This is a genomic window from Nocardioides sp. Root682, assembly GCF_001427795.1.
GTDB lineage: Bacteria > Actinomycetota > Actinomycetes > Propionibacteriales > Nocardioidaceae > Nocardioides.
Map to the genome: position 1 here is coordinate 1,398,356 of NZ_LMHJ01000001.1, position 57,493 is coordinate 1,455,848.

The window sequence follows — 57,493 nt, forward strand, 5'->3', positions numbered from 1 at the left end:
CGTCCGGTCAGTTCGCTGTTCCCCTGCTCCATACCTGTATTGGATCATGAGGTGGCGACACAACCACGGCCCGGAAACCCGCCTGTGGACAGGGGAAAGTCCCTTGACTGTGTGTGGAGAGTTCGTGGTCAGGGCCGGGGGTTTCGAGGCTCGCTGCGCTCGCACCTCAACCACCGGACCGGGTCCCGGACGTCAGTCGGGCAGCGTCTCGCCCAGCACACGGAGCGTGTTGCCGCCCATGATCGCGGCGACCTCGTTGTCCTCGTACCCACGGTTGACGAGCTCCTGGGTGATCGCAGCGAGCTCGCTGGTGTCCCAGCCGACGACGGTGGCGCCGTCGAAGTCACTGCCGAGCGCGGCGGTCTCGAGGCCGCCGAAGGCGACCACGTGGTCGATGGCGTCGACGACGGCCTTGGTCGTGCGAGCACAGATCGCCGCGTTCCAGTACCCGATGCCGATCACCCCACCAGTGGAGGCAACGCCCCGGATCTCCACGTCGGTGAGGTTCCGGTTGACCTCGCAGGTGGCCTGCACTCCCCCGTGGCTCACGACGACGGGCTTCGTCGCGAGGTCGAGCATCTCGGCGACGGCGGCGTGGCTGGCGTGGGCGAGGTCGACGATGACCCCGCGCCTCTCCATCTCGGCGAAGACGCGACGACCGAGGTCGGTGAGCCCACCCTTGTCGACACCGTGCATCGAGCCGGCGACCTCGTTGTCGAAGAAGTGGGTGAAGCCGGCCATCCGCATGCCGGCGTCGTAGAGCCTGTCGAGGTTGTCGAAGTCGCCTTCGAGGTTGTGCAGGCCCTCGACGGAGAACAGCCCACCGGTGACCTGCTTGCCGGCCTCACGGTCGGCGATCAGCCGCTCCAGGTCACCCTTCGAGCGGATCAGCACCAGCGACCCGCCGGACTCACGGGCGGCCTTGTCGAGCTTCTCTGCGTGGTAGAGCGACCGCTCCAGCAAGGACCCCCAGGTCCGGAACGGCTGGAGCTGCGCAATGGCCAGCAGCGTGATGTTGTCGCTCTCGTCGGTGTTGCTGTCGTAGTTCTGACCCTCGGGCGACTTCGACACCGACGAGAAGATCTGCAGTGCGACGTTGCCGTCCTCGAGGCGCGGCAGGTCCATGTGACCGCGACCTGCCCGATCCAGGAGGTCCCGGTCCCACATCAAGGTGTCGGAATGCATGTCGACGACCTGGAGCGAGTCGTGCAGCGCCTGCGTCTCAGCGCTGACCTCGGGCAGGTCCACGGGCACGACGCGATTGCGCAGGCTCTCGATCTTTCCGGGCGCGACCGTGAAGAAGCCGGTCGCACCGATCGCCACGATCAGGACGACGGACAGCGTGGCGATCTTCACCCAGCGGCGCTTGACCCAACCCATCCGGCGGACGCTAGCAGCCCCTCCGCCCGTCGTACGACGTCCAGCGGTACGTCGGAGTGCGAGTCGGTCGCGGACACGGGCTCCCCCGCCACCCGGGCGAGCGGAACGTACCCGCCCCACACCCCGGCGGCCACGTCCTCGGGTTCGTCGACCGGGTCGCCGGCACGGGCCTTCATCGAGGCCTCGGCGAGCGGGATCGCCAGCACGGCCGTGGCGGCGAGCTCCTTGCGCGTGCTCGGGCGCAGCGTGGCCGAGCGGCCGGGGATCATGTGGTCGACGATCAGGTCGAGCGCGTGCTGACGCTCCGTCTCGTCATCCACGACCCGCGCCGCCCCGATGACGACGGCCGAGCGGTAGTTCATCGAGTGGTGGAAGGCGGAGCGACCCGCCACGAGACCGTCGACCTCCGTCACCGTGACGCAGACCGTGGCCCCCTGCGCCTGGCGCAGCCACCCGGCCGCAACGGACCCGTGCACGTAGAGGGTCCCTCCTGCATCCGGACCAGAGGCATCGACCGCGTAGGCGGCCGGGAGCACCAGCGGGTGGTCGCCGACGGTGACACCGATGTGCGCGACCAGTCCGTCCACGAGGAACCGGTGCAGCTCGGAGCGGTCGGAGACCATCCGGTTGCGGCCGCGGGTCACGGTCGTGCGCGGTGTGGGCGACAGGGGCAGTTCGGTGCTCATGGGTTCTAGACTGACGGCAAAGTGGCCCGCTTGCACGGGCCACTGAGCCACCATTCAGACAGGACACTCACCATGGCCGCCACCCTCGCCGTCGTCCTGGACCGCGACGACCGACGGCCTCTGGGCAGACAGCTCGCCGACCAGATCCGGCGCCAGGTGACCGACGGCCGGCTCGCCTCGGGGGACCGCCTGCCGAGCAGCCGGGCGCTGGCCACCGAGCTCGGCGTCGCGCGCGCCGTCACCGAGGTGGCCTACGGCCAGCTCGTCGCCGAGGGCTGGCTCGAAGGTCGCCACGGATCCGGCACCTACGTCTCCGCGAGCGCCCCCGCGACGGCGCCACCACGCCCCAGCCGCCACCGGCCCCCACCGGGCAAACCGCTGATCCGTCTCGACGCGGGCACCCCGTGGATCGACCCGCGGTACGCCGCCCTGTGGCGTCGCGCCTGGCGCGACGTCTCCACCGCCCGCCCGCCGAGCGGGTACGACGACCCGCGCGGGCTCCCGGAGCTCCGCATCGAGATCGCTGCGCGGCTGGGCCGGATCCGCGGCCTGGACTGCGATCCCGACGAAGTCCTGGTCACCGCGGGAACCACCGACGGGCTGCGGCACCTCCTCGGGGTGCTGCCGCCAGGCGGGGTCACGGTCGACGACCCGGGCTACCGGGCAGCCGTCGCGACGATCCGCCTCGCGGGTCGCGAGGTGGTCGACGTACCAGCGCTCGGGCCGCCGCCCGACGCCACCACGCTCACCACCTGTGCCGCCGCGTACGTCACGCCGGCCCACCAGCACCCGCTCGGCCCCACCCTGTCCGGCAGCGCCCGCCTCTCCCTGCTCGACGCGAGCCGGAGGACCGGAGCGCTGGTCATCGAGGACGACTACGACTCGGAGTTCCGCTACGACGTCGCACCCGTGCCCGCCCTCGCCTCGCTCGACCGCACCCGCGTCGCCTACCTCGGCACTGCGAGCAAGGCCGTCGCGCCGAGCATGCGGCTCGGCTGGATGGTGCCACCGCCGGAGCTCCTCGAGCCGCTCAACCAGATGCGCGCCGTCACGCACGACACGGCATCCTGGCCCGTGCAGCGCGCGTACCTCTCCCTGCTCCGCGACGGGTACGTCGACAAGGTGGTCCGCTCCGCCCGCCGTGTCTACGCCGAGCGGAGCGAGCGGGTGGCCGCCGCGCTCGCGCCGTACGCCCGCAGCAGCGGGCCGATCGCCGGCATGTACGCCACCCTCGAGCTCCCACGGCGCCAGGCAGGAGCCGCCCACGCCTCCGCCCGCAAGCAGGGGTACGACGTCCCCCTGCTCGCCGACTACTGCCGGTCAGACACCCGGCACGGCCTGGTGATCGGGTTCGGCGGGTGCACCGACGCCCAGCTCGACGAGGCGCTCGCCGCGGTTGTGCGCGGACTGGCCGACGTGCGGCAGACTCGGCTCCCATGACCGCGCGTGTGATCGTCCTCGCCGGACCCTCGGGATCGGGCAAGTCGCGGCTGGCAGAGCGCCTGGAGAGGGCGCACGGCTGGCCGACGTTGCGGCTCGACGACTTCTACCGCGACGGCGACGAGCCGGACCTCCCCCGGATCACCGAGGGCGCCAATGCCGGCATCGTCGACTGGGACCACCCGGGCACGTGGCATCGCGACGACGCCCTCACCGCCCTGCGCGAGCTCTGTGCGACCGGCGCGACCGAGGTCCCGGTCTACTCGATCGCCGAGAGCAGGCGCACGGGCACGCACCGCCTCGACCTGGCCGGCGCCACGCGCTTCTGCGCCGAGGGGATCTTCGCGGCCGAGGTCGTCGAGGAGTGCCGCCGGACCGGGATGCTCGCGGCGGCGTACTGCATCACCCAGCACCCGGTCGTCACCTTCTGGCGACGGCTCACCCGCGACCTCCACGAGCACCGCAAGCCACCCCTGGTCCTGCTCCGCCGCGGGCTGGCGCTCGCCCGCGCCCAGCGGCAGGTCGTACGACGCGCGGTCGCCGTCGGCTGCCGCGTCGCCACGGGTGACCGCGCCTTCGCCGACCTCCGCGACCCGGAGGGCGACCATGCGCTGGCCAGCTGACCTCGACCCGTCGACCCTCAAGCAGCCCGACCCGCGCAGCTGCGGCGCGGCCAGTGCGCTGGCGGCAAAGGCGCTGCTGACCGACTGGCGCCCGGTCGACGGCGCCGACGGAGCGAACGAGATCAAGAACGAGCACCGGCTGCTCACCTCCGCGACCAGCGCGCGCGACCGCTTCCAGGTGCCGTGGCCCAGGGCCCTCGGCACGCCCCCGTGGGCGATCGTGAACCTGCTCCGGGTGCTGACCGGCCAGCACATCGCGACCGTGTTCGCGCGGCCGCGTCCCGCGCTCGCCTACGAGATCGTCCGCGAACAGCTCGCGACCCGTCCCGTCGTGGTCTACATCGGCAGCCGCTGGCTCCCCCGCCACGTCATCCTCGCCGTCGCCAACCTGGACGGCGCGATCCAGGTCTTCGACCCCGCGCGCGGTCGGTTGGTCCGGGTGCTGGAGGAGAAGTGGCTCGACAACGACTTCGATGTCGCCGGGTGGAGCCACGTCTGGTTCGTGGCCTGAGGGTCTCGAGACGCTTGCTGCGCAAGCTCCTCGACCAACGGGCTAACGGTGGGCGGCGTACCAGGGCTTGATGGTCTCGGTGATCAAGCGGTACCGCTCGTCGTACGGGATGAAGGCGGACTTCATCGCGTTGACGGTCAGCCACTCCATCTCGGCCAGCCCGTAGCCGAAGGTCTCGGCCAGCAGGCCGAACTCCTGGCTCAGCGACGTACGGCTCATCAGCCGGTTGTCGGTGTTGACCGTGACCCGGAACCGCAAAGACGCGAGCAGCTTGATCGGGTGCTCGGCCAGCGACGCGGTGGCACCGGTCTGGACGTTCGAGGACGGGCACATCTCGAGCGGGATTCTCTTGTCCCGGACGTACGACGCCAGCCGCCCCAGCACCGGAGTGCCGTCGTCGTCCACCGAGATGTCCTCCACGATCCGCACGCCGTGGCCGAGGCGATCGGCACCGCACCACTGGACGGCTTCCCAGATCGACGGCAGGCCGAAGCCCTCGCCGGCGTGGATGGTGAAGTGCGAGTTCTCACGCTGGAGGTACTCGAACGCGTCGATGAAACGGGTGGGAGGGAATCCCGCCTCCGGGCCGGCGATGTCGAAGCCGGCGACACCGCGGTCACGCCACTGGATCGCGAGCTCCGCGATCTCCATGGCGCGCGCCGCCTGGCGCATCGCGGTCAACAGGTGGCGGACGATGATCGAGCCGCCCGCGGCGGCCATGCCCTCCTCGAAACCCTTCTGCACGGCGGCGACGACGTCGGCCAGGTCGAGCCCGGCCTCGACGTGGAGCTCGGGTGCGTAGCGGATCTCGGCGTAGACGACACCGTCCGCTGCGAGGTCCTCGACGCACTCGCGCGCGACGCGGGTCAGCGCATCGGCCGTCTGCATCACGCCGACCGTGTGGGCGAACGTCTCGAGGTAGCGCTCCAGCGAACCCGAGTCGGCGGCCTCCGCGAACCACGCCGCCAGCGCATCCGCGTTGGACTCGGGCAGCTCGTGGCCGACCTCGACCGCGAGCTCGAGGATGGTCGCGGGACGCAGTCCACCGTCGAGGTGGTCGTGCAGCAGCACCTTCGGCGCCGCGCGCAGCAGATCAGTCGTCAAGGCACTCGTCGGTTGCATGAACCATTCCTACCCGACGCGGTCGATCACGAGGGGCCTGGATTCGTGCGCGGTGCCGGGAGCCGCGACGTCGTACCCGCCCTCGAGGGAAGCCAGCGCTCGGTCGAAGCGCTCAGGAGTGTCGGTCAGCAGGGTGAACAAGGGAGCGCCCGCCGTCACGGTGTCACCAGGTCGCGCATGCCAGACCACACCGGCGCCGGCCTGCACCGGATCCTCCTTGCGCGCGCGCCCGGCACCGAGGCGCCAGGCAGCCAGGCCGACTGCCATCGCGTCGAGTCGAGTGAGCACGCCATCCGCCGGAGCAACCACCACGTGCGACTCCCGGGCCACCGGCAGCACTGCCGAGGGATCGCCGCCCTGCGCGCTGATCATCGAACGCCACGCATCCATCGCGGAGCCGTCGGCCAGCTTCTGCGCGGGGTCGATGTCGGGTCGGCCGGCGGCAGCGAGCATCTCGCGGGCCAGCGCCACCGTCAGCTCGACGACGTCCGCGGGGCCGCCACCGGCGAGCACCTCGATCGACTCGGTGACCTCGATGGCGTTGCCGGCGGTGAAGCCGAGCGGGGTGTCCATGTCGGTGAGCAGCGCGACGGTGTTCACACCGGCGTCCTTGCCCAGCGCCACCATCACTTCAGCCAGCTCACGGGCGCGATCCACCGACTTCATGAAGGCGCCGCTGCCGACCTTCACGTCGAGCACCAGCGCACCGGTGCCCTCGGCGATCTTCTTGCTCATGATCGAGGAGGCGATCAACGGGATCGCCTCGACGGTGCCGGTCACGTCGCGCAGGGCGTAGAGCTTCTTGTCGGCCGGCGCGAGGCCTTCGCCCGCGGCACAGATGACCGCACCGGTGCCCTCGAGCTGCGCCAGCATCTCCTCGTTGGAGAGCAGCGCGCGCCAACCGGGGATCGACTCGAGCTTGTCGAGAGTGCCGCCCGTGTGGCCGAGTCCGCGACCGGACAGCTGGGGCACTGCCACACCGCAGGCGGCCACGAGAGGAGCCAGCGGCAAGGTGATCTTGTCGCCGACGCCACCGGTGGAGTGCTTGTCCGCAGTGGGGCGCGAGAGGGACGAGAAGTCCATCCGCTCGCCGGATGCGATCATCGCCGCGGTCCAGTCGGCGATCTCGCGACGGTCCATGCCGTTGAGCAGGATCGCCATCGCCAACGACGACATCTGTTCGTCCGCAACCGCTCCGCGGGTGTACGCATCGACCATCCAGTCGATCTGACTCGTGGAGAGGGTGCCGCCGTCACGCTTGGCGATGATCACCTCGACGGCATCGTGGGTTCCGGCCATGCCCGCACCCTACGGCCCCGCGCCAGCGCCATCAGCGGGACCGCGGACGGGGCCGCGGACGGGCCGCAGATGGGATTCAATGGCCTTCGTGCCACCCACGACCCCACCCGCGTCGGGAGAGCTCGCCCTGCTCTTCACCGACATCGAGGGGTCGACCCAGCTCGCGCAGGCCCTCGGACCGCAGTGGCCGGCCACACTGCGGTTGCACCGCGAGCTCAGCCGCGCCGCGTTCCAGCAGTACGACGGCCACGAGGTCGACACCGCTGGCGACGGCTTCTTCGTGGTGTTCGTCGACCGCGAACGTGCGGTCGGTGCCGCCATCGCAGCGCAACGGGCCCTGACCGCCGCGTCGTGGCCGACGGATGCGACCGTCCGGGTGCGGATGGGCCTGCACCACGGGCACGTGGAGTCCTACGACGGTGGCTACGTCGGCTACGAGGTGCACCGGGCGGCGCGGATCACCGCGGCGGCGCACGGCGGACAGGTCCTGGCGTCGGACGCGATCGTCCGTGGGCTGCAGGTCCCCAGGGAGCAGGGCCTGGCTGCGGTCGACCTCGGACAGCACCGCCTCAAGGACCTCCGCGCACCCGAGCAGCTCTTCCAGCTGAAGGCACCAGGCATCGAGACCGCGTTCCCGCCGGTCCGGGCCCTCGCCGGAGCCGAGCTGGTGTCGGCTGCCGACCTCCCCACGACCACCCTCGGCGGCGTCGAGGTGGCGCCGGCCGTCCTCGGCCTGCCGGACGGCCGTCGGCTGATGTTGACGTCCTCCGGCCTGAGGATCGGGCGCGTCACCCGCAACGACCTCGTGCTCGCCGACCCGTCGGTCAGCCGCCACCACTGCGCCATCAGCGCCACCAAGCGGGGGTTCGTGGTCACCGACCTGCAGTCGACCCACGGCACCCACGTGAACGACGATCGGCTCGAGGCGTCGCGCCTGCTCGTGGACGGCGACGTGCTGCGCGTCGGCGACACGAAGATCAGCTTCACGTGGCCCGGTTGATCGACGAGCCCGAGGCGCCTGCCTGAGGGAGCTGAGGGATCAGGCGAGGTTCTCCGGGCCGAAGGCCTGCGGCAGCACCTGGTCCATGGTCAGCACACCTTCGGGGGTGAGCACCTCGAGCGGCGCTCCCCCGGCTTCCCACAGCAGCTGTCGGCAGCGGCCGCACGGCATGATCACCGCACCCGAGCCGTTGACGCAGACGAAGTGCGTCAGCCGACCTCCGCCGGTCGCGTGCAGCTGGGAGACGAGTCCGCACTCGGCGCAGAGCGTCACGCCGTACGCGGCGTTCTCGACGTTGCACCCCACCAGCAGGCGCCCGTCGTCAGCCAGGGCCGCAGCGCCGACGTGATAGTTGGAGTACGGCGCGTAGGCGTGCGAGGAGATCTCGATCGCAGCTGCTTGCAGGGCGTCCCAGTCGACCACCCGGCCAACCTAGCGCCCCACCTCCCGCGCGCACGAGGATCTTCGGTCCCGGCGCCGGTGCACCACAAGAAATGGTCCCAAGTTGGTAACCGTTTCATCCAAGGTCCTTCCCGCGGGCCAACCGGTGGGTGAGGATGCACCGGAGCACCACACACGTACATCCCCTGCCCAGCCTCAGCGGCGGGCGTCGATCTGGAGGACATTTGTGAAGACCTGGAAGAGGACGTCGGCGGCCGCAGCCGTGGCACTCATGGCGAGCGCGGCCCTGGCCGCATGTGGCGATGCACCCGACGAGAAGGCCGACGAGAAGAGCGACTTCCTCCCCTGCATCCTCTCGGACGCGGGCGGGTTCAACGACAAGTCGTTCAACCAGCTCAGCTACGAAGGCGTGAAGGACGCGGCCAAGGAGCTCAACAGCGACTACAAGGAGTTCGAGTCCAAGAACGAGAACGACTACGCCGGTGCTCTCGACGGCTTCGTCACCGCTGGCTGCGACGCCATCGTGACGGTCGGCTTCGCCCTGTCCGCTGCCACTGTCGAGTCCGCGAAGGCCAACCCGGACATCGAGTACATCCTCATCGACGACGCGGCCGACAACGACTTCAACGGCACGAAGGACGCCGACAACATCAAGCCGATCCTGTACGACACGGCACAGGCGGCGTTCCTCGCCGGCTACGCGGCCGCTGACTACACCAAGACCGGCGTCGTCGGCACGTACGGTGGCCAGCCGTTCCCGACCGTGACGATCTTCATGGACGGCTTCAAGCAGGGCGTGGAGTACTACGCCAAGGAGAAGGGCAAGGACGTCAAGCTCGTCGGCTGGGAGGGCGGCGACAAGGGCGTCTTCACCGGTGGCTTCGACGCCAACGAGAAGGCGACCAACACCGCCAAGCAGATCCTCGACCAGAACGCCGACATCATCCTGCCGGTGGGTGGCCCGATCTACCAGGGTGCGCTGACCGCCATCGCCGACTCGGGCAAGGACATCGCCCTCGTCGGCGTGGACGCCGACTTCTTCGAGACCGACCCGAAGACGCAGGACGTCATCTTCACCTCGATCCTCAAGAACATGAAGACGTCCACGATCGAGGCCGTCGTCGCCGCCGGCAACGACAAGTTCGACGCCAACGCCTACGTCGGCACGCTCGAGAACGACGGAGTCGGCATCGCGCCGTTCCACAACTTCGAGAGCAAGATCTCCGACACCCTCCAGGGTGAGCTCGACACGGTGAAGGCCGGCATCATCGACGGGTCGATCCCGGTGACGTCGTACCTCAACAAGTAACCCCGAGCAGCACCGCACGACAGGCTCCAGGGGAGGTCGGCCACAGGGCCGGCCTCCCCCGGTCTGTTCTTCACCACCACCGTCTTCACCGCCAGATTCATGGCGAGTTCACTGGTATCTGTCCATCCGCTCGGCAAGGATCCCGTCATGACGCTTGAACTGCGGGGCATCACGAAGCGATTCGGCCCCCTGGTCGCCAACGACCGGATCTCGCTCACCGTCGAGGAAGGTGAGATCCACGCGCTCCTCGGCGAGAACGGCGCGGGCAAGTCCACCTTGATGAACGTGCTCTACGGCCTCTACCAGGCCGACGAGGGCGAGATCGTCCTCGACGGCGTGCCGATGACGTTCGCCGGTCCCGGGGACGCGATGGCCGCCGGCATCGGCATGGTCCACCAGCACTTCATGCTGATCCCCGTCTTCACGGTCGCCGAGAACGTCATGCTCGGCAACGAGTCCACCGGGTTCGCCGGAAAGCTCGACATCGACGCCGCCCGTGAGCGGGTCCGCGAGATCTCGGCCCGGTTCGGCTTCGACGTCGACCCCGATGCGCTCATCGAGACGCTGCCCGTCGGCGTCCAGCAGCGGGTCGAGATCATCAAGGCCCTCTCCCGCGACGCGCGGGTCCTCGTCTTCGACGAGCCGACCGCCGTCCTCACCCCGCAGGAGACCGATGAGCTGATGGCGATCATGCGCCAGCTCAAGGAGTCCGGCACCTCCATCGTCTTCATCAGCCACAAGCTCCGCGAGGTCCGCGCGATCGCCGACCGGATCACGGTCATCCGGCGGGGCGCGGTCGTCGGCGAGTCCAGTCCCACCGCGACCAATGCGGAGCTTGCTGCCCTCATGGTCGGGCGCCCGGTCGAGCTCACGGTCCACAAGGACCCCGCGAAGCCCGGGGCCGACGCTCTGGTCGTCCGCGACCTCCAGGTCACCGACGCCACCGGACACGTCCACCTCGACAGCATCAGCTTCTCCATCGCGACCGGCGAGGTCCTCGGCGTCGCCGGGGTCCAGGGCAACGGCCAGACCGAGCTGACCGAGGCGCTGCTCGGCCTGCAGGCGCACGTCAAGGGATCCATCGAGCTCGACGGCCACCAGCTGGTCGGGCGATCGGTCCGCAAGGTGCTCGACGCCGGCGTCGGCTTCATCCCCGAGGACCGCCAGGCCGACGGCCTGGTCGAGGACTTCACCCTCGCCGAGAACCTGATGCTCAACCGCAGCCACGGCAAGCCGTTCGTCCGCTTCGGCACGATCCGCCGCAAGATGCTGGAGACGTTCGCGAGCGAGAAGCTCGTCGAGTACGACGTCCGCGCCCGTGGCATCGAGTCGACCGCCGGTCAGCTCTCCGGAGGCAACCAGCAGAAGGTCGTCGTGGCCCGCGAGCTGTCGCGCGACCTGCGTCTGCTCGTCGCCGCGCAACCGACCCGCGGCGTGGACGTCGGGTCCATCGAGTTCATCCACAAGCAGGTGGTCGCGACCCGCGACTCCGGCGTCCCCGTGCTGCTGGTCTCCACCGAGCTGGACGAGATCGCCGCCCTGTCCGACCGGATCATGGTCCTGTACCGCGGAAAGGTCATCGGCATCGTGCCCGCAGACACCCCCAGGGAGACCCTCGGCCTGATGATGGCCGGCGAGCGACCCGAAGGGGTCGTGGCATGAGGCGCGGGAAGAAGGGCGTGCCGGAGCAGCCGGAGACCCCCGAGAGCACGCCCGAGACCCCCGAGGCTCCGGAAGTCCCCGAACCCACGGCAGCCGACGACGTCGTACCGGAGAAGGAAGAAGGGTCCCCCAGCCAGTGGCAGGGCGTCCTGCGCGAGATCGCGATGGGCCACGCGCTGGTCTCGGTGCTGTCGGTCTTCCTCGCCGTGGTGGTCGGATCACTGATGATCCTGTTGACCGACGAGGACGTGCGCACCGCCGCCAGCTACATCGGTGCCCGACCCGGTGACTTCTTCACCGCCGTGCAGGAGGCCATCTCCGGCGCCTACGGCGCGCTGTTCCGCGGCGCGATCTACAACTCCGACGCGGAGCTGTTCGAGACGAAGATCCGGCCGATCACCGAGACCCTGAAGTACTCCGGTCCGCTGATCCTCGCCGGACTCGGCGTCGGCCTCGCGTTCCGCGCCGGGCTGTTCAACATCGGCGGCCGCGGCCAGATGCTTCTCGCCGGTGCCGCCGCTGGCTGGGTCGCCGTGAGCGTCGACCTGCCGATCGCGCTGCACCTGCCGCTGGCCGTCCTCGCTGGAGCCCTGGCCGGCGCGCTGTGGGCCGGCATCGCCGGCGTCCTCAAGGCCAAGAGCGGTGCCCACGAGGTGATCGTCACGATCATGCTCAACTACGTCGGCTACTACCTCGTCTTCTACGCGCTCTCCCAGCAGAGCTGGCTCCAGGCGCCCGGTTCGGGCAACCCGAAGTCCGAGGCCATGCCGGAGTCGGCGATCCTGCCCAAGCTCCTCGGCGACAAGTTCAACCTCCACCTCGGCTTCGTCATGGCGCTGGTGGCCGTGGTCTTCGTGTGGTGGCTGCTCAACAAGTCGGCGATGGGCTTCCGGTTCCGGGCCGTCGGCGAGAACCCCGACGCGGCCCGTGCCTCGGGCATCAACGTCGGGCGCACCTACACCACCGTGATGCTGATCGCAGGCGCCCTCGTCGGACTGGCCGGCGTCAACCAGGTCCTCGGCACCGCCACCAGCGGCGTGACGGTCGACCTCGACGCCGGCATCGGCTTCGACGCCATCACCGTCGCCCTGCTCGGCCGGTCCCGACCACTCGGCATCCTCGCCGCCGGCATCCTGTTCGGCGCACTGAAGGCCGGCGGCTTCGCCATGTCGGCCTCCGAGGGCATCCCGATCGAGATCGTGCTCGTCGTCCAGTCCCTGATCGTCCTCTTCATCGCCGCCCCGCCACTGGTGCGAGCGCTGTTCCGGCTGCCGAAGGAGGCGACCGCATGAGCACCCCGGTCAAGGTTCCCGTGCCGATCGACGACGACATCCCCGTCACTGGGATGCGGGGCGCGCTCAAGGCCCCGATCGTCCTCGGCGTCGTCACGATGCTGGTGTCGCTCCTCGTCGCGCTCAAGTCCCGCCAGGGCGACACGACGTTCCGTCTCGCCACCGACACCGACCTGTTCGAGCTGCCCGAGATCACCGTCCCCTCGACGCCCTCGGTCACCACGATCGTCATCCTGCTCGCCCTGTGCACCGTGGCCTCCGCGTTCCTGGTGAGCCGCGGTCGTCGTACTCCCCTGTGGCTGGTGGCGCTGTTCTCGGTGCTCGCCATGACCGGCTTCCTCTGCTGGGCCGCGGCGGGTGCCGCCGTTCCCGTGATCGGCCTCCTCGGTGGCTCCATCGCGCTCGCCGTGCCCCTCGTGTTCGGGGCGCTCGGCGGCGTCCTCGGCGAACGGGCCGGCGTCGTCAACATCGCCATCGACGGCCAGCTGCTGTTCGGCGCGTTCGCGGCGGCGATGTTCGGCACGATCGTCGGCTCTCCGTGGGGCGGACTGGCGGCCGCGATGTGCGCCGGAGCCCTCGTCGCGCTGGTGCTGAGCTTCTTCGCCATCACCTACTTCGTCGACCAGGTGATCGTCGGCGTGGTGCTCAACGTGCTGGTGATCGGGCTGACGAGCTTCCTGTTCGGCCAGATCCTTGCCGAGAACCCGGAGGGCCTGAACAGCCCGCCGCATTTCGAGCGCATCCCGATCCCGCTGCTCGGCGAGGTTCCCGTCATCGGGCCGGTGCTGTTCCGCCAGACGATCCTCGTCTACCTCATGTACTTCGCGGTCTTCGCAGTCGCCTGGGCGCTGTACCGCACCCGCTGGGGCCTTCGGGTCCGCGCCGTCGGCGAGCACCCGAAGGCGGCCGACACCGTCGGCATCAAGGTCAACCGCACCCGGTACACCACGATGCTGATCGCCGGCCTGGTCGCCGGAGCCGGTGGCGCGACGTACACGCTGGTCTCGGTCCCCCAGTTCGGGGAGGAGATGACCGACGGTGCCGGATACATCGCGCTCGCCGCGGTGATCTTCGGCCGGTGGGACCCGGTGCGGGCCACCCTGGCCGCGCTGCTGTTCGGCTTCGCGACGAACCTGTCGGGCGTGCTGTCGGTGATCGGGTCGCCGGTGCCCAGCCAGTTCATGCTGATGCTGCCGTACGTCGTCACGATCATCGCCGTCGCCGGCCTGGTCGGACACTCGCGCGCGCCCGCCGCGGACGGGATCGCGTACCGGAAAGGCTGACCCGTCTCGATACGCGGCTCGCTAGCGCTCGCCGCTACTCGACGACCTTGTGCCGAGCGCGTTGAGGGCCACGCCGGCCATCATCCGCGCACCGAAACCGACCGCCTGCTCGTCCACCAGGAAGTCGCCCTGGTGGAGGTCGTAGCGCGCGCCACCCGGCGTACGCGTGCCGAGGCGGAACATCGCGCCCGGGACCTGCTCGAGGTACCACCCGAAGTCCTCGCCGCCGAGGCTCTGCTCGACCTCCTTGCGGTGGTGGAGACCGAGGAGCTCGTCAGCGACCGACGCGATCATCGCGACGCTGAGCCGGTCGTTGACCACGGGCGGGACACCCTGAAGGTAGTCGACGGTGGCGGTGACGCCGTAGGGGCGCACGATGTCGATGACCGCCTCGCGGACCACCGCCTCGCACGAGGCCCAGGCCTCCGCCTCGAGGATCCGGACGGTGCCGCTCGCCATGCCGTGGTCAGGGATGACGTTGGGTGCCGACCCGGCCCGGAGCACGCCCCAGACGACGCTGACGCCGGCCCGGGGATCCATCCGGCGGCTCAGCACCGCGGGGAGCTCGCTGGCGACCTTGGCCAGCGCGAAGGTCAGGTCCCCGGTCAGGTGGGGCCGCGAGGTGTGGCCGCCGTTGCCCTCGAGGCGTACCTCGATCCGGTCGGCCGCGCTGGTGATCGGGCCCGTCCGCAGGCCGATCGCGCCGACATCGACCGAGGGGTCGCAGTGCAGGGCGAAGATCCGGTCGACGTCGTCGAGAGCGCCGTGGTTGATGAGGTGCTTGGCGCCGCCGGGCATGACCTCCTCGGCGGGCTGGAACAGCAGCCGCACTCCACCCCGCAGGAGGCCCTGCTGGTGCACCTCGCCGAGGGCGTGGGCGGCGCCCACGAGCGCTGCGGTGTGGACGTCGTGGCCGCACGAGTGGGCCACGCCGACGTTCTCGCTGCGCCACGCGTCGGTGGTCAGGTCGTCGACGGGCAGGGCGTCGAGATCGGCACGCAGGGCGACCCGCGGGCCGCTGGGGCCGATGTCGGCGAGGATGCCGCTGCGGGGCATCCGGGTGACCTGCCAGCCCGCACGGTCGAGGTGCTCGCCCACGACGTCCATCGTGCGCTGCTCGTGCCACGAGAGCTCCGGGTGCCGGTGGAGGTCGCGCCGCAGCTCGACCAGCTCGCCGTCGTACTTCTCGACGACGGAGGCGGCGAGCGCCAACAGGTCGGAGGTGTCCACCATCAGACCAGCCTATGCCGTCGTTCAGCTCGGGGAGGTCACTCTGTCCACGAACTCGACCTTGGTGATGTCTTCGCCGATGCGGCAGCGCCATCTGCTGGTGATCTCGACCCCGCGCTGGCCAGCCGGAGGCAGGAGGTACGCGCCGCGTGAGCCGAGTCCGCGCCCGCCTCCGCGTCGGTTCGCCACGACGGGCAGCTCGCCCGTCGCGGGCTGTCCGTCCACCCGGACCTCGGAGTTGCCGGCCATCGCGGTCGGCCGGCAGACCTGCCCGCCCGAGCGGATCTGGTCGGCACGGAGCCAGGTCTGTGCGGTCACGACCACCCACGTTGCATCGGCCGTCCGCTTCGACGCCCAGCCGAGGCCCTCGACGTACGGGTAGGCCCAGAGGGCGTAGCGACACGTGCGCGAGGAACCTTCGGGCGTGTCCGCACCCTGCTCGCCACAGGACTCCAGGTCGGTGCGGGTGCTCGCCTCGTAGAGCCCGGCTGCCTCCCCCGTCTCCCGATGACCGGCCGCGTCGACGCTCTGCTGCACGCCGTCAAACCCGATCTCCAGCGCCGGCTCGGCATCCGGCGCCTTCGCCACTTCGAGGTACGACGCCTCGGGGACGTCGCTGAAGGGAACCGGATAGGACTGGTCGGCGAGCACCACCGCCAGCGTGGTCAGGTCGGCAGGGTCGAGGTCCGGATCCTGGGGCGCGTCCGCGGGCGTTCCCTCGAGGTCGGCGTAGTCGACCTGCACGGGCAGGAACGCCCGGTCGTCCGCCGCCTCCAGTGGCTGACCGCCGACCACCTCGTCGCCGGGGATCCTGCTGACGGGCTTGCCGATCGTCACGCTCACCTTGCCGGTCGGCAGCTGTGCCCACAACGTCGTCCCCGTCACCTGCGCGGGCCGCGCGTCGGCCAGTCGCCCGCCGTCGTCCTCGCGGGTGCACCCCGCGCCGATCGACGCCAGGACCGCGACCGCCAGACCGGCGGCGGCCGCCCCTCTGCGCCTCACAGAAGGGGGGTGACTCGGTCGGGGTCGTTGATGTTCTGGTCCTCGACCTTCTTCTCGATGTTGCGGTAGTGCTCGCTGATCCCCTCGTCGGTCCTGCCGATGTCGCGCGCCGCGTCCTCGAGCTTGGTGCCCGCGTCCTCGAGGTCCTTCGACAAGGTCATCAGCAGCGTGGAGGTGCGGGTCTGCAGCGCGCTGAACTCGGCCCACGCGCCGGTGGGGGCGAGGCCGATGTCGGTGTCGCGCCGGAAGCCGTCGTCCGCAGTGACCGTGAGGTAGCCCTCGGCCTGGCGCAGGTCGGCGGCGACCGAGGGAAGCCAGAGCTCGGTGATCTGGGCGATGGTGTCCTTGTTCACCGTGACGCCCTGGTGCGTGCTGAGCACCTCTCCGTTGGGTGCGGAGTTCAGCCCCGGCGTCGAGAGCTCGCAGTCGCCACTGTCGGCGAAGGACTTCGCCGACTTCAGGAAGTCCCTGATCCCGATCTCCTGCACCTGGATCTGGTCGTCCAGGGCGGTCAGGGCGTCCTCGAGCTTGGTGAAGACCTTGTCGGGGTGGTCCGCCCCGAGCGGCAGGTCCTTGAACGAGGTGTCGGCCTGCTTCGCGCTCTCCACACCAGCACCGATGGCGGCTGCTGCGCTGATCGCCCCGAACAGGACGACCGATCCGCCGAGGGTCGGCACGGAGGCGAGGGCGGACCCCAGCGCACCCACGACGGTCAGCGCCAGCACCAGGTCGGTATCGGGTCCGCCGTCAGGCCCTGAGGACTTCATCGCGTCCCAGGCGTCGTGCTCGAACTTCGAGAGGTCGTCCGCGGCGCGACCCCAGACCTCGCCCTGCGCCCGGCTGGCCACGGCCAGCGCGGACACGAGCATGTCCTGGGCCTGGACGGTCGTCGGCAACTGGTTGGCGTAGTAGTCCGCGAAGGCCTTGGCGTACTTCCCGTTGAGCTGACCGGTGCGGGTCTTGATCCGCTCCAGGTCGCCTGCGAGGCGGGTGTTGACGCTGTCGACGGAGTCGCCCGTGGCCTGCGGGTTGTCCGGGTCGATGCTCAGCTCGCGCGCAGCCCAGTCGAGCAGGGCCGCCGACGTGTACCGGCTCGGGAGGTTCTGCCACTTGGTGAACAGGCCCTCGATCTTCGGCGGCCACTTGTCGAACGCCGCCTTCGCCTCGTACACCAGCGTGTCCTTGCTGATGTCCGAGAGCGCGCCGGCCGCGTCGGAGGAGTACTCCCCGGAGTACGTGTTGAACTCGACGGTCGCGAAGCTCACGACGTACTGGTTCGACGCGTTGATCTCGCGCTTGACCGTGTAGTCGCCGGTCGACTCCCAGTTGCCGTGCATCAGCTCGGCCTTGGTCGCCGCTGCCGCGATCAGGCTGCTGTAGGACCCGACGGAACTTCCTCCGCCACCACCGTCTGCAATCTGCACGTTCCACTCCCGAGGTCGACGTCGACTTGATGCTGTAGTTGCCTGGTTGTTGCTTCCCGATCGTGCCCGCGGCAAACCGCTGTCAGGTCACCGATCGCCGTCGTACGCCGCCAGGATCCGGTCGGCAGCGAGCGGCGCCGTCAGCTCTCCGGCCAGCACAGCCGCGCGAATCTCGTCCTGCACCGCCCGGACTGCCTGGCTGTGGCGGAGCCGCTGGGCGAGCTCGTCGCGCACCAGTGCCCAGGTGAAGTCCAGCTGTTGCTCGGCCCGCTTGCGCGCGAGACCATCGGTGCCGAGGTGCTCGCGGTGCAGCTGGACCTGGTCCCAGACCTCGTCGACACGGGTGCCGGTCAGGCCGGAGCAGGTGACGACGGGCGGCGCCCACTCCCCGTGCCCGCGGACCAGGCGCAGCGCGCCGGCCAGCTCGCGCGCGGCGCCGCGCGCCTCCATCTCGCGGTCGCCGTCAGCCTTGTTGACCGCGATGACGTCCGCGAGCTCGAGGATGCCCTTCTTGATGCCCTGCAGCTGGTCGCCGGTGCGGGCCAGGGTCAGGAACAGGAACGTGTCGACCATCCCGGCGACGGTCACCTCGGACTGGCCGACGCCGACGGTCTCGACCAGCACGACGTCGTACCCGGCGGACTCGAGGACCGCCATCGACTGGGTGGTCGCCCGGGCCACGCCACCCAGGGTGCCGGCCGAGGGCGACGGCCTGATGAAGGCGTTCGGGTCCGCTGCCAGCTGGGACATCCGGGTCTTGTCGCCGAGCACGGACCCACCGGTTCGCACGCTCGACGGGTCGACTGCCAGCACGCCGACCTTGTGGCCCGCTGCCGTCAGCTGGCTGCCCAGGGCCTCGATGAAGGTGGACTTCCCGACCCCCGGCACTCCGGAGATCCCCACCCGCGTCGCCGACCTGGGGTTCGCCACCGCCGAGTCGCCGGTCTCCGCCAACCGGGTCAGCAGCTCTCGGGCCGCCTCCCGGTGCCGCGGCGCCGTCGACTCGACCAACGTGATGGCCCGAGCCATCTGCGCGCGGCTACCCGAACGAATGCCCTCGAGGAGGGTCTCGACAAGCTCGGCCACCGGCGCGTCAGTGGTCCAGGTCAGAGCGCAGCTTGGCGAGCAGGTCCAGCGCCGACTCGGCGATCACCGTGCCGGGGAGGAAGACCGCCGCGGCGCCCATCTCCTTCAGCGTGGGTACGTCGTCGGGCGGGATCACGCCACCGATGACGACCATGATGTCGTCCCGGCCCTGCTCGGCCAGCGCGGTCTTCAGCGCCGGGAGCAGGGTGAGGTGGCCGGCCGCGAGCGAGGAGACACCGACGATGTGGACGTCGGCGTCGATCGCCTGCTGCGCAACCTCCTCGGGCGTGGAGAACAGCGGACCCACGTCGACGTCGAAGCCCATGTCGGCAAAGGCCGACACGATGACCTTCTGTCCGCGGTCGTGACCGTCCTGGCCCATCTTCGCGACCAGGATGCGGGGGCGGCGGCCCTCGGCCTCGGCGAACTCGTCCGTGGCGGCACGGGTCTGCGCGACCAGCGAGTCGCCGGCGCCGTCATTGGCCAGGTTGGCCTCGTCGCGATACACGCCGCTGATCGTACGGATCACGGCCTGGTGGCGACCGTAGCTCTTCTCGAGCGCGTCGGAGATCTCGCCGACGGTGGCCTTGTTGCGGGCCGCAGCAACAGCGAGCTCGAGCAGGTTGCCGTCGCCGCTGTCGGCACTGCGGGTCAGCGCGTGGAGGGCGTCCTCGACGTCGGCGCCGTTGCGCTCGGCACGCAGTCGCTCGAGCTTGGCGACCTGCTGGCGGTAGACGTCGTCGTTGTCGACACGGAGCACGTCGAGCTTGTCCTCGACCGCCAGGCGGAACGTGTTGACGCCGATGACCTTCTGCGCGCCGGAGTCGATCCGCGCCTGGGTGCGGGCGGCGGCCTCCTCGATGCGCATCTTCGGGATGCCCTGCTCGATCGCAGCGGCCATGCCACCGGCGGCCTCGGCCTCCTGGATGTGCGCCCAGGCGCGCTCCGCGAGGTCGTGGGTGAGCTTCTCGACGTAGTACGAGCCGGCCCACGGGTCGATCGTCTGCGTCGTGCCGCTCTCCTGCTGCAGCAGCAGCTGGGTGTTGCGGGCGATGCGGGCGGAGAAGTCCGTCGGCAGCGCGATGGCCTCGTCGAGGGCGTTGGTGTGCAGCGACTGGGTGTGCCCCTGTGTCGCGGCCATCGCCTCGATCGCCGTACGACCGACGTTGTTGAACACGTCCTGGGCGGTGAGCGACCAGCCGGAGGTCTGCGAGTGGGTCCGCAGCGACAGCGACTTCGCGTTCTGCGGGTTGAACTCGCGGACCAGGCGGCTCCACAGCGCGCGAGCCGCGCGCATCTTCGCGACCTCCATGTAGAAGTTCATGCCGATCGCCCAGAAGAACGACAGGCGCGGCGCGAACTCGTCGATGGTGAGGCCCGACTCGAGGCCGGCCCGGATGTACTCGACACCGTCGGCCAGCGTGTAGGCGAGCTCGAGGTCAGCGGTCGCCCCGGCCTCCTGCATGTGGTAGCCGGAGATCGAGATCGAGTTGTACCGCGGCATCCGCTGGCTGGTGAACGCGAAGATGTCGGAGATGATCCGCATCGACGGGGCCGGCGGATAGATGTAGGTGTTGCGGACCATGAACTCCTTGAGGATGTCGTTCTGGATGGTCCCCGAGAGCTGCTCCGGCTTCACCCCCTGCTCCTCGGCCGCGGCGATGTAGAGCGCGAGCACCGGGAGCACCGCGCCGTTCATCGTCATCGAGACGCTCATCTGGTCCAGCGGGATGCCTTCGAAGAGCGTGCGGGTGTCGTAGATCGAGTCGATCGCCACACCAGCCATGCCGACGTCGCCACGCACCCGCGGGTGGTCCGAGTCATAGCCACGGTGGGTCGCGAGGTCGAAGGCGACCGACAGGCCCTTCTGGCCGGCCGCGAGGTTGCGGCGGTAGAAGGCGTTGGACTCCTCCGCGGTCGAGAAGCCGGCGTACTGCCGGACGGTCCACGGCTGGGTCGTGTACATCGTGGGGTACGGGCCACGCAGGAACGGGCTCAGGCCCGGCCAGGTGTCCAGTGCGTCGAGGCCGGCGAGGTCGTCCGGTCCGTAGAACGGCTTGATGTCGATGCCCTCGGGGCTGCGCCAGGGGTCGATGCCAGGGGTGCCGTTGGCGCCGGCGGTTGCGCCGGTCGACGCGAGCGGAAGGTCCCCGAAACTCTTAGGAATGCTCATGCCAGCTTCTCCCTCGTGCGGTTCAGGAAGGCCAGGGCGTCGACGCCCATCGCTGCGCTGTCGTCAGCCCAGTCGGTCGCCTTCCCGGCGATGATCACGTGTACGGCGCCCGCCTCGCGCAGCGCGGCAGCGGCTGCGCTGCCCCACTCGGCGTAGGCGTCGTCGGTGCCGGCGAGGCACACGACTCCCTGCTTGTCGTACGACGCCAGGAGCTCCTCGACACCCGAGGTCGGTCCGGCCACCTCGACCGCGATGCCACCGGCGGCCAGCAGGTTGCTGACGAAGGTGGCGCGGGCGGTGTGCTGCGCGACCGTGCCGAGCGTGGCCAGGAAGACCGGGGCCGCGGCGGGCTCGTCGCGCAGGGCCTCGAAGGAGGCGCCGTACCGCCGTACGGAGGCACCGTCGTCGGACGGAGCACGCTCCGGCAGGACCTCGGCGAGGTTCGGGAACTCGGTCAGGCCGGTGATCGGGCGCTTGCGCGTGACGATCTCGGCCTCCCGGCGCGCGACGACGTCGGCGATCCGAGCGCGGAAGGCGTCCAGGCCGTCGGCCTCGAGCAACCCGAGCTCGGCCCAGGCCGCGACCGCGAGGTCATCGGTGAGCTTCTCGACGGCGTACGCGCCGCCGGCGGGGTCGGCGACCTTGGCGACGTGCGACTCGTCGATGAGCAGGTGCGACACGTTGCGCGCGATCCGGCGACCGAACAGGTCGGGCTGGCCGACCGGCGTCTCGAAGGGCAGCACCGTGACGGCGTCGGCGCCGCCGACACCGGCCGCAAAGGCCGCGACCGTGGTGCGCAGCATGTTCACGTACGGGTCGTACTTGGTGAGCATCGGCCGGCTGGTGACGGCGTGCTGGCGCTGCTCGGCGGTGACCCCGGACAGCTCGAGCACCCGCGCCCAGAGCCGGCGTGCAGCCCGCAGCTTGGCGATCGTCGGGAACTGCTCGTCGGTCGCGGCGTAGCGGAACTCGATCAGGTCAGCGGCGACGGCGGGCTCGATGCCTGCCTCGGCCAGCGCCCGCAGGTAGGTGGTGGCGACGAAGATGCTGAAGCCGAGCTCCTGCACGTCGCTGGCGCCGAGGTCGTGCGCCGCGGTGGCGTCGACGACGATGCCGCGCACGCCGCGGTCGATCGCGAGCTTCGCGATCACGGCCAGCGCTGCGCGATGTGCCTGCACCTCGTCGTCCGTGACGGGCGAGCCGTCGGTGACCCGCAGGGCGGTGCCGATCGGGTCGACGCCGAGGTTCGTGTCGGGGTGGAGGTTCGTGTAGGTGCCGGTCTCGAACGCGTCCAGGAACGCGGTCGCGACGGCAACGGGGTCACCGGTCGGGTCGAGCACCACCGGCGCGAGGTCGAGCAGCACCTCGTTGAGCAGGGTCTTGAGGTCGGTCTCCGGTCCGGCCTGCACCCACAGGGACGTGACGCCGCCGTCGAGGTCCACGAGCGCCTGCTCGTTGAGCGACTTCGCGTCGGGACCGGCGATCCGGGCCCGGATGTCCCACGCGCCGGCGCGTGTCGGGCGGCCGCTGGTCTGCACGCCCTCGAGGTCGGCAGGCGTGCCGATCGGCGTGATCGCGATGCCGTCGAGCGTCTTCCGGGTCAGCTTGTCCCACACCGCGGTGTCAGGATCGGTGTCGCTGAGCTTGCGGGTCTTGCGAAGGACGGCAGCGGTGGCGGCTTCCCAATCGGCGCGCGTGTGCACGTCCTCGGGCTGCGCCAACGGCAGGGGCGTTTCAGTCACGAGCGACAAGACTATCCGCGCCCGCGTTCCCGAGCCGCCAAGTGTGACCAAACTCCGGCTACCGGCCGGTAGCGTTGGCATGGTGAAGGTACGGGATCCGCAGGGCCAGACGTGGCGCGTGACGCGGCGCTGGGTGCCCTGGCGACCACGGCGCCGGTGGATGGGACCCCGGCTGTGGGTGGACGCCGCCGGCAGCGTGACCGAGTTCGTGATCGCCCTCGTCTTCGGGTTGGTCATCTTTCCGGTGCTGACCTTCGTCTTCCTGTCGGGCGGCGAGATCGTGCTGCTGGCGCTGATCGTCCCCTTCGTGGCGATCGGCCGGATCGCCTTCGGCAAGCACTGGTGGATCGAGACTCGCGAAGGCTTCAAGCCCTACTGGGAGGAGCAAGCCGGAACCTGGCGCCTGAGCGGCGAGCGGATCAGGAAGATCGCGGGCGACATCGAGCGCGGTGACCTCCCGCTGCAGAGCCTCGGCACGGACGCGTCCTCCGACGTCATCTGACGGTTCACCCGACGTACACCTGACGCCTCCGTCCTGCACAGGATCACGCCACCTCGGCGGGTGAGCGTGGAGTCATGAAGATCGTCCTCGCGACCGAGACCTTCTACCCCGCGGTCGACAGCACCACCACGACGCTCAAGGCCACGGCCGACCGCCTGATCGACCGGGGCCACACGGTCCGGATCATCGCGCCGGGCCCCGGCCTGGCGAGCTACCGCGGCTGCGACGTCGTCCGGGTCCGCCCCCTCGAGCCCACCGGCGCGCAGATCCGCGACACCATCGAGGCCTTCGCGCCCGACCTGGTGCAGGTGCACTCCCCCCGTGCCATCGGGCGCAAGGCACTCAAGCACGCAGCCCGGGCCGGGGTGCCGACCATCGCCGTCGAGCAGTCCCCCGTGCTCGACCTCGCCGCGGACTACTGGCGCACCAAGGTCGCCGAGCGTGCCGACCGGGTCCTGGTCACCTCGCCGTGGATGGTCGAACGCGCCGCCGAGCTCGGCATCAACGCACACCTGTGGCTGCCCGGCGTCGACCCCGCTGCCTTCAGCCCCGCGCTCCGCGACCAGTGGCTGCACGGCTCCTGGTCGAAGGCGAAGTCGAAGGAGGGCCGACGTGTCGTCGTCGGCTACGTCGGCGGTCTCCACAAGGCTGCCGGAGTACGACGCCTCGCGGACCTCGCCTCGGTCCCCGGCATCCGCCTCGTCGTGGTCGGCGGCGGCCCCGAGCGCGAGTGGCTGGCCCGGCGCCTGCCGGACGCCCGGTTCACCGGACCGCTCGGCGTCGGCGACCTGACGGTGGCCGTGCCGACGCTGGACCTTCTGGTGCACCCCGGCGAGCACGAGACCGACTGCCATGCGTTGCGCGAAGCGGCCTCGGCCGGCGTCCCCGTAGTCGCGCCACGGGCCGGCGGTGCGCGCCACGTGGTGTCCCACCTGGAGACGGGCGTCCTCTACGACAACGCGGACCCGCGCGACTTCTCCCGGGCCGTCGCCGCGGTCGCCTTCGATCCGCACCGCGGGCTGCTCGGTGCTGCCGGGCGCGAGGTGGCGGGTCGTCGTACCTGGACGGACGCGGTGGACGACCTGATCCTGAGCCACCACCCCGCGAACGTCCCGGTCTCCGCCTGACCTCAGCTGGCGACGATCCCGACCACGAGATTGATCGTCGTGGCGATGATCGCCGCACCGAAGACGTACGAGAACAGGCAGTGCCGCAGCACCACCGCCCTGATCGGCGAGCTCGAGACGGCGGTGTCGGAGACCTGGTAGGTCATGCCGAGGTTGTAGCTGAAGTAGAAGAATTCCCGGAAGGCCGGCGGCTCGTGGGAGTTGAAGTCGATGCCTCCCGGCGTACCGCCGTAGTAGAGGTGCGCATAGCGGGTCGCGTACATCAGGTGCAGCGACGCCCACGCCATGAAGACTCCGGCCAGCGCCAGCGCGGCCGGACCACCACCGGCGTGATCCCCGCCCGCCAGCATGAGCATCACGATGCCTCCGAGTCCGGACAGCGCAGCGCCTCCGACGACGAGCTCGGTGGCGACGGGGCGGAGGTCTTCATGGGTTGCGTTGACCCGGGTGCTGTCGGCGTCCATCGGCCACAGGACCAGCCATCCGACGGCGACATAGGCCGTGCAGGTGATGACGATGCCCGTCAGTACGCCGACCTCGGGATCGGCGACCGCAACGACGCCGCCGGCGCCGGTCCCGGCCGCAAGAGCACCCAGCAGCCGCGGCACTGCGGTGGCCACCAGCGGCGGGCGCTTCGTGCTGGAGGTTCCCGTCATGTCGTGAGCCTAGTGATGCGGTCTGGTATTGATGCCCCATGCTGCTGCGCCGGTTGGAGTACCTCGCTGCGTTGTCGCGCGAGCGCCACTTCGGCCGCGCCGCCACCGAGTGTCATGTCACACAACCGGCGCTCTCGGCCGGCATCCGCAAGCTCGAGTCCGAGCTCGGCGTGCAGATCGTCCAGCGCGGCCAGCGGTTCGAAGGCTTCACCCCGGAGGGCGAGGAGGTGTTGCGCTGGGCGACGAGGATCCTCGCCGAACGCGCCTCGCTCGACCAGACCCTCACCAGCATGCGCGGTGGCCTGGCCGGCACCCTGCGGATCGGCGCGATCCCGACGGCGCTGACCGTCTCCTCGGTGCTGACCACCCCACTGCTCGCCCAGCACCCGCTGGTGACCTTCCACCTCGAGTCGATGTCCTCGCGCGAGATCGTGACCCGGCTCAACGACTTCGACATCGACGTCGGCATGACGTACGTCGACGGCGAGCCGCTCGGCCGGGTCAAGGTCGTCCCGCTCTACCAGGAGCGCTACCTGTTCCTCACCCCGATCGACGGCGAGTACGGCGACCGCGACAGCCTCACCTGGGCCGAGGCCGCGACGGCCCGCCTGTGCCAGCTCACCGGCGACATGCAGAACCGGCGGATCGTCGACGGTTACCTGGCGGAGACCGGCCGCGAGGCGCGCATCGTCGTCGAGACGGACACGGTCTCCGCGCTCTACGCCCACGTCACGTCGATGGGGCTCTCGAGCGTCGTACCGCACACCTGGCTGCCAAGCCTCGGTGTGCCGGACCAGACGAAGGTCATCGCGCTCCCGCCGCCGAAGCGCTCGTTCCACGTGGGCCTCGTGCTGGCCGGCCACGGACCCGAGTCGATGCTGGCCCAGGCGCTGGTCGACGTCGCGCGGACGCGAGCCGTGAGAGCCGCCCTGCGGGCGTGACCAGAGCTGCTGGTCAGACCCGCTGGTCGACCAGCAGCCGGTCAGACCCGGAGTAGACGTTCATCGACGACCCACGCAGGAAGCCCACGAGCGTGAGGCCGTTCTCCTCGGCGAGGTCCACGGCCAGCGAGGACGGGGCCGACACCGCGGCGAGCATCGGGATCCCGGCCATCACGGCCTTCTGGACCAGCTCGAACGACGCCCGGCCGCTCACCATCAGGATCGTCTCGCGGAGCGGCAGCATCCCGTTGCGGACCGCGTGGCCGACGACCTTGTCGACCGCGTTGTGGCGGCCGACGTCCTCGCGGAGAACGATGAGCTCGCCGTCGGCCGAGAACAGGGCGGCGGCATGGAGCCCGCCCGTTCGGTCGAAGACCCGCTGGCACTCACGCAGGCGCTCGGGCAGCCTCGCCAACGCCTCCGACGTGATCCGGAGCGGATCCTCAGCGACCGACCACGTGGACGCGGTGCGGACGGCGTCGAGGCTGGCCTTGCCGCAGAGTCCACAGGACGAGGTCGTGTAGAAGTTGCGCTCGAGCGACGCGTCGAGTGCTGGCAGCGACGGGTCGAGGCCGACGTCCACCACGTTGTAGGTGTTGGTCCCATCGTCGGTGGCCCCGGCGCAGTAGCGCGCGGACAGCACGTCGGACGTCGTACGGACCACGCCTTCGCTGACGAGGAAGCCGACCGCCAGGTCGAAGTCGTCGCCGGGCGTGCGCATCGTGATCGTCAGCGCCCGGCCGCCGACGCGGATCTCCATCGGCTCCTCGGCGGCGAGCGTGTCGGGGCGCTGGTCGACGACCCCGTCCCGGATCCGCAGCACCTTCCGTCGTGTGGTCACCCGGCCCATCAGCTGCTCACCTCGTGAGTGGCGTCAACAACGGACTCCAGTCGCACGAGCACTCCCTTGGAGGTCGGGGTGTTGCTTCCCGCGGCAACGCTGTCGAGCGGCACCAGCACGTTGGTCTCGGGGTAGTACGACGCCGCGGACCCGCGGCTCGCGGGATAACCGACCAAGGTGACGTTCCTGGCCCGGCGCTCGGTGCCGTCCTCCCAGACGCTGACGATGTCGACCTGGTCGCCGTCCTGGAAGCCCAGCTCGGCGATGTCCTCCGGGTTGACCATCACGATGTGCCGCGCGTTGTGAATGCCGCGATAGCGGTCGTTCAGCGCATACGGGATGGTGTTCCACTGGTCGTGCGAGCGCAGTGACTGCAGGATCAGGTGGCCCGGCGGCGTCTCGAGCCACGCCAGCGTGTTGAGGGAGAACACGGCCTTGCCACTCGGCGTCGGGTACACGCCACTGTTGACCGGGTTCGGCAGGGTGAAGCCTCCGGGCTCCCTGATCCGCTCGTTGAAGTCCTCGAAGCCGGGTACGACGCGCGCGATCCGGTCACGGATGGCGTCGTTGTCCGCCTCGAGCTCCGCCCACGGGATCGCCGGGTCGTCACCGAGCGTGCGCCGAGCCAGCCGGGTGATGATCGAGACCTCGCTCAACAGGTGCTTCGACGCCGGATCGAGCTTGCCGTGGGTGCGATGCACCGAGCTCATCGAGTCCTCGACGGTGACGTACTGCTCCCGGCCCGCCTGCACGTCCTTGTCGCTACGGCCGAGGGTCGGCAGGATCAACGCCGTCTCACCGGTGACGGTGTGCGAACGGTTGAGCTTGGTGGAGACCTGCACCGTGAGGCTGCAGCTGCGCAACGCGGCCTCGGTCACGTCGCTGTCGGACATGGCGCGGACGAAGTTGCCGGCGACGCCGACGAAGACCCGCGCCTTCCCGTCGCGCATCGCACGGACCCCGCCGACCGAGTCGACGCCGTGGTCGCGCGGCGGCTCGAAGCCGAACTCCGCGCCGAGTGCGTCGAGGAAGCGGTCGGGCATCTTCTCCCAGATGCCCATGGTGCGATCGCCCTGGACGTTGGAGTGACCGCGCACCGGGCAGACACCAGCCCCGGGCTTGCCGATGTTGCCGCGCAGCATCAGGAAGTTCACGATCTCGCGGATCGTCGGCACGCCGTGCTTGTGCTGGGTCAGTCCCATCGCCCAGCACACGATGACCGACTTGCTGGCGAGCACCTTCTGGTGCACGGCCTCGATCTCGTCGCGGGTCAGGCCGGTCGCCTCGAGGGTCTGCTCCCAGGTGATGTCGGTGCCCTGCGCCGCGAACTCCTCGAAACCCGTCGTGTGCGCCTCGATGTAGTCGCGGTCGAGATCGCCGGACTCCAGCACCAGCCGGTTGAGCATCTTGAAGAGGGCGAGGTCGCCACCGGGCCGGATCTTGAGGAACAGGTCGGCGATCTGGATGCCCTTGCCGATGACCCCGCTGGGCTGCTGCGGGTTCTTGAACCGGATCAGGCCCGCCTCGGGCAGCGTGTTGACGGCGACGACCTGGCCGCCGTTCTTCTTGGTGTGCTCGAGCGCGGACAGCATCCGCGGGTGGTTGGTGCCGGGGTTCTGGCCGACGACGAAGACCAGGTCACTGTTGTAGATGTCCTCGAGCTGGACGCTGCCCTTTCCGATACCGAGGGTCTCCCCCAGACCGGTGCCACTCGACTCGTGGCACATGTTCGAGCAGTCCGGCAGGTTGTTGGTCCCGAAGGCGCGTGCGAACAGCTGGAGCAGGAAGGCAGCTTCGTTGTTGAGCCGGCCCGAGACGTAGAACATCGCCTCGTCCGGCGACGCGAGGCCGTTCAGCTCATCGGCGATGATGCCGAACGCGTCGTCCCACGTGATGGGCTCGTAGTGGGTGCCACCGGACCGCTTGACCATCGGCTCAGTCAGTCGTCCCTGCTGGTTGAGCCAGTAGTCCGACTTGCCGTCGAGTTCGTCGACGGAGTGCTGCGCGAAGAAGTCGCGGGTGACGCGGCGGCTGGTCGCCTCGTCGTTGATGTGCTTCGCGCCGTTCTCGCAGTACTCGTTCTTGTGGCGGTGGTCCGGCTCCGGCCAGGCACACCCGGGGCAGTCGATGCCCTTGACCTGGTTGAGGTTGACGAGGGTGAGCAGGCTCCGCTTCACCGACGTCTGTTCGAAGGAGTACTCCAGCGCATGCCGAACGCCGGGAAGGCCGGCGGCGTAGCGCTTCGGCGCTGAGACGGACAGGTCGTCCGCGGGGTCCTCGCTCGGAGCCTTCTTCATCTGTCCAGCGTCTCCGGTCACCCATCCCAGGTCAACAATGAAGATTTGATCTCTCGATAACCAACGGTGATCACCACGTGGGGTCGCCGGTTGGGTGACCCCCTCTGGGTAAGGCTCGCCTTACGTGCATATCTCACATGATCCGTGTCACCTACCGACCAGTAGCGGGAGTAGCGTGACCCCTCGTGGCTACAACAGAACTGGTGAAGGGCTCGCGTGCGGCCCGGTCAACCATCGCCCTGAAACTCCTGATGGCCGTGAGCGGCCTCCTCTTCATCGGCTTCACGGTCGGGCACATGTACGGCAACCTGAAGGCCTTCTCCGGCGAGGAAGCCTTCAACGAGTACGCGCATCACCTGCGCGAGCTCGGGACGCCGATGCTCCCCTACGAGGGCTTCTTGTGGATCGTTCGCGTCGGGCTCCTCGCCGCGATCATCGTCCACATCGCCTGCGCCGTCGCGCTGTGGCACCGCGCTGCCAAGGCCCGGCCGGTGCAGTACGTCGCGAAGAAGAACCGCGGCTCCTCGCTCTCCTCGCGCACCATGCGCTGGGGCGGCATCACCCTCCTGCTCTTCATCGTGTGGCACCTGCTCAACTTCACGATCGTCAAGGTCAACCCGAGCAACGGCTCCACCGGCGACGACAACCCGTACCAGCTCGTCGTCGACACCTTCGACACCCCGTGGATGACGGTCATCTACCTGCTCGCGATGGTCGCGCTCGGGTTCCACCTCCACCACGGCACCTTCAGCTCGCTGCAGACGCTGGGGTTCACCAATACGGCAAGCTCCCGAGCACGTGCCCGGGCGGCCGGCTGGATCGTCGCGATCGTCATCGCGGGCGGCTTCACGCTGGTTCCCCTGTCCGTCCTCGTCGGCATCATCGAGAAGTAAGGAGCTCCCCACCATGGCTGGAAGCACCCTCCACGACGGCCTGACGCCGCTCAACGACCCCTCCGAGCAGAAGTCCGACGACGCGAACGGCTACTACACGCTGGGTGACAAGCTCGTCGACCCGAAGGCTCCCACCGGCCCGATCAAGGACCGCTGGACCACCCGCAAGTTCGAGAACCGCCTGGTCAACCCGGCGAACCGCCGCAAGCTCGACGTGATCATCGTCGGCACCGGCCTGGCCGGCGGCGCCGCTGCAGCCACGCTCGGCGAGGCCGGCTACAACGTGAAGTCCTTCTGTTACCAGGACTCGCCGCGCCGGGCCCACTCGATCGCTGCCCAGGGCGGCATCAACGCGGCCAAGAACTACAAGGAGGACGGCGACTCGACGTTCCGTCTCTTCTACGACACGGTCAAGGGCGGCGACTACCGCTCGCGCGAGTCGAACGTCTACCGCCTCGCCGAGGTCTCGGCGAACATCATCGACCAGTGCGTCGCGCAGGGAGTCCCCTTCGCCCGTGACTACGGCGGCCTGCTCGACAACCGTTCGTTCGGTGGCGTCCAGGTCTCCCGCACGTTCTACGCCCGCGGCCAGACCGGCCAGCAGCTGCTGATCGGCGCCTACCAGGCCATGGAGCGCCAGGTCGCCGCCGGCACGGTGGAGTCCTTCACCCGCCACGAGATGCTCGAGCTGATCGTCGTCGACGGCAAGGCGCGCGGCATCATCGCCCGCGACATGGTCTCCGGCGAGATCGAGACCCACCTCGCCGACGTCGTCGTCCTCGCCACCGGCGGCTACGGCAACGTCTTCTTCCTCTCCACCAACGCGATGGGGTCCAACGTCACCGCCGCGTGGCGTGCGCACCGCAAGGGCGCCTACATGGCCAACCCCTGCTACACGCAGATCCACCCGACCTGCATCCCGGTCTCCGGTGAGCACCAGTCGAAGCTGACCCTGATGTCCGAGTCGCTCCGCAACGACGGCCGGATCTGGGTGCCCAAGAAGGCCGAGGACTGCGAGAAGGACCCGCGGGACATCCCCGAGGAGGACCGCGACTACTACCTGGAGCGGATCTACCCGTCCTTCGGCAACCTGGTCCCCCGTGACATCGCGTCCCGCCAGGCCAAGAACATGTGCGACGAGGGTCGCGGCGTGGGCCCGAAGGTCGGCGACTTCCGTCGCGGCGTCTACCTCGACCTGGGCGACGCGATCAAGCGCCTCGGCAAGGACGCCATCGAGGAGAAGTACGACAACCTCCTCGACATGTACGAGCGCATCACGGGCGAGAACCCCTACGAGATGCCGATGCGGATCTACCCCGCCGTGCACTACGTCATGGGCGGCCTGTGGGTCGACTACCACCTGCAGTCCAACATCGAGGGCCTCTTCGTGTCCGGCGAGGCCAACTTCTCCGACCACGGCGCGAACCGCCTCGGTGCCTCGGCGCTGATGCAGGGCCTGGCCGACGGTTACTTCGTGCTCCCGAACACCATCCGCGAGTACCTCGCCGACGGACCGTTCGACAAGATCGACGAGTCCCACGAGGCCGTCGTCGAGGCGAAGAAGCAGGTCGAGGAGCGGATCTCGAAGTTCCTGTCGATCAACGGAACCCGCAGTGCCGACAGCTACCACAAGGAGCTCGGCAACATCATGTGGGAGTACTGCGGCATGGAGCGCACCGAGGACGGTCTGCGCAAGGCGATCGACCTGATCCGCGAGCTCAAGGCCGACTTCTGGACCAACCTGAAGGTGCTCGGCTCGGCCGACACGCTCAACCAGAGCCTGGAGCGGGCCGGCCGGGTGATCGACTTCATCGAGCTCGGCGAGCTGATGTGCATCGACGCCCTCAACCGGCGCGAGTCCTGCGGTGGCCACTTCCGTGGCGAGTCGCAGACGGAGGACGGCGAGGCACTGCGTCACGACGACGAGTTCGCCTACGTCGCGGCCTGGGAGTGGGGTGCCGAGAACGGCCCCGTCCTGCACAAGGAAGACCTGATCTACACCGCCATCGAGATGAAGCAGAGGTCCTACAAGTGAGCGCGGGCGACATGAACCTCACCCTCAAGATCTGGCGCCAGAGCGGTCCGGACGACCAGGGCGGCATCCACACCTACCAGGTCTCCGGCATCTCGCCGGACATGAGCTTCCTCGAGATGCTCGACGTACTCAACGAGCAGCTGAACGAGAAGGGCGAGGAGCCCATCGCGTTCGACTCCGACTGTCGCGAGGGCATCTGCGGCATGTGCTCGCTGATGATCAACGGCGAGGCACACGGCCCGGAGGTCACGACCACCTGCCAGCTGCACATGCGGTCGTTCACCGACGGCGACACGATCACCATCGAGCCGTGGCGTGCCGAGCCGTTCCCGGTCATCAAGGACCTCGTGGTCGACCGCGGTGCCTTCGACCGGATCATCCAGGCCGGTGGCTTCATCTCCGCCATCACCGGTTCCGCCCCCGAGGCCAACTCGGTGCCGGCTCCGCGCGACAAGGCGATGCGTGCCTTCAACGTCGCCACCTGCATCGGCTGCGGCGGCTGCGTCGCGGCGTGCCCCAACGGCTCGGCCTCGCTGTTCCTCGGCGCGAAGATCACCCACCTGGGCGAGCTCCCGCAGGGTCAGCCCGAGCGCTGGACGCGCGTGGTGGACATGGTCGGCCAGCACGACCACGAGGGCTTCGGCGGGTGCACCAACATCGGTGAGTGCGCCGCGGCGTGCCCCAAGGAGATCCCGCTCGACGTGATCTCACAGCTCAACAAGGACCTGCGCACCGCGCTGAAGATGGGTCTCTGACCCCTCGCACGTCCCTCACGACGCCGCATCAGCCACGCTGATGCGGCGTCGTTGCGTTCCGGCTTCTGCCAAGATGCGGCTGTGGGGGTCAAGCCGATCAGGGCGTGGATGCAGGAGCGCCACGCGCAGATGCCGATGGCGCGCTGGATGCTGGACTTCGACGAGCGCGAGGTCGAGCAGGACTTCGTCGCGTACGACGACAGGGCCGGCGTCGAGCAGGCCGTCTTCGCGCTGTGGATCGGCGTGTTCTTCACCGCCTTCTACAGCCTGGTCGACCTGCTCGTCATTCCGGATGACGTGGGCCCCGCTTTCGCCATCAGGTACGGCGTGATCATCCCGGTCTTCCTCCTGGCAGCCGTCCTGCGCCGAGCCGCTTTCGTGGAGCGCCACTTCCAGCTCTTCAGTGTGCTGCTGCTGGCCATCACGCTGATCGGCCTCGGCACGGCGTTCGCCCGGGCGACGGATGCCTCGTCCGAGTACATCCGCGCGTCGTGCACCGTAACGCTCCTCGGCGGCATCGGGCTGCTGCGGCTGCGGATGCACGCGGCTGTCGCAGCGTCAGCGCTGTACGCCGCCATCTGCCTCGGGCTCCCGGGTTTCGGCGGCGGCGCCGACGGGGTGGCGAACCACGTGGCCCCGGCGATCGGCCTGACGGGCATCGCCCTGCTGATCGCCTACGCGCTGGAGAAGCTGCGGCGCACCGACTACCTGCGCCAGCGCGAGGTGGAGCTCGAACAGGCCCGATCCGACGAGCTGCTGCACAACGTCCTGCCGGCAGCGATCGCGACCCGGCTGCGGAACGGGCGCGGTGCGATCGCCGACTCGGCCGCCAACGTCAGTGTGCTGTTCTCCGACATCGTCGGCTTCACGACGGTCTCCGAGAGCCTGTCGGCCGAGGAGCTGGTCTCCCTGCTGGACGCCATGTTCAGCGAGTTCGACCGGCTCTGCGACGAACGCGGCATCGAGAAGATCAAGACCGTCGGCGACGCCTACATGGCCGTGGCCGGTCTACCGATGCCGGACCTGGACCACGCGGCGTCCATGGCCGAGCTCGCGATGGACATGCAGCGCGCCACCGCCAGGCTGGCTGCCGACTGGCCGAGTCCGATCTCCGTCCGGATCGGCATCTCGTCCGGCCCGGTCGTGGCCGGCGTGATCGGGCAGCGGAAGTTCACCTATGACCTGTGGGGCGACACCGTGAACACCGCCAGCCGGATGGAGTCGCATGGTCGGCCGCACCGGATCCAGGTGTCGGCGACCACCCATGTCCTGCTGGAGAGTCGCTACGTCTTCAGCGCCCCGCAGGTCATCGACATCAAGGGCAAGGGGCCCATGACGACGTACTTCCTGCTGGGCGGGCTGTCCATGTGATGCAGGTTTGCGGCGCACCGGGAAGGTTAGGTTTCCTTGCGTGTCGCTGCCCCCACCCCCACCCTCGTTCCCGCCCTCTCCGCAATGGTCGTCCCCCGGCCCCGGTCCGACCGGCGGGACCAACAAGGTGCTGCTGTGGGTCGCAGCAGTCGCCGTCGCCCTCGCCGTCATCGTCGTCGTGGCCCTCGGCGTCGTCCTCCTCACCCGGGGAGACGACGCGGACGACAGCGCCGACGACCGCCCCACTGCCGCGTCCAGCCAGACCAGCGACGACTCGTCCGGGACGTCGGGGGCGCCCAGCGACACCGAGTCGTCGACCACGCCTGCGGAGGCCGGGCCGGACAACACGGCGGTGGTGGGTGAGTGGTACGGCCGGTATCGCTGCACCCAGGGTGCCTCGGCCGGGCGCCTGATCATCGAGGCCGTGCCCGGCAGCACCACCCAGGTGACGGCCGTCTTCCGCTTCGGCGAGTCCATCATCAACGAGGACGTCGAGCCCGGGAGCTACCGGATGACCGGCGAGGTCACCGACTCGCAGCTCAACCTGAGGGCCGGCGAGTGGATCGAGCAGGCTCCGGGTTACACCACCGTGGACCTCGAGGCACCCGTGACCACCGATGCGCCCACGGAGCTCTTCGGCAGCGTGCTCAGCCCGGGCTGCCAGCGCTTCCGCTTCCTCAGGCAATGAGCCCCCGCTGGGAGCCTCAGTCGCGCGAGGCCCGCAGCGCCTTCCAGCCCAGCGAGCCGAGCAGGCCCGCGATCACGAAGTTCACGACGATGAGCACGGTGTGGGCGACCCAGTACCCGGTGGCCCGGTCCTCGCCCGCGTCGTAGGCGGAGTAGAGGTTCTTCGCGAAGTTGCCGAAGGAGAAGACGTTCCAGGCGGCGACGGACAGGAGCAGGACGGCGTGCTTGCGTTCGAACTTCACGCCCTCATCCTCCCAGAGGGCCTCGGTCCTGGCGGCGCCGGCCGAGCCGCGCACCGAGCAGGAGGCCGAGCGCCCCACCGACCGCCAGTGGAGGCCCCCAGCCGCGCCCGGTGTCGGCGTCCTGTTCCGGCCGGGTCACCGTCGCCACGGCGACGGGCAGGAGCGCGGCGCGACGCGCGTCCCTGTCCTCTCGCGCCGCAGCGCTGGTGTGGGCCCAGGCCGCGGCGTAGAGGATCACGCGGGAGAAGTAGTTGATCCAGACCAGCAGGATCAGGGCGATCCCGAACGCCTGGAACGCCGGCTGTCCGCGGGTGCCCACCAGCAGGAGGCCGGAGAGCTGCTTGAGGACCTCGAACCCGATCGCCCCCAGCCAGGCGCCCGACCAGAGCGCGCGGTCCGGCACCGGTGGCCGGGCGAGCAGGCGGAAGATCAGGAAGAACAACAGCGCCGAGGTGGCCAGCCCGACGACGAGCGCGAGCAGCGTCACCAGCCAGCCGAGCCCGTGGCCGAGGTCGACCAGGTCGAGGACCTGCTCCGACATCCGGGTCAGCACGCCCGACACAGCGACGCTGAGCAGCAGCACGGCCCCCAGGACGACCAGGGTGAGCAGGTCGCGCAGCTTGCCGATGACGAAGCTCGGCTGGAGCCGCTCGGGCATCTCGAAGAGCACGATCAGTGCGGTCTGGAGCGAGGAGAGCCAGCCCAGGCCGGCGTAGAGGACACCGGCGAGGCCAATCAGTCCGACTGCCCCAGCAGCGTCCTGGACGTCCTCCAGCGGCACCTCGTTCGGTCCGCCGCCCACGAGGCCGGGCAGCACCTCGTCGATGGCGTCGAGGAGCGCGTCCTGCGCGTCGGGGAAGACGTTGGCGACGTACCCGATGGCGAAGAAGGCGAGAGCCAGGACGGGGAAGACCGAGAGGAAACCGAAGTAGGTGACTCCCCCGGCCTGCTGGCCGCCCTTCACCTCGGAGAAGTGCTCCTGGGTGCGCACCGCGTGATCGACCACGGTCGAACGCGCACGGAGTCGGGAGACCTGCTGCTTCAGTCGGTCGGCAAGGCTCATCTCAGGGGGAAGGTACGGGTGGCCTTCCAGCCCTCCTCCGCGTGGTGGACGTACAGGTGGAAGTCCTGTACCCCGAAACGACAATCGAATCCGGCCAGGTCCTCGAACGCCCGGTCCAGGGCGACGTCGTCCAGGTGATGGGCGACCGTGACGTGGGGGTGGTAGGGGAAGCCGAGGTCGACCGCAAGCGGCCCCCGTCGTACGGCGTCCGCGAGCAGCTCGCACTGCGAGATGCCCTCGACCAGCCCCACGAACACCACCGGCGAGACCGGGCGGAACGTGCCGGTGCCGCGCAGGTGCACGGTGAACGGATCGATGCCGGACCCGGCCGCAGCGAGGTGCTCCTCGATCTCGGCCAGGTCGCCGTCGACCTCGATCGGCGGGATCAGGGTGATGTGGCTCGGCACGCCTTCCGCGGTGGGGTCGCCGATCTCGAGGCGGTAGTCGTAGAGCTCGGAGGCCCAGGGCTCCGGCACCGCGACGGCCACGCCGATGACAGGCATCAGGAGCCCGCCGCCGGCTTCACGGCCGACGGGGCGACGAAACCGACGCGCTGGTAGACGTCCTTGAGGGTCTGCTCGGCGATCACGTTCGCCGTCGCTGCGCCCTCGGCCAGCACCTGCATCAGGTATGCCTGGTCGTCCAGCAGCTCCAGGGTGCGCTCGCGGAACGGGGTCACGAACCCGACCACCACCTCGGCGAGGTCCTTCTTCAGGTCGCCGTACATCTTGCCGGCGTACTGCTCCTCGAGAGCGGTGACCGCCTCGCCCGTCAGCGCGGAGTAGATCGTGAGCAGGTTGCTGACACCCGGCTTCTCGATCGGGTCGAACCGGATCGTGGTGTCGGAGTCGGTCACCGCGGAACGGATCTTCTTCGCGGTCGCCTTCGGGTCGTCGAGGAGGAACACGCAGCCGCCGCCACCCACGCTCTTCGACATCCGCTTCTCGGGGTGCTGGAGGTCGTAGATCTTGGCCGTGGTCTTGAGGATGTACGGCTCCGGCAGGCGGAAGGTCTTCTTGAACCGGCCGTTGAACCGCTGGGCGAGGTCGCGGGTCAGCTCGAGGTGCTGGCGCTGGTCCTCGCCGACCGGGACGTAGTGCGGCCGGTAGAGGAGGATGTCGGCGGCCTGCAGGATCGGGTACGTGAAGAGGCCGACGCTCGCCGCGCCCTCGCCACCCTTGGCCGACTTGTCCTTGAACTGGGTCATCCGGCGCGCCTCGCCGAACCCGGTCAGGCCGTTGAGCACCCAGGCCAGCTGGGCGTGGGCGGGCACGTGGCTCTGCACAAAGATCGACGACTTCGCCGGGTCGACACCGGCAGCAATCAGCTGGGCAGCGCTGCGCAGCGTTCGCTCGCGCAGGACCTTCGGGTCCCAGTCGACCGTGATCGCGTGGAGGTCGGCGAGGAAGAAGAACGGCTGGTGGTCGCGCTGCAGGTCCACCCACTGCCGGATCGCACCGACGTAGTTGCCGAGCTGGAAGGAGTCCGAGGTCGGCTGGATCCCGGAGAGGACCCGCGGACGGGCGGCTCCTTCGGGAGCGGACGGGTGTGCGGTCTCCGGCACGGGCGTGTGCTCGGTCGTGGCGGACATGAGGGCGATTGTCTCAGGAACACCGGCAGGACCGTTACACGGCTCCTATGCTCTCGTCATGGTTCACCACGTGTGGGGCGAGGTGCCGCCTCTCGGGCAGGCGACGACGCCGGTTTCGACGCGGCCGGCCGTGCAGCCACCGACGACACCGGAGCGGCCCGTACCGGCGTCCGCCACACGTCCGAAGGCGCTGCAGGGCCTCGCCCACGTGATCGTCGCGCTGGCGGTCACCGTGACCGTCCTCGAGGTCTTCACCGCGCTGTTCAGCAACGTCGAACCGGGGACTCGCGAAGCCTTCCTCCTCGGGGGCGACCTGGTCGAGGATCTCGCGTGGTACGAGGAGGTCCAGCTCCTGACCTACCCCCTGCTCCTCGTGGCCTATCTCCCCGCCTGCTTGTGGTTGTACCGGGCCCGGGCCAACTCCTTCCTCATCGACCCGCGGGCCATCCACGAGCGCGCCAGGGCCTGGGTGTGGCTGGGCTGGATCCTGCCCCTCGTCCACCTCTGGTACCCGTACCAGGTCGTCCGGGACGTCCAGAACGGGAGCGTCCGACGCGGGACGTATGTCGAGGTCACGGTGTGGTGGGGCGCCTGGTTGACGTGGCTGTTCGCGACCCGGACGGTCGCTGGACTTCTGAACACGCGCGACCGGGATCCGATGATGGCCGAGGCGCTGTCGGACACCGCGGCCTCGGTGACGGCGCTCAACTGGATCTCCGCCGCGGCCGCAGTCCTCGCGTGTGTGCAGTGGTGCCGCATCGTCCTCGGTGTCACGGCCAGCCAGCGTCTCGCGTTCAGTCCGCCGCGCTAGGCACCTGCGCTGCGGCGGTGCACGACCGCCGAGACCAGCAGGATCGCGACACCCACGGCGGCCAGACCGGCACCGACGAGCGCAGGAGCCCGGTAGCCGTACCCCGCCGCGATGACCAGGCCACCGAGCCAGGCGCCCAGCGCGTTGGCGATGTTGAGCGCGGCGTGGTTCATCGCGGCACCGAGCGTGACCGCTCCCCCGGCGACGTCCATCAGCCGGAGCTGGAGGTTGATCACCAGCACCGATCCGGTCGCCGTCACGAGGAAGGCGACGGGCAGCAGGCCCCACCCGGTGGGCGCGGCGGCGTAGTAGACGAGCATCAGCACGATGCCGATGGCGCCCGACAGCAGCAGGCTGCGGTAGACCGACCAGGCCGCGAGCTCCCCTGCGAGCCACGTGCCCACGACCATGCCGAGACCGAGCGCCAGCACGAAGACGGGAACAGTGCCGCGCTCGAGCCCGCCGACGTCGGTGACCGTCTTGGCGATGTAGGAGTAGACCGCGAACATCCCGCCGAAGCCGACGGCTCCCACGGCCATCGTGAGCCAGACCTGCAGGCTGCCGAAGAACTCACGAGCCTCCTTGCGCCCGCTCGCCTCCGAGTCGCCGGGCACCGACGGCACCGCCGCCAGCACCATGGCCATGGTCGCCAGGGCGAGCAGGCCTCCGAGGAGGTACGTCGAGCGCCAGCCGACCTGCTGGCCGAGGAAGGTGGCCAGCGGGACGCCGACCACGTTCGCGACCGAGAGCCCGAGCATCACGCTCGCGACGGCGCGTCCTCGACGTTCGGGCGTCACCAGGCTGGCGGCGACCAGGCTCGCCACCCCGAAGTAGGCGCCGTGCGGCAGGCCGTCGAGGAACCGGGCCACCGTGAGCACCTCGAAGTTGGGGGCGAAGGCGCTGAGGAGGTTGAAGACGCCGTACGCCGCCATCAGCCAGACGAGCATCGCCCGACGCGGGAGGGCCGCCCCGAAGAACGCCAGGATCGGTACGCCGACCACGACGCCGATCGCGTAGGCGGAGATGATGTGGCCGGCCGTCGGCACGGAGACGTCGACGCCGTCGGCCACCTCGGGCAGCACACCCATGGTCATGAACTCGGTGGTGCCGATGGTGAAACCGCCGACCGCGAGCGCCAGGATCGCCAGCACGGGTCGAGCGTGGGACACCGCCGGGCTGGCCTCGATGGAGGTCGTCGGCGAAGAAGTCACGTGAAACCGTAACCGGCGACCGCCGGGTGCTATTCCTCGGCGGTGCCCGCTGCTCGTCGCGCCCGCTGCTCGTAGGCTGCGCGAGCTGCCGGGTCGGCAGACCTGAGCACGTCGCCGGCCTTCGTCGCGCGCGACATCGCGTCCTGGACGAACCGCGGCATTGCCAGGGTCGACTTCCCGAGCCCCTGCGTCCAGCGCGGGACCCACATCTCCGCCTTCGGCTTGAGGACCGCTGCCTCGATCACCTCGGCGACGTCCTCCGCGGTCACCGGCTTGATGCCCCGCGCCGCAGGCACACCGGCAGCGAGCTCGGTCTGCACGACGGTCGGGAGGATGACCGTGACGTCGATCCCGTCGCCGACCAGCTCCTGACGGATGGCCTCACTGAAGCCGACCACGGCGAACTTGGATGCGGAGTAGGTCGCACCGTGCGGGACGGCGACCCGGCCGACGGCGGAGGCGACGTTGACGAGGTGGCCCCGGCCGCGGTCGACCATGCCCGGCGCGACGGCCTTGGTGCCGTTGATCACGCCGTGCACGTTGACGTCCATGATGGTGCGGGCCACGCTCTCGGTCTCCTTGAGCACGGATCCGAGCGGCATGATCCCGGCGTTGTTGACCAGCACGTCCCACGGCCCGAGGTGGTCGACGTCGGCGAGGAAGGAGACCCAGGAGCTGACGTCGGTGACGTCGAGGCGCGCGGCGACGACGTGGCCGTCGTACGCACCGGCGACCTCGTTGGCCCGGTCCAGGTCGAGGTCGCCGATCGCGACCTTCGCGCCCTGGCGGGCAAAGCGGTCGACGGTGGCGCGACCGATGCCGCGCGCACCTCCGGTGACGATGATGGACAGGCCTGCGATGGATCGGGGCACGGGAATTCCTCCAGCGGTCTCAGAGTCGGACGAGGTCGATCGGCTGGCCGTCCTTCGGGAACGGCAGCGAGTGGTTGTCGAGAGGTGCGACGTAGCCGGGGTCGACGCTCCAGCGGTGGGTGCGCAGCAACCGGTGCAGGATCGCCTTGACCTCGGCCCCGGCGAAGTGGAGCCCGATGCACTTGTGGACCCCGCCCCCGAACGGGGACCAGGCGTAGCGGTGCGACTTGTCCTCGCGGCGCTCCGGGCTGAACCGGTCGGGGTCGAAGCGCGTGGGTTCGCTCCACAGGTCCCCCATCAGGTGCGACAGCTGGAGTCCGACCGCCACCTGGGTTCCGGCGGGGATGCGCACGCCCTGGACGACGGTGTCCTTGACCGTGCTCCGCGCGAGCATGGGGACCGGGGCGCGCAGGCGGAGGCATTCCTTCATCACCAGGTCGAGCGAGACCAGCTGCTCGAGCTCAGCGAGGCTCGGCTCGTCCCCCAGGGCCAGGGACTCCGCGCGACAACGCTCCTGCCACTCCGGGTGCTGGCCGAGGTACTGCAGCATCGTGGACGTGGTGATCGTCGAGGTGTCGTGCGCGGCCATCATCAGGAAGATCATGTGGTTCACGACGTCGTCGTCGCTGAACCGCTCGCCGTCATCGGTCTCGATGTGGCACAGGACAGAGAAGAGGTCGCCGGTGCGTTCGGTCCGCTTGGCAGGCAGGTAGTGGCGCAGGAACTCCTCGAGGACCGCGCGGCCGCGGTAGGCCCGGCCCCACCGGGTCATCGGCACCCGGGCGCGGACCACGCCGGACGCGGCCTGCACGCAGTCGATGAACGCGGCGTTGATCCGGTCCATCTCGGCGGGCGAGGTGTCAGCGGCGCCGCCCATGAAGGTGTCGGCCGCGATGTCGAGCGTGAGCTGCTTCAGGGCCGGGTAGCAACGGAAGTCCGTGCCGACCTCCCACGCGTCGATGCCCCGCGCGATCGCCGGGTGCATCGGGGCGACGTACGACGTCAGGCGGTCGCGGGTGAAGGCTTCCTGCATGATCCGCCGGTGGGTGTGGTGCTCCTCGAAGTCGAGCAGCATGAGCCCACGGCCGAAGAACGGCCCGACGAGCCTTCCCCACGCCGGTCCGTTGGCGAACGCCTTGTCCGCGTTGCGCAGGGCCTCCTCGCAGGCATCCGGCCCGAGCAGCATCACGAAGGTCTGGCCCAGGAAGGGGAACGGCGACACCGGGCCGTAGGTGTCCCACTGGTGCTGCATCAACGCCGCGGGATCCTTCGCGTACGCCATGACCCGCCCGAGCAGGGGCAGCCCCCGGTCCCCGCGAAGGACCGTCGGGATCTCGCGCGTCATCTGTCCTGCGGTCATCGTCGACCTCCCCGGCGCGACTGGCGGCACGCCCTCAGGGTGCCCAGCGTCATTCAGGAAGGGCGTCCTGTCAACCTTCTCCTGGCGGCGTTGACGTGCGAGGCTGGAGCCGTGGCAGTCCAGTCGGGAACCTATCGGGGCGTGAGTGCGCAGGACCGCGCCGCCGAGCGCCGTGTGCGCCTGCTCGAGGCAACGCTCTCGGTGTGGGCCGACCGGGAGACGCGAACGACCATGACGGCCGTCTGCTCCGCGGCCGGGCTGTCGGAGCGCTACTTCTACGAGAGCTTCACCGGACTCGACGAAGCCCAGCGCGCTGTCCTGGAGGACGTCGCGACCGAGATCGAGACGACGGCCCTCGCTGCCGCGGCCGCGGCGGCGGACGATGAGCCCGGTCAACGGATCCGGGCCGCGGTCGCCGCCTTCGTGGACCTGCTGCTCGCCGATCCGCGCAAGGGCCGGGTGGCGATCATCGAGGCAGGGGCGATGCCGGCACTCCGGTCCCGGCGGACAGAACTGCTTCGTCACTTCGCCCACCTCGCCGCCGATCAGGCCCACGAGATGCACGGGCAGCGCCGACGCGAGGACGAACTGGCTGGACTGCTCTTCATCGGCGGCGTCGCCGAGGTCGTCACGGCGTGGCTGGACGGCACCCTGGACGCCTCGGCCGACGAGCTCGTCGAGACCGCGAGTCGGGCGTTCCTCGGGCTCTACGCCTGAGCTCACCCGGCGAGGTGGCCCCAGTCGGTGGTCAGCTCGGCCCAGGGACCGACCGCAGCGACCGCTCCGTCGACGAGCACCACGACCCGGTCGGCCTGCGAGAGAGCCGCTCGCTTCGAGGTCGCGCCGATGACGGTGGTGTGGCGCTCGCGGAGCGCGACCCAGAGCTCCACCTCGGTCGCGGCATCGAGCGCGCTCGAGACGTCGTCGGCGAGCAGGAGCTCCGTGTCGGCCGCGAGGGCGCGAGCCAGCGCCAGCCGCTGGACCTGACCACCGGAGAGCCGCACGCCGCGATGGCCGACGACCGCGTCGGCGCCGCCGGCCTCCACGACGTCCTGGGTCAGTCGCGCGGCCTGGACCGGGCTGTCGAACGCGCGGTCGTGCCCGAGGCGCACGTTGTCGGAGAAGGTGCCCGAGAGCACGCGCGGCACCTGGGCGACGTGCCCGACCTGTCCCGGGCGCAGGAAGACCTCCGGATCGGTGACCTGCTCGCCGTTCCACCGCAGCTGACCCGTGTGGTCGATGAGTCCGGCCAGCGCCGAGAGCAGGCTCGACTTGCCCGAACCGACCTGGCCCACGAGCAGGACGAGCTCGCCACGCTCGACGACGAGGTCGACGCCGGCCACTCCGATCGTTCCGTCGTCGTGCAGTGCGGCGACACCGCTCAGCTCGAGTCGCTCGAGGGGCACGCGGGCCGGCTCGACCGGATCGGGAGCCCCACCGGTGACCAGGTCGATGCCTTCCGGCAGGGCCATCAGGTCACGTCCCCCAGCGAACCGGCTGGTCGCGCGCTGCCACGCACGCACGCCCGGCGCCTCGGTCACGACGGCGCCGGCGACACGTCCGAACCAGTCGAAGCCGTTGACGGCGGTGGCCACCAGCAGCGCAGTGGCGAGCCCCCAGACGTCGAGCCAGAACAGCGCCCAGGCGGTGACGACGCCGACCTGGACCATCACGATCGGCACGCCGTCGAGGAACGCCTGCACGCGGTGCTCGAAGACGGCCGCCTCGACCCGCCCGCTGTCGACCTTGCGGAGGTGGGCGTGGACGTCCGGCGTACGTCCGGCCAGCTTGACGGTGCGGGCCGACTCCACGGCGGACACGAGCGCGCGACCGAAGCCGGCGCGAGCGGTCGAGGACCGGGCGGCGGACCGGCCGGCGATCGGGCGGCCGACCGAGGAAGCGAGCGCGCTGGAGGTCATCACGGCGAGCAGGACCGCGCCGGCCAGCCAGGTGCCACCGGCGATCATCGTGATGAGGGCGATGAGGATGCCGTTGACGAAGTCGACCCAGCGGTCGGAGTAGCGCGCGAACCGGTCGGCGTCCATCGAGCGCGCGACGACCTCGCCCGGCGGCGTGCGGGGCAGCCGGTGGGTGCGGATCTGGCCGACCAGCACGGACATGCGAACGCGCAGCATCACCTCGATCCACCAGCGGGGGTAGCGGCGGAAGGCATCGGCCAGCAGGATCGGCGCGACCAGCAGGCCGGCCACCAGCAGGCCCGTGAGCAGGGTCGGGGTGTCCCCGGAGGCGAGGCGCTGGACGACCAGGCCCCAGAGCAGGCCGGTGATGGCGCCGAGCGGCGCGAAGATGCTGCCGCCGAGGAACAGCAGCACGGAGTAGATCCCCCACCACGGCCGCACCCACATGGCGTGCCACGTGCCGCGGGTCAGCGTGGGTCCGGGACCGACGGGGGGCCGTTCCGGCGGCGGTCCGGTACGACGCCGCCCACCCACCGCCGTACCCGGATCGCCGTCCGGCGACTCCTCGGGGGCCGGGCTGTCGTAGGGGTCGGTCCCCTCACGGGCCAGGCTCGCGGTGACCAGGCGTCGGAACGGGCCGTCGAGGCCGGCGAGCTCCTCGCGCATCCCTTGCTGGATGACGCGTCCGTGGTCGAGCACGGCGACCATCTCGGCGCGCTCGATGGTGCCGAGCCGGTGGGCGACGAGCACGCCCGTACGGCCCCGGATGAGGCGATCGGCTGCCGCGACCACGCGACTCTCGGTGACGGGATCCATGCGGGCGGTGGCCTCGTCGAGGACCACGACCTGCACGTGGCGCACCAGCAGGCGCGCGAAGGCGACCAGCTGCTCCTCCCCCGCCGACAGCCGGGTGCCGCCGGGTCCGAGCAGGGTGTCCAGGCCGTCCGGGAGGCCGTCGACCCAGTCGGTGAGCCCGAGCTCCTCGACGGCCGCCTCGATCTCCTCGTGCGGGGTGTCGGAGAACAACGCGATGTTCTCGGCGAGGGTGCCGGCGAGGATCTCGGTGCGCTGGGTGACCACGCCGACGCGACGGCGCAGCTCGTGGAGGTCGAGGGTGGTGATGTCGATGCCGCCGAGGAAGATCGTGCCGGGCGGCGGTTCGACCGCACGCGAGAGCAGGGACGCCAGCGTCGACTTGCCCGATCCGGTGCGACCGACCAGGGCAAGGGTGTGTCCGGCCTCGACGACCAGGTCGACGTCACGCAGGCCGAAGGTGCCCTCGGCGTACGAGAAGTCCAGGCCCCGGATCCGCAGGTCGAGGGCGCCACCGGGCACCGGCTCGCCACCGACCGGCTCCGCCTCGACACCCAGCAGCTGTCGCAGGCGCAGCACGGCGCCGAGACCGGCCTGGATGTCGGGGAGCTGGTGGGCGAGGTTGTTGATCTGGCCGACGAAGATCGTCGTGACCAGGAACAGGGTGACCAGTCGGGCCAGGTCAAGGTCGCCGTGGCTGACCAGCGCGACACCCGACACGGCCACGGCGACCAGCAGGCCGTGGAGCAGGAGTCCGACCCGGATGGCGAGCCGGGCCTCGACCACCAGCACCCGGCGGAACTTCTCGTGCACGTCCGCCGACAGCTTCGCCAGCCGTCGTACGGCGAAGGCCTGGCCCCGGCTCGTCCGCAGGTCGTCGCGCCCCGCGATGCCCTCCTCGAGCGCGGCGGCATGGTCGGTCCACGCGGCCTCCTCGATCACCTTCAACCGCGAGATCTCGATCAACGAGGGCCGCATCACCCACACGATCACCGCACCGACGACCGGGAACAGGAAGGCAGCCGGCCACCAGGTCACGCCCGCGACGACCCACATCGGCACCGCGCCGAACAGGGTGCGCATCGCCATCCAGATCTGCTGGCGCAGCAGGGTGCCGACCTCGTGGGTGTCGTCGTCGACCCGGTCCAGCACCTCGCCGACCGCCTGCTCCGTCAGGTGCTCAAGAGGCTGTTGCAGGGCAGCACTCAACAGGTCGCCGCGGAGCCGGCCCTCGGCGCGGTCGACCACACCCGCCCAGACGATCCGGCCGGACGTGTCGACCAGCGCCGCACCCACCACGAGCAGCGCGAGCCACCCGACCAGCTCTCCGGTCGGGTGGTCGGCGAGGCGTCCGGCCACCACGGTCCCGAGGGCCTGGGCAAGCGCACCGACACCGACTGCGGTGACAGCGAACCCGGCGGCCCGGCCGCGCATCCGGCGCCAGTCGACGCGACGGGCGGGATCGACGACGTCGTCCGCGGCGGGCACAGCGGCCCGGGTCAACGTCGTCGTCACTGGATCGAGAGTAGTTGGCGGCACCGACAACCGCCTCCGAATATCTTCCGGTGAAAAGCACAGCGCCCGGGGTCATCTTCCTCCCCGGGCGCTGTGTCGTGCTGTCGATCAGAACGCGGCCAAGGCCTCGTTGAAGGTCGCGCTCGGACGCATCACCGCGGTGGTCTTCTCCGCGTCGGGGCGGTAGTAGCCACCGATGTCGGCCGGCGAACCCTGGACCGCGATCAGCTCGGCCGCGATCTTGTCCTCGTTCGCACGAAGGGTCTCGGAGAGCTGCTTGAACAGTGCAGCCAGGTCGGCGTCCTCGGTCTGCGCGGCGATCTCCTCGGCCCAGTAGAGCGCGAGGTAGAAGTGCGACCCGCGGTTGTCCGTGGTGCCGAGCTTGCGACCCGGCGAGCGGTCCTCGTCGAGGAAGGTGCCCGTGGCGCGGTCAAGCGCATCGGCCAGGATCCTGGCGGCAGGAGCGTCGGCCTGCTCGGCGTACTTCTCCAGCGAGGGGACCAGTGCGAAGAACTCGCCGAGCGAGTCCCAGCGCAGGTAGTTCTCGTTGACGAGCTGCTCGACGTGCTTGGGCGCCGAACCGCCGGCGCCGGTCTCGAACAGGCCACCACCCGCGATCAGCGGGACGACCGAGAGCATCTTGGCCGACGTGCCGAGCTCGAGGATCGGGAACAGGTCGGTGTTGTAGTCACGCAGCACGTTGCCGGTCACCGAGATGGTGTCCTCGCCCTTGCGCAGGCGCTCGAGGGAGTAGGCGCAGGCGAGCTCGGGCGAGAGGATCTGGATCTCGAGGCCGTCGGTGTCGTGGTCAGCAAGGTAGGTGCGGACCTTCTTGATGATCTCGGCGTCGTGGGCACGCGACTCGTTGAGCCAGAAGATCGCCGGCGTCGCGGAAGCGCGGGCGCGGGTGACCGCGAGCTTCACCCAGTCCTGGATCGGGATGTCCTTGGCCTGGCAGGCGCGCCAGATGTCGCCCGCTTCGACGTCGTGCTCGATCAGCACGTCGCCCGCGGCGTTGAGGACGCGGACGGTGCCGGCCTCGGCGATCTCGAAGGTCTTGTCGTGCGAGCCGTACTCCTCGGCCGCCTGCGCCATCAGGCCGACGTTGGGGACGGTGCCGATCGTGGCGGGGTCCAGCGGGCCGTTGCGCTTCACGTCGTCGAGGACGGCCTGGTAGACGCCGGCGTACGACGAGTCGGGGATCACCGCGAGGGTGTCGTCCTCGCCGCCGTCGGAGCCCCACAGGCGGCCGCCGTTGCGGACCAGCGCCGGCATGGAGGCGTCCACGATCACGTCGGAGGGCACGTGCAGGTTGGTGATGCCCTTGTCGGAGTTCGTGTAGGACAGGCGCGGGCCGGACGCGAGTGCGGCGTCGAAGGCAGCCTTGATCTCGGCGCCGTTCGCAAGCGCGTCGAGGCCGGAGAGGATGGCACCGAGACCGTCGTTGGCCGACAGACCTGCGGCAGCCAGGTCGGCGCCGTACTGCGCGAACACGTCGTCGAAGTAGGCCTTCACGACGTGGCCGAAGACGATGGGGTCGGAGACCTTCATCATCGTGGCCTTGAGGTGCACGGAGAACAGCACGTCCTCGGCCCTGGCCTTCGCCAGGGCGTTCTTGAGGAAGGCCTGCAGGTGCGCGGCCTCCATCTTGGTGCCGTCGACGATCTCGCCGGCGAGGACCTCGAGGCCCTCCTTGAGCACGATGCTGTCGCCGGCAGAGGTCTCGAGGACGATCGACAGGGTGTCGTCCTGGGTGAGGGTCACGGACTTCTCGTTGTGCGCGAAGTCGTGGTCATCCATCGTCGCGACGTTGGTCTTCGACCCGTCGGCGAACGGCTTGTTCGTGTGGGGGTGCTTCTTGGCGTAGTTCTTCACCGACGCGGGCGCGCGACGGTCGGAGTTGCCTTCACGCAGGACCGGGTTGACCGCCGAACCCTTGATCTTGTCGTACTTGGCGCGGGTCGCCTTCTCCTCGTCGGTCGACGGGGCCTCGGGGTAGTCCGGGATGTCGAAGCCCTGCTCCTGGAGCTCCTTGATCGCAGCCTTGAGCTGCGGGATCGAGGCCGACACGTTGGGCAGCTTGATGATGTTGGCCTCGGGGGTCTTGGCCAGCGCGCCGAGCTCGGCGAGCGCGTCGTCGGCCAACCCGAACTGGGCCAGGATCCGCGCGGCGACCGAGATGTCGCGCGTCTCGAAGGACACGCCAGCCTTGGCGGCGTACGCCTCGACGATCGGGAGGAAGGAGTACGTCGCCAGCAGCGGCGCCTCGTCGGTGTGGGTGTAGATGATGCTCGACATGTCCGGGCGTCGCTCCTGGCCGTGAGGTGGGATTCTTGACGTCAAGATACCTGACGCGTGGGACCAGCGTCCCGTTCGACCCCCACCCTAGTGATTAGAGTGCTGGACGTAACCCGGCTCGTTTTTCGGGACCGACCCAGGAGAGAAGAGATATGACTGACGCAGCCATGGCGGACGCCTCCGTCGAAACGCCCCCGACCACGATCCACAAACTGCTGGCCGAGTTCATCGGCACCTTCGCTCTCGTCCTGATCGGCTGCGGCGTCGCGGTGGTCAACAGCGGCGAGATCGTGCAGACCGGTCTGGCCTTCGGCCTCACCGTGACCCTGATGGCCTACGCCTTCGGACGCGTCTCCGGCGGCCACTTCAACCCCGCCGTCTCGGTGGGTGCGGCCCTCGGCGGTCGTACGTCGTGGCGCGACGCGGGCGCCTACATCGCGGCCCAGATCGCCGGCGGCATCGCCGGCGCACTCGTGCTGATGATCCTGCTCCTCGGCATCGACGGCTTCGAGGCGTTCGACGTGGACGCCCCGCTCGGCACCAACGGCTTCAGCGCAGGCGGCTACGACTACGCGTGGTGGGCTGCATTCCTCATCGAGGTCATCTTCACGTTCCTCTTCGTCTTCGTGATCCTCGCTGTCACCGACAAGCGCAACGCCGCGAACGCGATGATGGCGCCGCTGGCCATCGGTGTGACCCTCGCGGTCATCCACTTCATGCTGATCCCGCTGACCGGCACCTCGCTCAACCCGGCGCGTTCGATCGGCCCGGCCATCTTCAGCGGCGGTGACTGGCTCGTCCAGCTCTGGCCGTTCATCCCGGCCCCGCTCATCGGCGGTGCCGTGGCCGGTCTGCTCTACCCGCTCCTGTTCGGCCACGGCGAGGACCCCGTCCCCGGATCCGGCCTGAACTTCGGCAGCGGCGGTTCCTCGAACCCCGCGTTCACGCAGCAGTGGAACCAGGGCCAGGTCGCCCCGGGCGCACCGGCCGAGCAGCCGATCATCCAGGACGGCTGGCAGTGGGACCCGGCTTCGCAGCAGTGGATCCCGGCACAGCCGCATGCACCGCAGGTGCCCCAGGCACCGCAGGCCGGTGGCTGGGCGCCGCCCGCCGGCGAGCAGACGCAGGTGCGTCCGCCGCAGTGACGCTTGTCAGTTCAGGATCGCGGGGCTCGTCGTTCACGACGGGCCCCGTGGTCATTTCCTGACTACTTCTGCGTGAAGGACACGAGTACGACGACCTCGTCGCCACCCTCGACCGTCTCCTCACGGATCAGGCCGGTGCCCTCGGCGTACAGCTTGTGCTCGACGAGGCCAGGCTCCAGGGGCGTGGTGTCCTCGGTCTCGAGCAGCCCGTCGAAGCTGCCGAACGGGACGGTGGCGGTGGCATCGAGCCCCAGCACAGCCGCCTGGTCCTCGGCCTCGCCGCGCAGGTACTCCATCTTGTAGCCGTCGCCGATCCGCGGCTCGGCCGCCATGGCCAGGCCGGCTTCGGCGCCGTCGACCCCGGCCTCCCACGAACCCTCGGTCGACGTCTCGCCGTCGTCGTACTCGGTGGTGGCCTCGCCGAGGTACCAGACGTTGCCGGCGGTGTCCTGGGCGAACCAGTCGAAGGTGTCCTCGACCAGCTCGCCGTCGGCATCGGTCACGACGTCGTGGACAACGGTCGCCGTGACCCCGCCAATCTTGCGGGTCTCGTCGAGAACGGTGACCGTGATCGTCTCCTCGCCCTCGCTCGACGTCGCCTGGTAGACCCACTCGGTGCCGGGCACGAGCGGCAGCCAGCGATTGTCGATGCGCGGCACGAAGTCCGAGGCGGTCAGGCCCGGGGTCGGGATCTCGAGCCCGTCGACGCCCGTCGGCGGGCTGGGCTCGGAGGCAGATCCGCAACCCCCCAGCACGATCGCGACGAACGCCACAGGGACCGCCGATGACCGGGCTCGAGTCCACCCCTGAGTCCTCATGGCGCCATCGTCTCGCATCCTTGCCCGGGTCCCCACGCCCGCCCGGGCGCTGCTAGCGTCGCTGGCGTCCGCACGTATCCCCTTAGGAGTCCCCCTGTGAGCACCACCCCGCTCAAGGTGGCCGTGACCGGCGCAGCCGGCCAGATCGGCTACAGCCTGCTCTTCCGCATCGCCAGCGGCGCCATCGCCGGCGACCGTCCCGTCGAGCTCCGCCTGCTCGAGATCGAGCCGGCCCTGAAGGCCCTCGAGGGCGTCGTGATGGAGCTCGACGACTGCGCGTTCCCGAACCTCGCCGGCGTCGTCATCGGCTCCGACCCGGAGCAGGTCTTCGACGGCGTCAACCTCGCCCTCCTCGTCGGCGCGCGCCCGCGCGGCCCCGGCATGGAGCGCGGCGACCTGCTGGCCGCCAACGGCGCCATCTTCACCGCGCAGGGCAAGGCCCTCAACAAGGTCGCAGCCGACGACGTCCGCATCGGTGTCACCGGCAACCCGGCCAACACCAACGCGCTGATCGCCGCGACCAACGCGCCCGACATCCCCAAGGACCGGTTCTCGGCACTGACCCGCCTCGACCACAACCGGGCGATCTCGCAGCTGGCCGCCAAGACCGGCTCGGACGTCACCGACATCAAGAAGATCACGATCTGGGGCAACCACTCGGCCACCCAGTACCCCGACATCTTCCACGCCGAGATCGGCGGCAAGAACGCCGCCGAGGTCGTGGGCGACCAGGCCTGGATCGCCGACACGTTCATCCCGACCGTCGCCAAGCGCGGCGCGGCGATCATCGACGCGCGCGGCGCGTCCTCGGCTGCCTCGGCCGCCTCGGCCACGTGCGACGCAGCGCGTGACTGGCTGAACGGCACCCCGGCCGGCGACTGGGTCTCCATGGCCGTCGTCTCCGACGGTTCCTACGGCGTCCCCGAGGGCCTCGTGTCCTCGTTCCCGGTCACCACCGCGAACGGCGACTGGAGCATCGTCCAGGGCCTCGAGATCGACGACTTCTCCCGCGGCAAGATCGACGCATCCGTCGCCGAGCTCGCCGACGAGAAGGCTGCCGTCACGGAGCTGGGCCTCATCTGACCTTCGCGAGTTGGGGTTTGTCACCCCCGAGTTGTACGAAAACACCACACCCCGCGGCCCGTTGGTCGTGGGGTGTGGTGTTTTCGTACAACTCGGGGGTGACAAACCCCAACTCGCGCTAGACGGGCTGGTCGGGAATGGTCTGGGCCAGCACGAACAGGGTGATCCCGAGGGCCAGCAGGATCGCGACGTCCAGGAACCGGTGGCGTACGGCGAGCATGCCCGCGTCCTTCTCCGGCAAGGCGAGCCTCAGCACTGCGGCAAAGCCGAGGACGCCGGAGATGATCCGGATCCCGTTGCGCCAGTCGGACGTTGCGGCGACGACGACGCCGGCGATGGTCATCGCGAGGATCGCGATGTAGCAGAAGCCACCGATCGTCGCGGGCGCGTAGCGCCGAGGCGCGCGCTCGCCGATCGGCAGCGGTTCCGGGGCGACCGGGACCGCTGCTGCTCCCTCCAGCCCCTCCAGCTCGTCGTTCAGTGCGCTGCCTTCCCGCCCTCGTGCGCGGCCTGCTCGGCCATGGTGACCACGTTGGCCAGCAGCATCGCGCGGGTCATCGGCCCGACGCCACCGGGGTTCGGCGACACCCAGCCCGCGACACCCCACACGTCGTCCGCGACGTCTCCGGCGATCTTGCCGTCGACCCGGCTGACGCCGACGTCGAGGACGGCCGCGCCGGGCTTGACCATGTCGGCGGTGATGATGCCGGGCACGCCGGCAGCGGCCACCACGATGTCGGCGTCGCGCACGTGGGCGGCCAGGTCGACGGTGCCCGTGTGGCAGAGCGTCACCGTGGCGTTCTCGGAGCGGCGGGTCAACAGCAGGCCCAGCGGGCGACCGACAGTGATGCCACGACCGACGACGACCACGTTGGCCCCGGCGATCGGCACGTCGTGCCGACGCAGCAGCTCGACGATGCCGTACGGCGTGCACGGCAGCGGCGCCTCGTTGCCGAGGACCAGCCAGCCGAGGTTGGTCGGGTGCAGGCCGTCAGCGTCCTTGGTGGGATCGATCAGGCCGAGCACCCGGTTCTCGTCGCGGCCACGCGGCAGCGGGAGCTGGACGATGTAACCGGTGCAGGCGGGGTCCTCGTTGAGGGCCGCGACGGCGTCCTCGATCTCCTGCTGGGTGGCGACCTCGGGCAGGTCCACACGGATCGACGCGATGCCGACCTCCGCGCAGTCCTTGTGCTTGCCGTTGACGTACCAGCGCGAGCCCGGGTCGTCGCCGACCAGGACGGTGCCGAGGCCGGGCGTGATGCCCTGCTCCTTCAGCGCCGCGACACGGACCCGGAGTTCGTCCTTGATGGCCGCCGCGGTGGCGGAGCCGTCGAGCTTCTGTGCAGTCACGGTGGTCATCCTGTCAGTGAGCAAAGTGACGCGTGCCGGTGAAGTACATGGTGACCCCGGCAGCCTCGCAGGCAGCGATGGTCTCGTCGTCGCGCACCGATCCACCCGGCTGCACGATCGCCTTCACACCGGCGTCGAGCAGGATCTGGGGACCGTCGGCGAACGGGAAGAAGGCGTCGGAGGCGGCGACCGAGCCGGTGGCGCGCTCCCCCGCCCGTGCGACGGCGAGCTTGCACGAGTCGACCCGGTTGACCTGGCCCATGCCGATGCCGACCGAGGAGCCGTCGGTGGCGAGCAGGATGGCGTTGGACTTCGCCGCCCGCACCGAGCGCCACGCGAACGCGAGGTCGGCGAGGGTCTGCTCGTCGGCTGCGGCGCCGGTCGCGAGCGTCCAGTTCGCCGGGTCGTCACCGTCGGCCTGGAAGCGGTCGGCGACCTGCATCAAGAGGCCGCCGCTGATCGGGCGGGTCTCGACGCCACCCTGCGCGAGCGGCTCGGCGACGAGGACCCGGATGTTCTTCTTGCCCTGCAGGATCTCGACCGCGCCTTCGTCGTACCCCGGGGCGACGATGACCTCGGTGAAGATCTCCGCAACCTGCTCGGCCATCTGCTTCGAGACGGTCACGTTGGTCGCGATCACACCACCGAAGGCAGACACCGGGTCGCACTCGTGGGCGCGGCGGTGCGCCTCGGCCACGTCGGCGCCGACGGCGATGCCGCACGGGTTGGCGTGCTTGATGATCGCCACCGTCGGGGCGTCGCCGTGGTCGTACGCCGCCCGGCGGGCCGCGTCGGTGTCGACGTAGTTGTTGTACGACATCTCCTTGCCGTGCAGCTGCTCGGCAGCCGCGAGGCCACCGGGACCGAAGCCGTTGCGGTAGAGCGCGGCGGGCTGGTGCGGGTTCTCGCCGTACCGGAGCACTGCCGACTTGTCGTAGGTGCCACCGACCCAGGCGGGGAAGCCGGTGCTGACGCCGTCCTCGACGGTGCTGTCGGTGAGGACGCTGCCCATCCAGGAGGCGACCTGGACGTCGTACGTCGCGGTGTGGACGAACGCCTTGGCGGCGAGCGCCTTGCGGGCCTCGTAGGTGAAGCCGTCGCCCTGGGCCGCCGTGAGGGCCGCCGCATAGTCGGCGCCGTCGGTGACGATCGCGACGGACGGGTGGTTCTTCGCGGCCGCACGCACCATCGACGGACCGCCGATGTCGATCTTCTCGATGCAGTCGTCGATGCCGGCGCCGGAGGCGACCGTGGCAGCGAACGGGTAGAGGTTCACCACCACGAGGTCGAACGGCTCGACCTCGAGCTCCTCGAGCTGCTTCACGTGCTCCGGCAGGCGACGGTCGGCGAGGATGCCGGCGTGGACGCGCGGGTGCAGCGTCTTGACCCGGCCGTCGAGGCACTCGGGGAAGCCGGTGAGGTCCTCCACCTTCGTGACGGGCAGGCCGAGGCCGTCGATGAGGGCAGCGGAGCCGCCCGTCGAGACCAGCTCGACGCCGGCGTCGTGGAGGCCGCGGACGAGGTCCTCGAGGCCGGTCTTGTCGAAGACGGAGATCAGTGCCCGCTTGATGGCGATCCGGTCAGTCATGGCGATTCAGTTCCTCATCGGTCGATACCTGTCGATGAGGGCACCCAGGCGATCGATGCCGACTCGTCACTCCCTGGTGGTTGCCCACCTGCGCCAGTCGTGTGCCGCTGATTCTACTTCTGACTCAGGCTCCGAAGCGAACCCGGCGGCCCTCGACCGAGAAGCCCTCACGGGCCATCTTGCCGACGGCGTCAACCAGCATCGCCCGTTCGGCGACCTTGATCCGCTCGTGGAGGGTCTGTTCGGTGTCGTCGTCGTCGACCGGAACGGTGCTCTGCGCGACGATCGCACCCGTGTCGACCCCCGCGTCGACGATGAACAGCGTCGCTCCGGTCACCTTGACGCCGTACTCCAGCGCTTCCCGCGGCCCGTACATCCCGGGGAAGGACGGCGACAGGGCCGGGTGGGTGTTGACCGTTCGTCCGCCGAAGGCGTCGAGGAAGGACGTGCCGACCAGCTTCATGAACCCGGCGAGTACGACGACGTCGGGCTCGAACGCGGCGACCTTGTCGGCCAGGGCACGGTCCCAGTGCTCGCGGGAGGTGTAGTCCTTCACCTTCGCGGTGAAGGTCGGCACTCCGGCGGTCTCGGCGCGGGTGAGTCCCTCGATGCCGTCGCGGTCGGCACCCACGGCCACGACCTTTGCGCCGTACGACGGGTCCGCACAGGCATCCAGTAACGCCTGGAGGTTCGTGCCCGAACCGGACACGAGGACGACGAGGCGGGTGGGCGTGGACACGGCCCGGAGTCTAGGGCGTCAGCGACGGAACGGGATCCGCGGCAACCGCCCGCGAACAGCACCAAGCCTCGTGCCACCGTCACGCTGCCACCAGCACACGAGCAGCGCGCCCGCGACGCCACCGATCCCGAAGGACGTGATGGCGTGGAGGAGCACGTCGAAGGTGTACGGCCCGACGTCGCTCATCCGGCCCGGTCCGACTGCTCCCCCGGCGAAGGCCGTGAGGATCGCCAGCACCACACCGGCAGTGATGCCACCGGCACAGCCGCGGATGGCGGCCCGGTCCCAGGCGAGGACCGGACGATCGCGCTGCACACGCCCCGCGACGACGGCGGCCAGGACGACGGGCGTGAGCATCAGCCACCCGGTCCACCACGGGGTGGGTCCCTGGTCGGGGAGCGCGGCCAGCAGGGGGAACATCGGAAGCGGGCCGAGCACCACCAGGCCCGTCGACACGGTGGTGCCGGTGCCGACGGTGAAGCCGGGGCCCAGGACGTAGGAGCTGGAGAACAGCATCGCGTTCGGGAGCACGACAGCCGTCAGCAGCGCCATCAGCGCAATGGCGCCGGCGTCGGCATGCAGCTGGGAGACGACGTTCGCGGCGGTCGAGAAGTCCATGACGAACGCCGCGAAGAGCACGACCAGGCTGATGGCGAACCAGGTGCGCAGGATCCGCCAGGCGACGAGCGCGACGTCACGCACCGTGTCCGGGATGGCAGGCAGCCAGATCGAGGCACGACCGGCCCCGAGCGCGATCGCGGGCATCCCGGCAGCGCCGCCGATCAGGATCGACCACAGCACGACCCGTGCGGGGTTGGGCGAGGACGCCGCGGTCGACGCCACGGCGCACGCGACGACCCCCACGACGGCGTACCCGATGGTGAACAGTCCGGTCGCCATCGGGACCGTCCAGTCCCGTTCGCCGTCAGCGATGCGCGCCGCGTCGGGACCGTGCCCGGAGACCGATTCACCGACCCGGTGGCCGACCCGCCAGGTCGCCCACGCACAGATCAGGGTGAGGCCGAGCGGGATCGCGGTCAGCCGGATGCCCTCGACCGCGACCGTCGACCCGTGGGCGGCCAGCCAGCCGTGCGCGCCGACGCGCAAGGCGCCGCTCGGGCTGCCCTCGCCACCCGCGTCGGTCAGGAACCAGCCGACGACGGCGACGGCCAGGCAGACCAGCAGCGGTCCGCCAGCGGCGATCGCGCCACCGATGGTCGCGGTCGGCACCAGCGGACGACTGGTGGCGAGATCCTGGCGCAGGGCGGCGTCGGTGCGACCGCTCTTGGCGGTGCGGCCGGCACCGGTGCTGCGCGCCGAGGAGGACTGGAGCGACGTCATGGTCCCTCCATCTTCACGCTCGGACCACGAGCGAGGCGGGTCGCCACGCCGCAACAACCCCGATGGTCGTACGGTTGTCGGGCCATGACCGTGTCCCGCTCGAACGCCGCTTCGCCGTCCGACGCCCAGCCCGAGGGCGGCCCGTCGTACGTCAGCAATGCGGACCTCACCGCGAGCTTCGACGCCTTCTACCGCGACGCGCGCGACCGGTTGCTGCTGCAGACCTTCGCCCTGACCGGCGACCTCTCGGTGGCCCGCAGCGCGGTCCGCGAGGCGTACGTCGTCGCGTGGCACCACTGGCGCAAGACCTCCCGTCTCCCGGACCCCGAGATGTCGGTGCGCCCGGCCGCCTGGCGCAAGGCACTGCGCCGCAGCAACACGCGGCCGCTGCGCCGGCGCAAGGACCTCGACGAGCAGAGCCGGAAGATCCTCGATGCCCTGGCCGCGCTCTCCCTCGTCCAGCGCAAGGCGCTGCTGCTCACCCAGCTCGCGGCGGTCTCCATGGACGAGATGGCGCACGAGATCGGCCTTCCGCTGGAAGCCGCCGAGCGTGAGCTCCAGCTCGGTGCGGCGCAGCTGGCCACCCAGCTGGACATCCCCACCTCGGCCATCCCGCTGTCGTTCAACTCACTGGGACCTGCCACGCGCAGCGTCGCCTGGCCGCGGGTCACGATCATCCGCCGCGCCGGCATCGCCCGCCGCCGCGCCCACACGATCGTCGGCAGCGCCACCGCCGTGGTCGCACTCGTCGCGGGCGGCGCCGTGGCGATGGACTCCACCGGCGCCCGTCCGACGCTGCACCGCGAGGACGTCCCCGTGGTGACTGCGACCCCGCCGTCTGGACCGGCGGTCAACACGCTGCCCGACACCGCGCTGATCCAGCTGACGACCGTTCAGGACGCGCTGCCCGGACGTGGCTGGCAACAGGGCGGGACCGTCGACAACTCCACGGGCAACGGCCGC

50 protein-coding genes (1 of these 50 only partly in view) are annotated in these 57,493 nt (G+C 70.0%); 21 read left to right on the top strand and 29 right to left on the bottom strand.

The features are described 5' to 3' along the window. Positions 1–192: 192 nt before the first annotated feature. Both ASD84_RS06650 and ASD84_RS06655 read right to left on the bottom strand, forming a co-directional pair. Positions 193–1,380 carry a dipeptidase gene (locus ASD84_RS06650; RefSeq protein ID WP_056708088.1) on the bottom strand — a complete coding sequence of 396 codons (1,188 nt, stop codon included), beginning with the start codon at positions 1,378–1,380 and terminating at the stop codon, positions 193–195. After that, entirely contained in the window at positions 1,353–2,066 is a 714-nt protein-coding gene (locus tag ASD84_RS06655) for a pyridoxamine 5'-phosphate oxidase family protein (RefSeq protein ID WP_056708090.1), read from the bottom strand. The genes ASD84_RS06650 and ASD84_RS06655 overlap by 28 nt, the downstream gene beginning before the upstream one ends. A 72-nt stretch (positions 2,067–2,138) precedes the next feature. Here ASD84_RS06655 and ASD84_RS06660 point away from each other — a divergent pair, with 72 nt between their 5' ends. Genes ASD84_RS06660 through ASD84_RS06670 form a run of 3 tightly spaced genes read left to right on the top strand, consistent with a single transcriptional unit; the run spans position 2,139 to position 4,640 of the window. Continuing rightward, a complete protein-coding gene (locus ASD84_RS06660) occupies positions 2,139–3,506 on the top strand; it encodes a PLP-dependent aminotransferase family protein (RefSeq protein WP_056708091.1) in 1,368 nt (455 codons plus the stop codon). Then, positions 3,503–4,129 carry an AAA family ATPase gene (locus tag ASD84_RS06665; protein WP_056708094.1) on the top strand — a complete coding sequence of 209 codons (627 nt, stop codon included), beginning with the start codon at positions 3,503–3,505 and terminating at the stop codon, positions 4,127–4,129. The genes ASD84_RS06660 and ASD84_RS06665 overlap by 4 nt, the downstream gene beginning before the upstream one ends. Continuing rightward, a complete protein-coding gene (locus ASD84_RS06670) occupies positions 4,113–4,640 on the top strand; it encodes a hypothetical protein (protein WP_056708096.1) in 528 nt (175 codons plus the stop codon). Before ASD84_RS06665 ends, ASD84_RS06670 begins: the two co-directional genes overlap by 17 nt. A 42-nt stretch (positions 4,641–4,682) precedes the next feature. Here ASD84_RS06670 and ASD84_RS06675 read toward each other — a convergent pair whose 3' ends face one another. Together ASD84_RS06675 and ASD84_RS06680 are read right to left on the bottom strand one after the other, a co-directional pair. Further along, positions 4,683–5,762, bottom strand: coding sequence for an adenosine deaminase (locus tag ASD84_RS06675; protein ID WP_056708099.1), 1,080 nt, complete (start codon positions 5,760–5,762; stop codon positions 4,683–4,685). A gap of 9 nt (positions 5,763–5,771) precedes the next feature. Beyond that, positions 5,772–7,061, bottom strand: a complete 1,290-nt coding sequence (locus ASD84_RS06680; RefSeq protein WP_056708101.1) for a thymidine phosphorylase — start codon at positions 7,059–7,061, stop codon at positions 5,772–5,774. Between the two features lie 88 nt (positions 7,062–7,149). On the opposite strand from ASD84_RS06680, the gene ASD84_RS06685 reads away from it, so the two are divergent. Beyond that, entirely contained in the window at positions 7,150–8,061 is a 912-nt protein-coding gene (locus ASD84_RS06685) for an adenylate/guanylate cyclase domain-containing protein (protein ID WP_162251498.1), read from the top strand. A gap of 39 nt (positions 8,062–8,100) precedes the next feature. Here ASD84_RS06685 and ASD84_RS06690 read toward each other — a convergent pair whose 3' ends face one another. Next, positions 8,101–8,484, bottom strand: a complete 384-nt coding sequence (locus tag ASD84_RS06690; protein ID WP_056708104.1) for a cytidine deaminase — start codon at positions 8,482–8,484, stop codon at positions 8,101–8,103. A 205-nt stretch (positions 8,485–8,689) separates the two neighbouring features. Between ASD84_RS06690 and ASD84_RS06695 the strand changes: the two genes are divergently transcribed. From ASD84_RS06695 to ASD84_RS06710, 4 genes are all read left to right on the top strand, one after another. Next, positions 8,690–9,772: a BMP family lipoprotein gene (locus ASD84_RS06695; protein WP_235531004.1), complete on the top strand. Its 1,083-nt coding sequence runs from the start codon at positions 8,690–8,692 to the stop codon at positions 9,770–9,772. A 99-nt stretch (positions 9,773–9,871) separates the two neighbouring features. Next, the gene (locus ASD84_RS06700; protein ID WP_200954452.1) at positions 9,872–11,434 is read left to right on the top strand and encodes an ABC transporter ATP-binding protein; all 1,563 of its coding nucleotides are present in this window, start codon (positions 9,872–9,874) and stop codon (positions 11,432–11,434) included. Continuing rightward, positions 11,431–12,726 carry an ABC transporter permease gene (locus ASD84_RS06705; protein ID WP_082573194.1) on the top strand — a complete coding sequence of 432 codons (1,296 nt, stop codon included), beginning with the start codon at positions 11,431–11,433 and terminating at the stop codon, positions 12,724–12,726. Before ASD84_RS06700 ends, ASD84_RS06705 begins: the two co-directional genes overlap by 4 nt. Further along, a complete protein-coding gene (locus ASD84_RS06710; RefSeq protein WP_056708113.1) occupies positions 12,723–14,009 on the top strand; it encodes an ABC transporter permease in 1,287 nt (428 codons plus the stop codon). The genes ASD84_RS06705 and ASD84_RS06710 overlap by 4 nt, the downstream gene beginning before the upstream one ends. Before the next feature lie 21 nt (positions 14,010–14,030). Here ASD84_RS06710 and ASD84_RS06715 read toward each other — a convergent pair whose 3' ends face one another. The 6 genes from ASD84_RS06715 to ASD84_RS06740 form a co-directional block, all read right to left on the bottom strand. Further along, complete coding sequence (locus ASD84_RS06715; protein ID WP_056708119.1) at positions 14,031–15,242, bottom strand: amidohydrolase; 1,212 nt, start codon at positions 15,240–15,242, stop codon at positions 14,031–14,033. A gap of 21 nt (positions 15,243–15,263) precedes the next feature. Then, complete coding sequence (locus tag ASD84_RS06720) at positions 15,264–16,241, bottom strand: hypothetical protein (RefSeq protein WP_056708122.1); 978 nt, start codon at positions 16,239–16,241, stop codon at positions 15,264–15,266. Next, positions 16,238–17,665 carry a hypothetical protein gene (locus ASD84_RS06725; RefSeq protein ID WP_056708125.1) on the bottom strand — a complete coding sequence of 476 codons (1,428 nt, stop codon included), beginning with the start codon at positions 17,663–17,665 and terminating at the stop codon, positions 16,238–16,240. Before ASD84_RS06725 ends, ASD84_RS06720 begins: the two co-directional genes overlap by 4 nt. Before the next feature lie 87 nt (positions 17,666–17,752). Next, positions 17,753–18,751: a methylmalonyl Co-A mutase-associated GTPase MeaB gene (gene meaB, locus ASD84_RS06730; RefSeq protein WP_056708129.1), complete on the bottom strand. Its 999-nt coding sequence runs from the start codon at positions 18,749–18,751 to the stop codon at positions 17,753–17,755. A gap of 7 nt (positions 18,752–18,758) precedes the next feature. Continuing rightward, positions 18,759–20,924 carry a methylmalonyl-CoA mutase gene (gene scpA, locus ASD84_RS06735; protein WP_056708133.1) on the bottom strand — a complete coding sequence of 722 codons (2,166 nt, stop codon included), beginning with the start codon at positions 20,922–20,924 and terminating at the stop codon, positions 18,759–18,761. Continuing rightward, a complete protein-coding gene (locus tag ASD84_RS06740; protein WP_235531006.1) occupies positions 20,921–22,666 on the bottom strand; it encodes a methylmalonyl-CoA mutase family protein in 1,746 nt (581 codons plus the stop codon). Before ASD84_RS06740 ends, scpA begins: the two co-directional genes overlap by 4 nt. A 79-nt stretch (positions 22,667–22,745) precedes the next feature. Here ASD84_RS06740 and ASD84_RS06745 point away from each other — a divergent pair, with 79 nt between their 5' ends. After that, on the top strand, positions 22,746–23,168 hold the full coding sequence (locus ASD84_RS06745) for a hypothetical protein (protein WP_235532837.1): 423 nt from the start codon (positions 22,746–22,748) through the stop codon (positions 23,166–23,168). A gap of 74 nt (positions 23,169–23,242) precedes the next feature. Then, positions 23,243–24,295: a glycosyltransferase gene (locus tag ASD84_RS06750; RefSeq protein ID WP_056708139.1), complete on the top strand. Its 1,053-nt coding sequence runs from the start codon at positions 23,243–23,245 to the stop codon at positions 24,293–24,295. A gap of 2 nt (positions 24,296–24,297) precedes the next feature. On the opposite strand, the gene ASD84_RS06755 is transcribed toward ASD84_RS06750, so the two are convergent. Further along, a complete protein-coding gene (locus ASD84_RS06755; protein WP_056708141.1) occupies positions 24,298–24,951 on the bottom strand; it encodes a DUF1345 domain-containing protein in 654 nt (217 codons plus the stop codon). Positions 24,952–24,989: 38 nt separating this feature from the next. Here ASD84_RS06755 and ASD84_RS06760 point away from each other — a divergent pair, with 38 nt between their 5' ends. Then, positions 24,990–25,892, top strand: coding sequence for a LysR family transcriptional regulator (locus tag ASD84_RS06760; protein WP_056708148.1), 903 nt, complete (start codon positions 24,990–24,992; stop codon positions 25,890–25,892). Between the two features lie 13 nt (positions 25,893–25,905). Here ASD84_RS06760 and fdhD read toward each other — a convergent pair whose 3' ends face one another. Together fdhD and ASD84_RS06770 are read right to left on the bottom strand one after the other, a co-directional pair. Beyond that, a complete protein-coding gene (gene fdhD / locus ASD84_RS06765; protein ID WP_056708151.1) occupies positions 25,906–26,742 on the bottom strand; it encodes a formate dehydrogenase accessory sulfurtransferase FdhD in 837 nt (278 codons plus the stop codon). Beyond that, positions 26,742–29,030, bottom strand: coding sequence for an FdhF/YdeP family oxidoreductase (locus tag ASD84_RS06770; RefSeq protein WP_056708155.1), 2,289 nt, complete (start codon positions 29,028–29,030; stop codon positions 26,742–26,744). The genes fdhD and ASD84_RS06770 overlap by 1 nt, the downstream gene beginning before the upstream one ends. A gap of 185 nt (positions 29,031–29,215) precedes the next feature. Here ASD84_RS06770 and ASD84_RS06775 point away from each other — a divergent pair, with 185 nt between their 5' ends. The 5 genes from ASD84_RS06775 (at position 29,216) to ASD84_RS06795 (ending at position 34,772) form a co-directional block, all read left to right on the top strand. After that, the gene (locus ASD84_RS06775) at positions 29,216–29,923 is read left to right on the top strand and encodes a succinate dehydrogenase cytochrome b subunit (RefSeq protein ID WP_056708158.1); all 708 of its coding nucleotides are present in this window, start codon (positions 29,216–29,218) and stop codon (positions 29,921–29,923) included. 13 nt (positions 29,924–29,936) lie between these two features. Then, positions 29,937–31,958 (top strand): fumarate reductase/succinate dehydrogenase flavoprotein subunit, encoded by a 2,022-nt coding sequence (locus tag ASD84_RS06780; RefSeq protein ID WP_056708160.1) that lies wholly within the window; start codon positions 29,937–29,939, stop codon positions 31,956–31,958. A gap of 11 nt (positions 31,959–31,969) precedes the next feature. Next, entirely contained in the window at positions 31,970–32,713 is a 744-nt protein-coding gene (locus ASD84_RS06785; RefSeq protein WP_056710754.1) for a succinate dehydrogenase/fumarate reductase iron-sulfur subunit, read from the top strand. Between the two features lie 81 nt (positions 32,714–32,794). Then, positions 32,795–34,084 (top strand): adenylate/guanylate cyclase domain-containing protein, encoded by a 1,290-nt coding sequence (locus ASD84_RS06790; RefSeq protein WP_056708164.1) that lies wholly within the window; start codon positions 32,795–32,797, stop codon positions 34,082–34,084. A 40-nt stretch (positions 34,085–34,124) separates the two neighbouring features. Beyond that, positions 34,125–34,772 carry a hypothetical protein gene (locus tag ASD84_RS06795; protein WP_156391631.1) on the top strand — a complete coding sequence of 216 codons (648 nt, stop codon included), beginning with the start codon at positions 34,125–34,127 and terminating at the stop codon, positions 34,770–34,772. 16 nt (positions 34,773–34,788) lie between these two features. Here the strand turns inward: ASD84_RS06795 and ASD84_RS06800 are convergent, their stop codons facing one another. From ASD84_RS06800 to trpS, 4 genes are read right to left on the bottom strand one after another with little or no spacing between them, the layout of a single operon-like run. After that, positions 34,789–35,013, bottom strand: a complete 225-nt coding sequence (locus ASD84_RS06800) for an SCO4848 family membrane protein (RefSeq protein WP_056710757.1) — start codon at positions 35,011–35,013, stop codon at positions 34,789–34,791. Between the two features lie 4 nt (positions 35,014–35,017). Continuing rightward, positions 35,018–36,076, bottom strand: a complete 1,059-nt coding sequence (locus ASD84_RS06805) for a YihY/virulence factor BrkB family protein (RefSeq protein ID WP_082573195.1) — start codon at positions 36,074–36,076, stop codon at positions 35,018–35,020. Beyond that, complete coding sequence (locus ASD84_RS06810) at positions 36,073–36,579, bottom strand: 2'-5' RNA ligase family protein (protein WP_056708170.1); 507 nt, start codon at positions 36,577–36,579, stop codon at positions 36,073–36,075. The genes ASD84_RS06805 and ASD84_RS06810 overlap by 4 nt, the downstream gene beginning before the upstream one ends. Further along, complete coding sequence (trpS, locus tag ASD84_RS06815; protein WP_082573196.1) at positions 36,579–37,667, bottom strand: tryptophan--tRNA ligase; 1,089 nt, start codon at positions 37,665–37,667, stop codon at positions 36,579–36,581. Before trpS ends, ASD84_RS06810 begins: the two co-directional genes overlap by 1 nt. A gap of 58 nt (positions 37,668–37,725) precedes the next feature. Between trpS and ASD84_RS06820 the strand changes: the two genes are divergently transcribed. Further along, positions 37,726–38,478, top strand: a complete 753-nt coding sequence (locus ASD84_RS06820; RefSeq protein ID WP_056708172.1) for a DUF4328 domain-containing protein — start codon at positions 37,726–37,728, stop codon at positions 38,476–38,478. Here ASD84_RS06820 and ASD84_RS06825 read toward each other — a convergent pair. The 3 genes from ASD84_RS06825 to ASD84_RS06835 are packed head-to-tail and all read right to left on the bottom strand — an operon-like array spanning position 38,475 to position 41,921. Then, positions 38,475–39,689 carry an MFS transporter gene (locus ASD84_RS06825; protein WP_056708175.1) on the bottom strand — a complete coding sequence of 405 codons (1,215 nt, stop codon included), beginning with the start codon at positions 39,687–39,689 and terminating at the stop codon, positions 38,475–38,477. The genes ASD84_RS06820 and ASD84_RS06825 overlap by 4 nt on opposite strands. 29 nt (positions 39,690–39,718) lie before the next feature. Next, positions 39,719–40,561 (bottom strand): SDR family oxidoreductase, encoded by an 843-nt coding sequence (locus tag ASD84_RS06830; protein WP_056708178.1) that lies wholly within the window; start codon positions 40,559–40,561, stop codon positions 39,719–39,721. A 19-nt stretch (positions 40,562–40,580) separates the two neighbouring features. Beyond that, positions 40,581–41,921, bottom strand: a complete 1,341-nt coding sequence (locus tag ASD84_RS06835; RefSeq protein ID WP_056708182.1) for a cytochrome P450 — start codon at positions 41,919–41,921, stop codon at positions 40,581–40,583. 111 nt (positions 41,922–42,032) lie between these two features. Between ASD84_RS06835 and ASD84_RS06840 the strand changes: the two genes are divergently transcribed. Then, the gene (locus ASD84_RS06840; protein ID WP_056708185.1) at positions 42,033–42,638 is read left to right on the top strand and encodes a TetR/AcrR family transcriptional regulator; all 606 of its coding nucleotides are present in this window, start codon (positions 42,033–42,035) and stop codon (positions 42,636–42,638) included. A gap of 2 nt (positions 42,639–42,640) precedes the next feature. On the opposite strand, the gene ASD84_RS06845 is transcribed toward ASD84_RS06840, so the two are convergent. Together ASD84_RS06845 and ASD84_RS06850 are read right to left on the bottom strand one after the other, a co-directional pair. Continuing rightward, entirely contained in the window at positions 42,641–46,168 is a 3,528-nt protein-coding gene (locus ASD84_RS06845) for an ATP-binding cassette domain-containing protein (protein WP_056708188.1), read from the bottom strand. 108 nt (positions 46,169–46,276) lie between these two features. Further along, the gene (locus tag ASD84_RS06850) at positions 46,277–48,466 is read right to left on the bottom strand and encodes an NADP-dependent isocitrate dehydrogenase (RefSeq protein WP_056708190.1); all 2,190 of its coding nucleotides are present in this window, start codon (positions 48,464–48,466) and stop codon (positions 46,277–46,279) included. A gap of 152 nt (positions 48,467–48,618) precedes the next feature. Here ASD84_RS06850 and ASD84_RS06855 point away from each other — a divergent pair, with 152 nt between their 5' ends. Continuing rightward, on the top strand, positions 48,619–49,611 hold the full coding sequence (locus tag ASD84_RS06855) for an MIP/aquaporin family protein (RefSeq protein ID WP_200954453.1): 993 nt from the start codon (positions 48,619–48,621) through the stop codon (positions 49,609–49,611). 62 nt (positions 49,612–49,673) lie between these two features. Here ASD84_RS06855 and ASD84_RS06860 read toward each other — a convergent pair whose 3' ends face one another. Beyond that, positions 49,674–50,429: a hypothetical protein gene (locus ASD84_RS06860; protein ID WP_156391635.1), complete on the bottom strand. Its 756-nt coding sequence runs from the start codon at positions 50,427–50,429 to the stop codon at positions 49,674–49,676. A 96-nt stretch (positions 50,430–50,525) separates the two neighbouring features. Between ASD84_RS06860 and ASD84_RS06865 the strand changes: the two genes are divergently transcribed. After that, on the top strand, positions 50,526–51,512 hold the full coding sequence (locus tag ASD84_RS06865) for a malate dehydrogenase (protein WP_056708202.1): 987 nt from the start codon (positions 50,526–50,528) through the stop codon (positions 51,510–51,512). A gap of 118 nt (positions 51,513–51,630) precedes the next feature. On the opposite strand, the gene ASD84_RS25990 is transcribed toward ASD84_RS06865, so the two are convergent. From ASD84_RS25990 to ASD84_RS06890, 5 genes are all read right to left on the bottom strand, one after another. Beyond that, positions 51,631–52,104: a DUF3017 domain-containing protein gene (locus ASD84_RS25990; RefSeq protein ID WP_268788471.1), complete on the bottom strand. Its 474-nt coding sequence runs from the start codon at positions 52,102–52,104 to the stop codon at positions 51,631–51,633. Further along, a complete protein-coding gene (locus ASD84_RS06875) occupies positions 51,990–52,862 on the bottom strand; it encodes a bifunctional methylenetetrahydrofolate dehydrogenase/methenyltetrahydrofolate cyclohydrolase (RefSeq protein WP_056710762.1) in 873 nt (290 codons plus the stop codon). The genes ASD84_RS25990 and ASD84_RS06875 overlap by 115 nt, the downstream gene beginning before the upstream one ends. A gap of 13 nt (positions 52,863–52,875) precedes the next feature. Beyond that, the gene (gene purH, locus ASD84_RS06880; protein ID WP_056708208.1) at positions 52,876–54,450 is read right to left on the bottom strand and encodes a bifunctional phosphoribosylaminoimidazolecarboxamide formyltransferase/IMP cyclohydrolase; all 1,575 of its coding nucleotides are present in this window, start codon (positions 54,448–54,450) and stop codon (positions 52,876–52,878) included. 124 nt (positions 54,451–54,574) lie between these two features. Next, complete coding sequence (purN, locus tag ASD84_RS06885) at positions 54,575–55,189, bottom strand: phosphoribosylglycinamide formyltransferase (RefSeq protein WP_056708210.1); 615 nt, start codon at positions 55,187–55,189, stop codon at positions 54,575–54,577. A gap of 18 nt (positions 55,190–55,207) precedes the next feature. Continuing rightward, on the bottom strand, positions 55,208–56,530 hold the full coding sequence (locus ASD84_RS06890; protein WP_056708213.1) for a DUF6350 family protein: 1,323 nt from the start codon (positions 56,528–56,530) through the stop codon (positions 55,208–55,210). Positions 56,531–56,614: 84 nt separating this feature from the next. On the opposite strand from ASD84_RS06890, the gene ASD84_RS25450 reads away from it, so the two are divergent. Beyond that, positions 56,615–57,493 carry the 5' portion of a hypothetical protein gene (locus ASD84_RS25450; protein ID WP_056708215.1) on the top strand. It continues 1,086 nt past the right edge of the window, so only the first 879 of its 1,965 coding nucleotides appear in the window; it begins with the start codon at positions 56,615–56,617; the stop codon falls past the right edge of the window.

What these genes read in the sequence shown, in the direction of transcription:
- scpA (WP_056708133.1), bottom strand. Translation starts at nt 20,924, where the DNA reads ATGAGCATTCCTAAGAGTTTCGGGGACCTTCCGCTCGCGTCGACCGGC.
- ASD84_RS06655 (WP_056708090.1), bottom strand. Translation starts at nt 2,066, where the DNA reads ATGAGCACCGAACTGCCCCTGTCGCCCACACCGCGCACGACCGTGACC.
- purH (WP_056708208.1), bottom strand. Translation starts at nt 54,450, where the DNA reads ATGACTGACCGGATCGCCATCAAGCGGGCACTGATCTCCGTCTTCGAC.
- trpS (WP_082573196.1), bottom strand. Translation starts at nt 37,667, where the DNA reads ATGTCCGCCACGACCGAGCACACGCCCGTGCCGGAGACCGCACACCCG.
- ASD84_RS06715 (WP_056708119.1), bottom strand. Translation starts at nt 15,242, where the DNA reads ATGGTGGACACCTCCGACCTGTTGGCGCTCGCCGCCTCCGTCGTCGAG.
- ASD84_RS06745 (WP_235532837.1), top strand. Translation starts at nt 22,746, where the DNA reads ATGGTGAAGGTACGGGATCCGCAGGGCCAGACGTGGCGCGTGACGCGG.
- ASD84_RS06675 (WP_056708099.1), bottom strand. Translation starts at nt 5,762, where the DNA reads ATGCAACCGACGAGTGCCTTGACGACTGATCTGCTGCGCGCGGCGCCG.
- ASD84_RS06785 (WP_056710754.1), top strand. Translation starts at nt 31,970, where the DNA reads ATGAACCTCACCCTCAAGATCTGGCGCCAGAGCGGTCCGGACGACCAG.
- ASD84_RS06680 (WP_056708101.1), bottom strand. Translation starts at nt 7,061, where the DNA reads ATGGCCGGAACCCACGATGCCGTCGAGGTGATCATCGCCAAGCGTGAC.
- ASD84_RS06700 (WP_200954452.1), top strand. Translation starts at nt 9,872, where the DNA reads ATGGCGAGTTCACTGGTATCTGTCCATCCGCTCGGCAAGGATCCCGTC.
- ASD84_RS06820 (WP_056708172.1), top strand. Translation starts at nt 37,726, where the DNA reads ATGGTTCACCACGTGTGGGGCGAGGTGCCGCCTCTCGGGCAGGCGACG.
- ASD84_RS06810 (WP_056708170.1), bottom strand. Translation starts at nt 36,579, where the DNA reads ATGCCTGTCATCGGCGTGGCCGTCGCGGTGCCGGAGCCCTGGGCCTCC.
- ASD84_RS06860 (WP_156391635.1), bottom strand. Translation starts at nt 50,429, where the DNA reads ATGAGGACTCAGGGGTGGACTCGAGCCCGGTCATCGGCGGTCCCTGTG.
- ASD84_RS06805 (WP_082573195.1), bottom strand. Translation starts at nt 36,076, where the DNA reads ATGAGCCTTGCCGACCGACTGAAGCAGCAGGTCTCCCGACTCCGTGCG.
- ASD84_RS06670 (WP_056708096.1), top strand. Translation starts at nt 4,113, where the DNA reads ATGCGCTGGCCAGCTGACCTCGACCCGTCGACCCTCAAGCAGCCCGAC.
- ASD84_RS06755 (WP_056708141.1), bottom strand. Translation starts at nt 24,951, where the DNA reads ATGACGGGAACCTCCAGCACGAAGCGCCCGCCGCTGGTGGCCACCGCA.
- ASD84_RS06855 (WP_200954453.1), top strand. Translation starts at nt 48,619, where the DNA reads ATGACTGACGCAGCCATGGCGGACGCCTCCGTCGAAACGCCCCCGACC.
- ASD84_RS06760 (WP_056708148.1), top strand. Translation starts at nt 24,990, where the DNA reads ATGCTGCTGCGCCGGTTGGAGTACCTCGCTGCGTTGTCGCGCGAGCGC.
- ASD84_RS06780 (WP_056708160.1), top strand. Translation starts at nt 29,937, where the DNA reads ATGGCTGGAAGCACCCTCCACGACGGCCTGACGCCGCTCAACGACCCC.
- ASD84_RS06705 (WP_082573194.1), top strand. Translation starts at nt 11,431, where the DNA reads ATGAGGCGCGGGAAGAAGGGCGTGCCGGAGCAGCCGGAGACCCCCGAG.
- ASD84_RS06850 (WP_056708190.1), bottom strand. Translation starts at nt 48,466, where the DNA reads ATGTCGAGCATCATCTACACCCACACCGACGAGGCGCCGCTGCTGGCG.
- ASD84_RS06770 (WP_056708155.1), bottom strand. Translation starts at nt 29,030, where the DNA reads ATGAAGAAGGCTCCGAGCGAGGACCCCGCGGACGACCTGTCCGTCTCA.
- ASD84_RS06750 (WP_056708139.1), top strand. Translation starts at nt 23,243, where the DNA reads ATGAAGATCGTCCTCGCGACCGAGACCTTCTACCCCGCGGTCGACAGC.
- ASD84_RS06835 (WP_056708182.1), bottom strand. Translation starts at nt 41,921, where the DNA reads ATGACCGCAGGACAGATGACGCGCGAGATCCCGACGGTCCTTCGCGGG.
- ASD84_RS06665 (WP_056708094.1), top strand. Translation starts at nt 3,503, where the DNA reads ATGACCGCGCGTGTGATCGTCCTCGCCGGACCCTCGGGATCGGGCAAG.
- fdhD (WP_056708151.1), bottom strand. Translation starts at nt 26,742, where the DNA reads ATGGGCCGGGTGACCACACGACGGAAGGTGCTGCGGATCCGGGACGGG.
- ASD84_RS06650 (WP_056708088.1), bottom strand. Translation starts at nt 1,380, where the DNA reads ATGGGTTGGGTCAAGCGCCGCTGGGTGAAGATCGCCACGCTGTCCGTC.
- ASD84_RS06890 (WP_056708213.1), bottom strand. Translation starts at nt 56,530, where the DNA reads ATGACGTCGCTCCAGTCCTCCTCGGCGCGCAGCACCGGTGCCGGCCGC.
- ASD84_RS06660 (WP_056708091.1), top strand. Translation starts at nt 2,139, where the DNA reads ATGGCCGCCACCCTCGCCGTCGTCCTGGACCGCGACGACCGACGGCCT.
- ASD84_RS06710 (WP_056708113.1), top strand. Translation starts at nt 12,723, where the DNA reads ATGAGCACCCCGGTCAAGGTTCCCGTGCCGATCGACGACGACATCCCC.